This window comes from Streptomyces sp. NPDC055140, from assembly GCF_053607285.1.
Map to the genome: position 1 here is coordinate 2,316 of NZ_JBSGTG010000032.1, position 55,124 is coordinate 57,439.

Below are 55,124 nucleotides of genomic sequence, written 5' to 3' on the forward strand. Positions count from 1 at the left end.
GCCCCGCGCCGCCGCCGCGCCCCCCCGCCCCACCACACCCCCCCCCCGCGCGGCGCCCCCCCCCCCCCCGCCCCCCACGCCCCCATCCTCGCCACCGGCGACTTCACCGAGGACGGCACGGCGGACCTCGCGGTCGGGTACTGGACGAAGACCCCGTTCACCCAGTCCCACGTACGTCTGTGGGCCTGGGACGCGACCGAGCAGGCCATGGCCAACACCTGGAACACCGACAACGCCGGCGTCTCCGCCCTCGCCGCGGGCGACTTCGACGGCGACGGTCACGACGACCTGGCCCTCGGCGAGTGCCGTGAGATCGCCGACGAGAACATCGACGACCCGTGCGGCCCCGAGGAGCTGGCCAAGGGCGGCGGCATCCACGTCCACTACGGCAACGCCACGCCCGGCAGCTTCGGATTCCGCCGGCAGACCCTCAACCAGGACACGGTCGGCGTGGCGGGCGTCGCGGAGACCGGTGACCACTTCGGCGCCTCCCTCGCCGTCGCCGACATCGACAACGACGGCCGTGACGACCTGATCGCAGGCGCCCCTGGCGAGGCGATCGGCAGCCGCTCGGGTGCGGGCGCCGCGACCCTCCTGTTCGGCGGCCCGACCGGCCTCGTCGACGCGTGGGGCGAAGGCCACTCCGTCGGGTTCCAGCAGGACACCCCGCGCATGCCGGGCGTCGCGGAGGCCGCCGACGCGTTCGGTGCCGCCGTCGCCACCGGCGACTACGACCACGACGGCAGGGCGGACGTGGCGGTCGGCTCTCCGGGCGAGAACGCCGCCTCGGGCGGCGTGTGGCTGCTGCCCCGGGCGAGCGTCAACGGCTCCTCCGCGTTCACGCCCACCAAGCTGGGCCTGCCCTCCCCGTCGAGCGCGCTCGCGTACGGCAGGTACCTCAGCGGCCAGTGACAGTGCTGCACAGAGCCGGCCCCTGGGGCTCGTCCCGGGGGCCGGGACTGGGTGTGGCTCGCAGGTCCTCCCGGTGATGGGCTCCCCGACCTGCAGGGTGGTGTCGGCCCGTCGTTTTGCGTGGTCCCTGAATGTTCAGTCGGACGGGATCCTGGAGCTCCTGAGCGGCCAGGTTGATCGTGCCGTCTCGGTCGTTGATGCGGCCCTGGACGGAGATGACGCTGTTCCTCGACGATCGCGCCCACGACGAGCGTGTACGTCGCGGGGAAGGACAGCACTTCCAGTTGGCCGTCTCGGTCAGCCAAGTTGACGATCGCCCCGGGGTTGCCCTGCTTGATCATCTTGGGCGGCACGCTGGTGATCAGTCCGGCGAGGCGTACGACGACTTCGGTGCGGCCGGAGGCGTCAGTTCGGGGATCGTGGCGGCCAGGATGGGCGTACGACTGCGCGGCGGCGCGGTGTACGTCGAGGGGCATCAGAGCCAGAGCATCAAGGTCGCCGACGGTTCGGTGGACCGGGCCGTGAGCATCGCGCACAGCCCGACAGTGGCGGCCAGTGTTGGGTCCGGCCTGATGAGCCCCTCGTGGTGGTGGGGGTCGCCGGCACGGAAAGAGGGGAGTGGCAGACGTGTCGGCGCGTCATGAAGGAGCCGGTCGGGCCTGCGGGGAAGATCTGGTCATGGTCGACGCGATGAAAGCAGTTCTCGAGGGCGGTCCTGACGATCTTCCTGAGCGGATCGTCTCCGTCTCCACGCCCGGGGCCGACATCAAAGTTCCCCTGCGCGGGGGGTACGAGCACTTCAAGGTCACGACACGTCAGGAGGAGACCTCGCAGGGTCTGTTGCCTGTGTACGAGTGGTGGGAGCGCACGGAACTGCCTGGGTAGGTTTGCGCCCGCAGCGTGCGGCCCGAGCGCGGCGGGTGCCAACCACCGCTCACCACCGACGCGGCATGCGTCCCCCGGCAAGTGGCTTCGAGTTGTGTATGTGCCGGGCGGTCCTCTGCGGGGTCAGGCGCCCGTGTGGTGCACGATGTGAGTGGGGACGACCGTCCTGCGTGGCGGCTGCTGTGGCGCGGCCGGGGTCTCGGCGATGCGCTCGAGCAGCAGACGGGCGGCGCGGCGCCCTACTTCGTCGGCGTCATAGGCGACGACGGTGACCGGCACGTCCAGCAGGTCCGCCATCTCGAAGTCGTCGAACCCGGCAAGCGCGGTGCCGCTGCGCAGGCCCCGCACGGCACGGTAGGCGCCGAGGGTGATGCGGTTGTTCGTGCAGAACAGTGCTGTCGGCGCGTCCGTGCGGTCGAGGAGTCGGTGCGCCGCGGCCTCGGCCCCGGGGATGTCGTAGGCGCCCCTGCTGATCCATTCCTCGCGGGGGGTCAGTCCGGCCTCCTCGTGGGCCGCCCAGTAGCCCCGGAAGCGCTCGGCGCCGGTGAACAGGGCGGGTGGATTGCCGACGAAGCCGATGGAGCGGTGGCCGTCGGCGATCAGCCGGGCGGTGGCCGCGTGAGCGCCGCCGAAGTCGTCGACGAGGACAGTGTCGGCCTCGATGCCGGCGGGCGGGCGGCCCGCGAGGACGACCGGGGTGGGGCCGAGCACGTCCGGGGCGAGGTGGCGTTGTGAGGTGCCGGCCGGGACGACGATCATGCCGTCCACCCGTCGGGACACCAGGTCCTCGACCAACTCCCGCTCGCGCTGGACCTGTTCGGCGGTGTTGCCGAGGACGAGACGCAGGCCGTGTTCCTCCGCGACCTGTTCGGCGCCCAGGGCGAGCCGGGAGTAGAAGGGGTTCGCCAGGTTGGTGACGACGAGTCCGATCATGCCGCTGGTCTTGCCGAGACGAAGGTTGCGTGCCACCTCGTTGCGCCGGTAGCCGAGCTCCTCCACCGCCGCGAGCACCTTGGCCCGTGTGGCGGTGCTGACGCGCTCGTCGTCCTTGAGGACGCGCGAGACCGACATGGCGCTCACCTGGGCCCGCGCGGCGACGTCCCGCATCGTGGGGGGCGTGGCGCCGGAGCGGGCCGGACTCCCGGACTGGGGCACTGCGCTTCGCACTCTCTTCACTTCTCCTGGGCGCGGACACGCCCGCCGATCGAGGCGGGCGGCGGCCCGCACCCTCATCCTAGGTCCGGTGGACGGACGTCACGGACTGCCGACGTCACGGATCGCCGATGTCACGGTCGGCCGCCGCGCCCACCATGCGGCGCCCAGCAGCGGCGCGTCCTCGGGGCACAGCGCCGTACGCACCGTCAGCCGCCGGGCAGACGACGTATCGGGCCCCTCGGCGAGACCGATACGCAGCGGCACCTCGATCAGGTCCCAGGACGCGGCCATCGAGCCGCCCACCACGAGCACAGTGGCCTCGAAGCGGTCGATCCACGGGGCGAGCGTCTCGCCGAGAGCGCGGAAGGCGTGGTCGAGGACCACGCGCGCGTACCGGTCCCCGCCGCGAGCCAGCTCCGCGATGGTGCGCACATCGGGTACGACGTCCGGGTCGTCGAGCGCGGCACGGGCGTAAGCGGCGCGGATGCCCCGGCGCGAGACGGTGTCCTCCAACGGGCGGTCCGCGTATATGAGCAGGTGGGCGCTGCCGTCCTGCGGGACGAGAGGTCCTTCGTTGACGGGCTCGCCGTGGTCGACGAAGGCGGAGCCGATGCCGCTGCCGAGAGTGACGCACAGGGCGCGCTCGTGCCCGGCCGCGGCTCCGGCGGCGTACTCACCGATGCCGAAGGCGTCCGCGTCGTTGAGGAACCGCAGCGTGCCCGGCTCGGGGGTCAGGCGGTGTTGCAGTTCGGCGCGGAGGTCGATCCCGTAGAGCGACTCGAACTTGCCGACGCCCTCGAACAGGCCGATCCCCGCCTCGTAGTCGAAGGGCCCCGGCACGGCCACGCCCCACGGCGCTGCGGCCGGGGAGGCCAGGCGGGCGGCCGTTCCGGCGACCGCGCCGAGGATCTCGTCGACGCTGCCCTGCGCGGGCAGCGGCGCCCTGACCTGCTCGTGGACCAGGCCCCCTTCGAGGTCGACGAGCGCAGCGGTGACGTGCGTGCCACCGATCTCCAGGACGGGCGTCAGCATGCGATCACCCCCTGGCGGGCCGCCTCGCCGAGGCCGAGGTGCTGCGGGGCGCGGGCGTAGAGCGTGGCCTGGAACGCGTGGTAGAGGTCGGGCTTGCCGTCCCAGGTCGTGGTGGTGGGGTGGCCATCGGTGTCGAGTTCGTGCCACCAACTGCCGCCCGCCCCGTCCAGGACGTCGCGCGCCGCGTAGTCCCAGAACGAGCGGTACCAGCTTTCGTATGTCGCGTCGCCGGTCGCCCGGTACAGGAAGACGGCCGCGCCGACGGCCTCGGCGATCGTCCAGTGCATGCGCTGCCGGTTCACCGGCTTCCCGGAGAAGTCGACGCTGTAGACGAAGCCGCCGCGCTCGGCGTCCCAGCCCTCGGTCACGGCGCGAGCGAACAGTTGCTGCGCCGCCTCCGTCGTCCACGCCGCCTGGGCGCCCGATGTCTGGGCGCGCACCATGACGAGCAGGCGCGCCCACTCCAGCCAGTGGCCCACGAGGGAGCCGTAGGGACGGAACGGGTCCTCGGGACGGTCGCTGTTGTACGCGAGATCGGGGCGCCAGTCCGTGTCGAAGTGCTCGGGGACCCGCCACTCGTGCGCCGCCCCGTGCTTACGGATGATCAAGTCGCTGATGCGCAGGGCGCGTTCGCCGAACCGCGCGTCATCCGTGGCCTCGGTCGCGGCCAGGTACGCCTCCGTGAGGTGCATGTTGCTGTTCTGCCCGCGATAGTCCTCGGGGGTCGTCCACGTCCGGTCGTAGGAGTCGAGCGCCGCTCCCTCGTCCTCGCGCCAGAAATGGCGGTCGATCGTTGCGGCCGCCTCGTCCAGGAGGGCGCGGCCGCCCGGCAGTCCGGCCTGCGTGGCGGTCGCCCCTGCCAGCAGCACGAAGGCGTGCGCGTAACCGGCCTTGGTGGTGTCGGCCGGGGTGGCGTCCGGGTGCGCCGCGGCGAACCAGCCGCCGTGCTCGTCGTCGTGGAATGCCCCCGACAGTGCGGACATTCCGTGCAGCGCCAGGTCGCGGGCGCCCGGTCGGCCCATCAGATGGGCGAGCGCGAAGCAGTGCACCAGGCGGGCACAGGCGTACAGGTCCTGGGGGCGGTCCCGGTCGGGGGTGCCGTCGGACCGCAGCCAGGAGAAGCCGCCGCGCTTGTCGGCGACCGCGTCTTCGAAGAAGGTGAGGAGTCGTTCGGACTCGGCGGTCAGCCACCGATGGTGCAGCGGCGACTCGGCCCATGCGGGGCCGGCCGCGCGGGGGATGTGTTTCATCGCAGTCGTTTCCTTCTCCGTACAGGATCCCGGGTTCGGGCCGGTCAGCGCATCGCGCGGAACGTGCCCGAACGCAGGGCGCCCTCGATCTCCTCCAGGCTGCGCCCGCGGGTCTCGGGCACGTAGCGGAAGGTGAACAGGAACGCGAGCAGGTTCATGAGGGTGAACAGCCAGAACGTGCCCGAGACGCCGAGCGCGCTGGTGAGCGACAGGGTGGTGAGGGACACGATCAGGTCGACGAACCACACGGCGAAGGTGGAGACGCCGACCGCGACGGCCCGCACCTTCCACGGGAACATCTCTGGCCCCGCGAGCCAGACCACCACCGAGAGGCTGCCGCCGTTGCAGGCGATGTAGCCGAGGATGCAGGCGACAACGAGCCAGCGGGCGCCGCCCTGCGGGGCGTGGCCGCCCATGAACACCGCGGCCATCACGGTGAGGCAGACGACCGCCCCCGGCAGCAGCACGAGCAGGAGCTTTCGGCGGCCGATCCGGTCGACGAGCCAGATGCCGAGCGCCACCATCAGGAAGTTCACGACGCCGACGCCGACCGTCGTGAGCATGGCGGAGGAGCGGCCGAAGCCGGAGTCGCCGAGGATGGTCGGGGCGTAGTAGATGATCGCGTTGATGCCGGTGATCTGCGAGGCCACGGCGAGACCGATGCCCGCGATCAGGGCCGGGCGCAGCCAGCGGGCCCGCAGGGCGCGCAGCCCGTGTTCGCCCTTCTCGTGAGCGGTGGCGGCCAGCTCGCTCAGCTCGGTGTCGACGGCTGCTGGGTCGGTCCTGACCTGGTCGAGAACGGCGCGTGCCGCCTCGGGACCGCGGTGCGTGAACAGCCAGCGCGGGCTCTCCGGGAGCGCGGCCATGCCTGTGAGGAGGACGAGAGCGGGCGCCAGGCCGAGGCCGAACATCCAGCGCCAGTTCTCGTCGAGGGCGTAGCCCGCGAGGTAGGCGGTCAGGATGCCGAGCGTGACGGCGAGCTGGAAGGCGACGACGAGCCCGCCGCGCTTGGCGGGCGGCGCGATCTCGGCGACGTACAGCGGGACGGCCTGCGAGGCGAGGCCGACGGCCAGGCCGAGTACGAGCCGCGCCAGGCACAGCGTCCACGTCTCCGGTGCGACGGCGGCCGCAACGGCGCCGACGCCGAAGATGCCTGCGGACCACAGCACGGCCTTGCGGCGGCCGAGGCGTTCGGCGATCCGGCCCGACAGGACGGCGCCGATGATCGCGCCGACGATGATCGCGCTGGTGACGACCTGCTGGCCGCCGTCACCGAGCGAGAAGTCGTCGGCGATGGTCGGCAGGGCGCCGGAGATGATGCCGGTGTCGTAGCCGAACAGGAGCCCGCCCAGGGCGCTGACGACGGCGATGGTGACCACGGAACGGCCCGCGGTCGGGGAGGGATCCGCGGCCCGTGGCCGGGCGGGGACGGTGGTACGGCTCATGGCACTGCCTCTTTCCGCGCCTCGACGTTGAGGCGCTGTCCTGGGCAAGGGGAAGGGGGATGGGCGGACCGTTTGAGCGGAGGTCCGGACTGGTTATCGTTAACACGGCCGACGGGGGAGCCCGAAAGGGAACCGGCCCGCCCGCCGGGAGTGGGTGGGGTCAGCTGACGAGCGACTTGACCACGTGCACAGTGCGGTCGCCCAGCGGCCGGACCCGGTACGCGCCGACCGCCGCCGGCACGGTCAGCGTCTCCGCGTAGGCCAGGTCGTGCGTGCGACCGTCGGCCGTCTCGATGATCACGCCCGCGCCCGCCGACACGTTGAGGATGTGGAACCTGCCCTCGGTGTCGTCGCTCGTGCCGTCGGAACCGGGCTCGATGACCAGGCGCCTGACCTCGTAGAACATCTCGTCGAGCTGCCCGATGACCTCCTCGCGCCAGCCGGCGCCCTCGCGGAGGGTGCGCGGGTCCTGGATGAGGTCGCGGGTCACGTCCGCGCCCTGCCGGCGGGCGTCGAGGTTGGCGAAGCCGTGCTCGTACGGCAGCGGGCGGGAGTTGCCGGCGGCGTCCTTGCGGATCCAGTCGTAGAACCGCAGCGAGTACAGGTAGGGCGTGGCGCTGATTTCCAGAACGACGTTGCCCGTGCCGGACGCGTGCGGCGTGCCCGCCGGGATCATGTAGAGGCGGCCGTCCTCGGAGGGGTGCGACTGCACGAAACGCTCGACGTCCATCTCCTCACCGCGCTCGATGGCGGCCTCGACCTGCTTGCGCATCAGCGTGAGGTCGGCGTCCTGCTGGAGGCCGAGGTGGACGCGGGGGTCGTCGCCCTCGTGGGCGGTGACGTAGTACGTCTCGTGCTGGGTGTACGGCCAGCCGAAGTGGCCGCGCATGTACTCCTCGCGCGGGTGCAGGTGGAGCGACAGGTTGCCGCCCTCGACGGTGTCCAGGTAGTCGTAGCGGATCGGGAACGAGGTGCCGAACCGGTCGTGCACCTCTCGGCCGAGGAACTCCTCCGGGTGCAGGACACACAGGAGTTGGAAGGGGAGCTCCACCTGCGCATCGGCGTCGTCACCGACGAGCACACCGGCCTCGGGTGCGATCAGCTCGTAGCCGAGCGCGGTGTTTCCGCCCTCGGGCTCGAAGCCGAGTTCGCGCACGGCCCACTGGCCGCCCCAGGGCGTGGAGTTGAAGTACGGGCGGGTGCGGACCGGGCCGCGGGCCAGCTCGGCGAGGGTGGCGCGCAGCGCCGTGCCGTCGATCGAGGCGGGGGCGGCGGGGTCCTGGAGGTCGAGCCAGCGGTCGACGCGGTGCGCGAGGGCGTCGCGGTGGGCGTCCGTCATCGGCCAGTCCGCGTAGAACAGCCGGCGGAGGTCGCCGGGTTCACGGTGGCGACCGAGGTTCACGCCGACCGGCAGCTCGGCCGCGGCGATCGCCGCCTCCGCGTACCGCTTGGGCAGGTCGGCGTACCAGAGCACGTCGTGTGCGACGAGGGCGGCGCCGGGGCCGTGGACGATCAGCACACCGTCGGCGGGGCGCTCGGCGTGGGGCAGCTCGCTGTAGAGGTCGGAGAGCGGGGACTGGGACAGCGGCAGGTAGTAGCGGTCGGTGTGTGGGGCGCCGGGGGCGTCGCCGGTGCGCTCCAGGACCGTGTCCCAGTCCGCCTCGTGGGTGCGCAGGTCGAGGAGGTGCGCGGTGCGGCCCTGCGCGGTGAACGCGGCGGCGAGATCGCGGGCCGCAGCCGCCCAGTCCAGGGCGGCCGGGCCGTCGACGGCGAGGATCAGCTCACCGGCGGGCAGCGCGGCGGCCGCGGCGGACCAGCCGCGCAGCACAGTCCCGTCGACTGCGGAATAGCGGGGGTTGCGGTCGTAGGGGCGGGGCATGGTGGCTCTCCAGAGAGTTGTCGCGGCAGCGCGGTCAGGTGCTCCGGGCAGGAGTGCGCCCTGACACGTGTTAACGATAACAACGACCCGGGGGTGAGGCCAGCGGCGTGCAGAGAGGAAGGCGTGAGGAGGGCCACACACTGCCTCTCGCCTCTCTGTCACGCCAGGACCGGTGTCAGCGTTCCATCGACCGGTACAGGCCTGGGGCCTTTGGGCCGGCGCCGCGTTCCAGGGCTCACACGCGGCCCGACTGGTCGGGACTGAGTTCCGCGTCCATGTCTGATGTCGACGGTTTCTCGGCGGTGGCGAAGCGGCTGTTGTGGCGGCCCCAAAAGTAGTAAATGGCCAGACCGACGGCCATCCAGGCCAGGAACCGGGCCCATGTGATGGTCGGAAGGCTGAGGATCAGTACCACGCAGAGCACGGTGCCCAGAACGGGGACGAACGGTACCCAGGGGGTGCGGAAGCCTCGGGGCAAGGAGGGCTGTGTGCGCCGGAGCCGTAGGACGCCGAGGCAGACGATGATGAAGGAGAAGAGCATTCCGATATTGCCCAGTTCGGCAAGGTCGTTGATGGGCAGCAGCGCGGTCATGAACGCCACCGCGACACCCAGGGGCCAGACGATCCGGCGAGGGCTGCGGGTGACCGGGTGCACGTGCGCGAACCATTCCGGAAGCAGTCGGTCGCGGCTCATGGCCAGGAAGACCCTGGACTGCCCCAGCATCATGATCATGACGACGGTGGTGAGTCCGCAGATCGCGCCCAGCCCGATGATCCGGGTCGCCCAATGGGCGCCCACCGCCTGCAGCGCACCGGTGATGGGTGCGGCGTTGTCGAGCTTGGTGTAGTTCTGCATCCCCGTGACGACCAGCGCGACGGCCACGTAGAGCAGCGCGCACACCGCGACCGTGGCGCTCAGCGCGCGGGGCATGGTGCGGCGCGGGTCGCGGGCTTCTTCCGCGCTGGACGCCATGATGTCGAAGCCGGAGTAGGCGCCGAAGATGATGGCCCCGCCCGTGAGCACACCAGCCGCGCCGAAGCTGGCGTTCAACCCGAGGCCCAGCCTGCTCAGGACCGGCTCCTGCCAGAATCCTCCGCTCTCGGCGGCGGACTTGGCGGCCGGGATGAACGGCGACCAGTTCGCGGCATTCAGGTGCTGGACTCCGATGACCAGGAACAGGGCCACGGCAGCCAGTTTCACCAGCGTCATGGCCATGTTGATCCGCGCGGTCGTGCGGATGCCCGAGGCCAGGATCGCGGTGAGGACGAGTATGACGAGCACCGCGGGAACGTTCACGGTCGCGTTCGGCCCGGCGATGGCCGATGGCAGGTGCACCCCGAAGGTGCCCAGGAAGTCGGTGAAGTACTGGGACCAGCCGGTGGCCACCGCCCCGGCACCCATGGTCATGTCCAGGATCAGGTCCCAGCCGATGATCCAGGCGACGAGTTCGCCGAGCGAGACGTAGGCATAGGTGTAAGCGCTGCCCGCGACCGGGACCGTACTGGCGAACTCGGTGTAGCACAGCGCGACCAGAAAGGTGGCCACGGCGCCGAGCAGATAGGACAGCACGATGCCCGGCCCCGCGTAGCGGGCGGCGGCGGTGCCGGTGAGGACGAAGATCCCGGCTCCCACGGTGACGCCGATACCCATCAGTGTCATGTGGAGCGGTCCGAGTGCGCGGGTGAGCCGGGTGGTGCCGGCGCCGGCTTCGGCGATGGTGGCTTCGATCGTCTTTCTGCGCGTCATGGCGTCCCTGTGGGGGTGAAGTGGTACGCGGTCGGGGGGCGTCAGGGGTGGAGCACGTCGCAGCGGTCGGCGAAGTCCTGGTAGTCGGCGGGGGTGTTGTACAGGTGGGCCGACAGGCGAAGGAACCCGCGGCCGCGCCAGGTGGTGACGGACGTGGCGCAGGCGTGGCGGTCGGCGATGGCGTGCTGCAGCGTGTGTGCGGCGGCCTGGTCGGCGGCGATGCTGTCGGGGAGTGGGACCAGCCGCATAGCGGGAGCTGGTTCAGGGGGAAGCCCGTCGAGGCTGACACCCCAGCGCTCGGCGACGTACTGCTGGGCGTAGTCGGCCAGAGTGGACATATGGGTCCGGGCTGCGTCCCAGCCGTAGCGGTCCTCGATGAGAGCCAGTACATGGGGGGTGGCCAGCCAGGCGGCCAGGTCCAGCGTGCCTTGTTGGTCGAAGCGCTGTGGGTAGTCGTCCGGTGCGCCCCAGGAATCGATCGGTGGGAACAGCCGCTGCCGATCCGCGGAATCGGCCGGTTGGGCGACCAGAGCTGCGGTGCCGCGCGGGGCGCACGGCCATTTGTGCAGGTTCCCGACCCAGTACGAGCCCTGAAGGCCGCGCAGCGGCTCGGCGAGCATGCCGGGTGCGTGCGCGCCGTCGATCAGCAGTGCGATGCCGCGCTCGCGGCAGTCCGTGGCGATCTGCTGAACCGGCATCAGCCGGGCGGTGGCGGAGGTGATGTGGTCCACCACGACCAGGGCCGTACGGTCGTGCGCGTCCACCGCCGCGCGTATCAGCGCCGCGCTCTGCTCGGCGTCCGCGGCCAGCGGGATGTGCACGGTGTCGACCTGGGCGCCGGCCCGTGCCGCATGTCGCCGCACCGCCATGTCGACGGCGCCGTAGGCGTGGTCGGTGACCACGATCCGTTCACCTGCGCGCAGCGGCAGCGAGGACAGCACGGCCGTGACGCCCGCACTCGCGTTGGGGACCAGCGCCGTCGCCTCCTGCGGTGCGTGCAGCCAGTCGGCGATGGCGCACCGGGCCTGCGCCACACGTGCAGGCAGGTGGCGGAACCATGCGACCGGGTCGCGTTCGGCCTCCTCGCGCAGCGTCTGCTGCCACGCCCCGGTCGCCGACGGCACCGCACCGAAGGATCCGTGGTTGAGGTGTCGTACCGCTGGGTCGAGTGACCAGTCGTCCAGCGCTGGGAGGCCGTCCGGCCGGAGCACCGGATCTGGCGCGAGGGGACGGAGATCGGCCTGAGGCATGGCGAGGCTCCCTCAAAGTTGTCCGATGAGTTCTCTGGGCAGTGGGAAAGTAGCAGCATCGATACGGGTGACGGAACGGGTCTGGCGCAGAGTCATACGATGACTTGGGGGCGATAAGCTCCCCACGCAGAGAAACGGGGGAGCGGATGGCTGCCAAACAGGACGTAGTGGCCCAGCTCAGGGCGCTGATCGCCTCCGGCGAGCTGACGCCCGGTCAGAAGCTGCCCGCGGAACCCGCGCTCTGCGATCAGCTCGGAGCCTCCCGCGGCTCCCTGCGCGAGGCCGTCCGCGAGCTCGAGGCGCTCGGCGTGCTCCAGGCCCGGCACGGCTCCGGCACCTATGTCTCCCAATTGCGCCCGGCCGAGATGATGCGAGGCTTCGCCGCCACCGTGGACCTGGTCCCGCTGGACGGCCTCCTCGAACTCGTCGAGATCCGCCGCGTCCTGGAGTCCCACGCGGCCGGGCAGGCCGCGGCGCGTGCCACTGCCGAACTCGACGCCGAGCTTTCCGAGTTGCTCGCAGCCATGGAGAGCGAGACCGACCACACCGCACTGAGCGACCTGGACGCCCGCTTCCACCAGCGGATCTGCGACGCGGGCGGGAACGAGTCGCTGGCCGCACTGGTCGAGGTGTTCCGCTCGCGCGGCAGCCACTACGACATCTACTCGATCGAGGAGGTCCGCCGGGACAGCGACAAGGGCCACCGGGCTATCGCGGCGGCGATCACGGCACGCGACCCCATGGCCGCCGCGCTCGCCGCGGGGGCGCACATCACCCACACCCAGGACTGGCTTCGCCGCTTCCGTCCCCGGCCGCACTGACACCTCTCCGAAACGGCCGGCATCTCCGGTACCCCGGCACTCGCGGTACCCCGGCACCCGCGGCATCTCCGGCACCCGCAGCAGCTGCGGTCAGATCCGCCCGACTGTCCCGAGCGTCGGCGTGGCGGCGATTGCGCGCACCTGCCCGGCACGCCGCGATCACGAGGAGGTCTGGTCCGCCCTGGGGGAGGGGTCATCACAGGGTGCTCGCGGGCTGATGCGTGATCACATCTCCACTGCGGAGTGATGATCGCCGATCGGCCGCACGGCGCCCACTGAGCGGTCCGGCCATCGGCTCAGACCAGGGCCAGCAACGGCTGTCCGGCGTCCACCCGGTCGCCGATGTGGACCAGTAGCTCGGCGACGGTACCGCCCTCCGCACCCACACGGCCAGGCCGAAGGCTGTAACCCTCTGAACGGCATGAACTTGTTCGGCGACGACCAGGGTGAGGCTGGCCGTCGCCGACAGCGCCGAAGTCCTCTACCTGGACCGGGTGTTGGTCGAGGACGCCATCGGCAAGCAACCGTCGGGGCGTCACGGCCTCCTCCGGCCAGGAGCGCACTGAAGATCCGTAACGAACTCCCGAGGCCCGGCACGGCACCTCACCGTGTTGCCGCGTTCCACCGAGTCGGTCGAGCGCCCAGCACGAGGACGGTGCGGCGTTCTGCGATGTGCCGCATCGGACGGCACGTCGCTCCGGCCGATCCACGCGGGCAGATGAGTCCGGGGCCCGTTCCGGCGTGAGGGGTTGTGAGCGGTCGGCGAGCGGTAATACGATCCGAACCGGTTCGGATCTTAATGGCGGCGTCCACCGAGAGGGATTCACATGCATGTCACCGGCTTCGATCATCTGGTGCTCAACGTCGCCGACGTCGAGCGGTCGCTCGCCTTCTACTGCGGCCCGCTCGGGCTCTCCGCCGAGCGGGCCGAGGAATGGCGGGCCAAGAAGGCGCCGTTCCCGTCGGTGCGGGTGAGCGCCGAAACCGTCATCGATCTCGTCCAACGAACCGAGGACGCGGCGGGTAAGGCGGCCAACGTGGACCATCTGTGCCTGGTCGTGGAGCCGCTCGACTGGCAGGAGGTCGTCGACTCGGGGGTGTTCACCGTGTTGGAGGGGCCCGTGCCGCGCTGGGGCGCCCGCGGTTCTGCGCAGTCCGTGTACGTGCGGGACCCGGACGACAACACTGTCGAGCTGCGCTGGTACCCGCAGGACGACCGGCGATGAGCCCCGCCGGTGGCCGCCCGCGCGACCCGGCGATCGGTGCGGCGGTGCTGGCCGCCACCATCGAGCTGCTGCGTGAGGACGGCTACACGGGCTTCGCCTTGGAGAAGGCCGCGGTCCGGGCCGGCACCACCAAGGCGGCCATCCGGCGCCGCTGGCCGGTGCGGCAGCGGCTGGTCATCGACGCCCTCGCCTCGGTGCTCGTCGCCCCGCCCACTCCCGACACCCACTGCACCCGCTGCGATCTCCAGCAGAGCGTCGAGCTCCTTGCCGAGGCCCTGGACACCAGGCTGCCGCCGGGCGTCCTCGCCCCCCTGGTCGCGGAGTGCGCCGCCGACCCGGAGCTCCACCGCCATCTGCTGACCGCCCTGGTGGAACCCAGTCGGTCCGCCGCCGAGGTCGCGGTCCGACGCGCCGTCGACCGGGGCGACCTGCGCCCCGACACCGACCCCGGCCTCGTGGTGGACCTGCTCGCATCCGTCGTCTACCAGCGTGCCCTGCTCGGCACCGCCCCCCTCGACAGGGCGGCCGCCCGCCGGCTGGCCGACCTGCTGCTGCGCGGCGTCGCCGTCGACTTCGACCGGCTCGTCGAGATCAGCCGACTGCCCGCCGCCCACCGCCATCCCCACTGAACCCGGCCCTATCAAGAGCTGCGGCCCAGCAAGTCGGCCTGGATCGCCCGCCTTCCGGGGAGGCGAGGGCCCTTCCACACTGTCGAGTACGGCGCCTCTCGCCTTGTGGAGCGCGGGCAAGTCGGCACCTGGGGGAGGCAGGACTCCTTGAAGAGCGTGCACCGGTCGTTGGATGAGGCTGGAGCGGAGAACGGGACGAGGCCCGGAGTACCCGGGCCGGCTTTGCCGAACAGGGCCGGTACCAGGCCGAATCGAACCCCGGGCTCGGGCGGCCGACGGCTAACGTGTCCAACGCCCGAGGAACTGCGCGAAATCGGAGAACGTGTTGACGGAACGGTCGAACGGACATCGCCCCACACTCGAGGACGTAGCGCGCCGGGCCGGGGTGTCGAAGTCCACGGTGTCCCGTGCGATCAACGGCGAGCCCAAAGTGCGCGCCGCGGTCGCAGAACGCATCCGACAGGCAGTGGACGAACTCGGCTACGTACCCAACCAAGCCGCCCGAAGCCTGGTCACCCGCCGCAACAACGCCGTCGCCGTCGTGGTCACCGAACCGCAGAACCGGCTCTTCGTGGACCCGTACTTCGACTGCCACCTGCGCGGCATCCGGCAGGAACTCGTCCAACAAGGCGCGCAGCCAGTGCTGCTGTTCATTGAGGAGCCGGACGACTATCCGCGCGTCGGGAACTTCCTGGGCGGCGGCCACGTCGATGGCGCCCTGCTCTTCTCGCTGCGCACCGACGACCCGTTGCCCGCCATGGTCGAGCGCATGGGCCTGCCCGCCGTCTTCGGCGGACGCCCCACCTTCGGCTCCGGCCACCGCAGCCACAGATACACCTACGTGGACGCCGACAACCGAGGCGGAGCCAGGGAAGCCGTCCGGCATCTCGTATCGCTGGGACGCCGACGCATCGGAACCATCACCGGCCCGCTCAACCAAGCTTCCGCGATGGACCGCCTCGACGGCTACCGGGACGTGCTCATCGAGGCCCCACCCCAACTCATCGCCGAGGGCGACTTCACGCTGCAAGGCGGTGCCGACGCCATGGCCGTGCTCCTCGACCGGTGCCCCGACCTGGATGCAGTCTTCGTCGCATCGGATCTCATGGCCTCCGGTGCCCTGCGCGTACTTCGGGGACGAGGGCGCCGCGTACCCGATGATGTCGCTGTCGTCGGCTTCGACGACCTGCCGACCATCGCCGAGGCAACGGAGCCTCCGCTGACCACGGTGCACCAGGACATCGAGGACATGGGCCGTCTGATGGCCCGGCTGCTGTTCAAGAGGACATCGGACGAGCTCGATTCGCGAGAAGGCAGCCATCCGCTGTCCTCCGTGGTCACTCCGACACGTCTGGTCGTGCGGAAGTCCGCCTGACAGAGTGTCTAGTTGGCCCTTGAGCGTCACTGTCGGCCGGGTGAGCGTCGCGCAGTCGCTGCGCATGGTTGTGGTGCCCGTGGACGCCCGCCGGGGGGAGCTCATCCCACCGCTTCAAGCAGGACCGTCCGTGCGAGGCAAGCGCGGCCGACCACGCCGCCGCCCGGACGTCGTACTTGGGGACCGCGGTTACGACCACGACAAGTACCGCCGGCTCGTCTGGGACCTCGGTGTGAAGCCGGTCATCGCCCGCCGTGGCAACGAGCATGGTTCCGGCCTCGGTGCGCAACGCTGGTTTGCCGAGCGCGCGTTTGCGCACCTGTACTGGTTCCGCCGCCTGCGGATCTGCTGGGAGATCCGCGACGACATCCATGAAGCCTTCCTCACTCTGGGATGTGCGCTCATCTGCTGGCGGCGGCTTGTCTCCCTACTCTGACAGCATCGGAACCCAGTGATTCATCACCTGGTGCAGGCGTTGCCGGTGGTCAGCGATCCAGTCGTCCGGCGGTACGAGCGGCACCCGCACGGTGACCATGGACCCCGACTCGTCCTCCACGATCACCTCCGGACAGTCACGCTCGCCGGTGAGTTGGATGGAGATGGACGGCCCTCTGTCCCACTCCATCCAGACGACGTCCTCGTCGGCGTCGAGCAGGTTCAACGCATCTGCCCAGCTTTCGAGCTTCGAGGTTGACAGCACCAGGTTGATACGGCCGGACACGAACGGTGTCCTGACCACGATCTCGGCTTCCAGCCCGGCGGACCATCTGGGGTCACGCCCCAGAACGTTGACGGTGACGCTGTTCGCCTCGTCATCGGCGAGGGAGATGAGCTCCCTCGGAGCGATGTCGCCCATAGCTGCCCCTTCATCGGCGATTACCGAGCGATCGTCGCCCTGCGAGGAGTGCATCCGCCACTCCATTTCGTTTGGGGTTCTAAGACCTCAACGGAGAACTCCGGTCGGGCAGTCGGTGACGAAGCAGGAATCCCCACGGCGCAAGCCGTGGGAATCCCCTCGTTCACGAGGGGGAGGAAGTCAAGAGAGGTGCTCCTCAGGGGCTGTGGGTGGGTTAGAGGCTGTGGGCGGTGATGTCGCCGTGGGCGGTGGTGGCGTGGATGGTGAGTGCGGCGGTGGCGCCGTCGGTGTTCTGGAGGGTGTTGTGGATGCGGCCGTAGGTGGTGCCGGCGTCGAGGGTGGCAGACACGCCGCGGGCGGCGCCGATGGTGATGTCACCGGACTCGGTGCGCAGTTCGACGCTGCCGCTCGTGGCTTCGGCGATGTTCAGGTCGCCCTTTTGCGTGCTGATCTGTGCGGGGCCGGTCAGGCGGCCGATGAGGATGTCGCCGGCCTGGAGGGTGAGGCGGGCGCTGGCGGTTTCGTCGAGCTTGACCGTGCCCTGCGCGCCTTCGAAGGTGACGTCGCCGAGGCGTCCGACGCCGCGGAGTTCGGCGGCGGCGGTCTTCGCCTCGATGCGGGAGCCGGCGGGCAGCTGGACGGTCACCTCGACGGATCCGGAGTTGCCCAGGATGCGGTTCTTCGCGGCGGCGGCCTCGATGCGCAGAACGCCGTCGGCGTAGGTGACCGTGGTCTGTTCGGCGGCCTTGAGGTCGCGGCTCTTGGACTTGTCGGCGGGCAGGATCTCGACGCATGTGTCGGCGCGGTCGGCGGCGATGAACCGGATGCGTCCGGCGGGGATGTCCAGGACGGCGGTGACGGGGGTGGGGGTGTCGAACTTCTGCATGGTGTGCTCCTTGAATCCGTTGTTTCTGATGGGCGAAACGCTACGTTGCATTCAAAGATCAGGCAACGGCCTTGTTGCGTAAGAACCCTATAACTGCAGGTAGTTGCAGAGATTTCATTGCAATGGTCTGGGCTCTAACGCAACAACCCCCACCCCTGTTCGTTGCAATGGAATGGAAGTGAACGCTATAGGCGCCACGCCGGGCACCAGTGCCGGACACCGACGCGAGCGCCGGACACCGGCCACGAGTGCCGGGCGCGGACGGCGGGGACCGGTGCAGCGCTGTGAAGGAGAAGGGGGGCGCAATGCCAGGAGGCAGACTTGCCCAGCAAGAGCGCCAGCAGATCGCGCTGGGGCTGGCCGACGACCTCGCCTACGCCGAGATCGCCAGGGGCCTGGACCGCCCGACCTCGAGGATCACCCTGCGTGCGGTGGGCGCCGCCTGCCGCACACGTTTTGCCGGCTCGTCCGACGACCTGAGGGCCCTGATCGCCCGGGGCCGGAGCTCGCGAGCGGGGAGACAGTTGCTGCTGTCGTCGTTGGCTGGGGCACATGGGTGAGCACGGGAGCGGCTCCCGCCCTGGCGGCGCGGGAAGTCGGGCGTGGGCGTCTGTGATGGGTCCATGTGTCATTACTGCGGTTGCCGTGAGATTCCGCTGATCAAGGAGTTCATCGCCGAGCATGAGCGGGTTACCGACGCGGCCGGGGACGCGGTGCGGGCTCTGGAACGTGGTGATACGGCGGCCGCGCGGGAGCTGGCCGACGTGATGTCACGGGAGCTGGCCACGCACTGGCAGGGTGAGGAGAACGGTCTGTTCGCGGTGATGCGGGACGATCCGGAATACACGGACTACATCGATGCGCTGGTCGCCGAGCACCGTGAGCTGGCCGCGCTGCTGCCCGCCCTGGATCTCGCGGACCCCACCGATGCACGCCGTTTCAGGGTGGCCGCCGACGAGCTGCACCGTCACATCGCCAAGGAGGAGGACGGCCTCTTCCCGGCGTCGCTGACGGCGCTGTCCGGCGACGAGTGGGACGCGTCGATGGCAGCGTGGCGCGCCGCGCATCCGCAGGAGAACCAGGGGTAGACCCCCCAGCGTCGAGGCGAGCGGTCGCCCACCGTGCGGACAGGTGAGGTGCGATGAGCGGGGCGGAGACGATGAAGGGAGTGCCGGTCAGCTGCTCATTCCCGCCGAACGCGATGGGCGAACCTCCCCGTGGCCCGTACGGCTCCTGGGTGTTCGGGTCCGCGACGTGAGGACTTCGCCGGCGGCCTGGCCGCCGACGGCATGGCTCCGCTCACCGCGCATCGTCCGCGCGGTCGTCCGGCCGCTGAACGCGATCAAGCCTGGTGCGGGGCGCGAGGCAGGAAGGGGCAGTCATCCGGTTGCCGACGATGTTTTTCTCCCGAGGTGGGCCTTGGCCTCGACTGGCGCTGAGGAGGCTCCGGTCGAAGGTGTGAGTCGCCCCGTCGGCGTAACCCTCCGATAATGGATGGTATGTCTCCGAACACCGCAAAGAAGGCGCATGGGCCGTCGACTGTGACGGTCAAGGGGCGGGATATGCGGTTGCGCACCATCGGATTCGTGGTGCTCGCGGGCCTGGTGGTCTGGTTCATCGCGGCCAACACGGGTTCGGTCACGATCCGCATGTGGATCCCGAGGGTCACGCTCCCGCTGTGGACCGTCCTCACCGTCACCCTCGTGGTGGGTGTGGTCCTCGGCCTGATCATTGCCCGCCGCCGCGCGAGGCGGTCCTGACCGCCGGTGGCGGGCGGCTGTCCTGTGATTGTCAGGGCGCGTCGTCGCGCAGGCGCGTGTCCGGGCCGGCCGGGCCGCCTACTGGGCGGTCGGCCGGGACCGGCTGACCGGCCTCGCGGCCTCGGCGGGGTTCGCCGACCCCCGGTGGCGGATGCCGCAGGAGACAGGTTTCTTCCAGCCCCTGCTCGTGGCACGCGCCGGCACTTTCTCGGCCTGGCCGTCTGCCTGCTCACCCACCGCCACGTCCAACGCCTTTGTCGGGACCCCTAAGTCCCTTCCAAGGCAGGATCCTTCGAAGGTGGGCTCTTCGGGTACCGGACGAAGAGGACGCCCTGGACCTCGCCGTCCGGTGCGCTGTAGAAGTGCGGGGCGTCGGCAGGCCAGTGGGCGTGGCCGCCGGGTGTGGCCGTCTGTGGCGCGTCCGGCAGCCCGACGACCGCCGTCCCGGAGAGCACCATGAGGCTTTCCGTGGTGTGCGGGACATGCGCGGCCGACTCCTGGGTCGCGCCGTCGGCGATGGTGACACGGAAGACGTCGGTGGCCGCGCCCTCGTCCTCGTACCGCTCCAGGAGAACCGCGGTGACGGCACTGCCGGAGACTCCGCCCGCGCCCGCCGCGACGCCGGGCGGTGGGTCGTCGAGAACGGCGCTGACCGGGCGGCCGAGTGCGGTGGTCAGGGCGTAGAGCGTTTCCAGGGTGGGGTTGCGCCGCCCCGTCTCGAGTTCGGAGAGCGTGCCTTTGCCGACGCCTGAGCGGCGCGCGAGCTCCGACAGGGACAGGCCGGCGTCCTGCCGCAGCCGTTTCAGCCTGCGACCCACCTCGTCGTTCAGACCCATCTGCCCAGTTCCGTCCGTTTCCGCGCCCGTCGGCGCTTTGACGTGCCGCCACCTGCGTCCTTAGTGTTCCATAAACAGAACGTTCCGTTTACGGAACACTCGGAACCCGCTCTCCCGCACCCCTTTTCGGAAGTGATGCCCGCATGCCCCCGCTCGCCCGTATACGCGCCACCGCACCGCCCTCGGCCGTGGCGGCGGGGCTCATCGCGGTCACCGTCGGCGTGACCAGTGCCGCTGCCATCGTGTTCACCGCGGCCAGGGCCGCCGGGGCGGACGCGCGCGAGGTGTCCTCGTGGATGCTGGCGCTCGGCGTCGGGATCGCCGTGACCTGCGTGGGCCTGTCGCTGCGGCACAAGGTCCCGATCGTCACCTCCTGGTCGACACCAGGAGCCGCGCTTCTCGCCACGAGCCTGAGCGGGGTGTCCATGGAAAAAGCCGTGGGCGCGTTCGTGTTCAGCGCCGTGCTGATCATGGTGAGCGGTTTGACAGGGTGGTTCGCGCGGATCATGGACCGGATCCCGGTGCCGCTGGCATCGGCGCTGCTCGGCGGTGTGCTGCTCGATTTCGGGACGGGGCTCTTCTCCCAGATGGGCGGCAGTTTCGCGATCGCGTTCCCGGTGTTCGTGCTGTATCTCCTCGGGCGTCGGCTGCTGCCGCGCTACGCGGTCCTCATCGCGCTCGGCGGCGGCGTCGTCGCCTCCGTCCTCACCGGGGGCTGGCATCTGGAACGGGTCCGACTGTCGCTCGCGCAGCCGGTGTTCACGGCTCCCGAGTTCGACTGGAAGGTGCTGGTCAGCGTCGGCGTGCCGCTGTTCGTCGTCACCATGGCCTCGCAGAATCTGCCGGGGGTCGCCGTGCTGCGCGGGTCCGGCTACGAGGTGCCCGTCTCGCCGGTCCTGACGTGGACGGGTGCCGTGCAGGCGGTGCTCGCGCCGTTCGGGGCGTTCGGCATCAACTTGGCGGCGATGACCGCCGCGATCTGCACCGGCGACGGGGCCCACCCCGACCGGCAGCGGCGCTACCTCGCGGCCGTGTGGGCGGGTGTCTTCTACCTGTGCGTCGGCCTGCTCGGTGCGACCGTCGCGTCGCTGCTCACCGCGATGCCGCACGCGCTCGTCCTGGCCGTCGCCGGGGTCGGCATGCTCGCCACGATCGAGGCTTCCCTGGCCAGTGCCCTGTCGGACCCCGGATCCAGGGAGGCGGCCGTCGTCACCTTCCTCGCCACGGCGTCCGGTGTGACGCTGCTCGGCATCGGATCCGCGTTCTGGGGGCTGCTCGCGGGCGTGCTCACCAGCGTCATCGTGTCGGTGAGACGGCGGCGCGGGGCCGCCGCGTCCGCGCCCGCCCCGAAGCCGGTCACGTCAGCCTCGCGCACACCTCAGCGAACCTCCGTGTGAACACCGACCACGCCGAGACCGCCGCGCCCTCGTCGGCCACGGCCTCGGCGTGCAGCCGGTCCCTGTCGAAGCCCTGCCGGGCCAGTCGCTCCCGGTCCCACCCGGCGATCCGGTCGGCCTCCGCCTCAGGGTGGAACTGCACACCCCAGGCCCGCGCTCCGACGCGGAACGCCTGGTGGGGACAGGCCGTGCTGGACGCCAACCAGGCGGCTCCCGACGGAAGTTCGGTGATCGCGTCGACGTGCCGCTCGATCGCGGGCGCCGTCTCGCCGAGCCCGTACAGCAGCGGATCGTCGGCGGCTTCGGGCCGCAGCTGGATCTGTGTACTGCCGAACTCGGGCTGCCCATGATTCGCCCGTACGCTGCCGCCCGCGACCTGTGCGAGCAACTGGCCACCGAGGCAGATGCCGAGCACGGGCGAGCCGTCGTCCAGCGCCTGTCCGACGAGCCGGCGCGTGGCCGGGAGCCAGGGCGCGCGCTCGTCGTCGTCCGGCAGGAAGCCGCCGCCGAGCACCAGGAGCGGCCTGCCGTCGAGCGCCTCGGGCAGAGCCTCACCCGCGTAGGGACGCAGCACTTCGAGGCCAAGTCCCGCCTCGCGCAGCCAGGCCCCGACCCGGCCGGGACCGCCGCTCCGCGTGTTCTGCACAACCCATGCGGTCGGCGGGCCCGGTGCATACGAGGGCGTCATCGCCTCAGCTCCCCTGCTCGGCATCTGCGTTCGCGGCGTTGACCTATACGTTGATCAAGGCAGCAGATCAGGATGCGACGCGCGACGTCAACGGTCCGTCGGCCGCCCTACTCCGAGGGTCATGTCCCTCGCCGCCGCCGCGACCCGCTTCGCCGAGTGGCCCGCCACGGCCGAGCGCCGCCCCTCCGAGCACCTCGGCGCGGTTACCCGCATCGGACCTGTCCTGATGCCGAAGGCGCAACATCACACCACGTCGCCGAGGGGCCGGTCGCTCGCGAACGGCCCCTCGGGCACTGTGATTACCGTCCCGCCCCGAGCGGCGGTCGGATGTGGGACCAGGGGGCCGCCTCCTCGTAGGCCGCGCAGGCGTCGAGGAGGTGGGCGCCGGCGAGATGCCGGCCGATGAGATGGAGGCCGACCGGGCGGCCGTCCGCGGTCAGGCCGGCCGGGATGCTCGCCGCGGGGAGGCCTGCGAGGTTGGCGAGGGGCGTGAAAGCCGCGTTGGCGAGGAAGTTGGCGAACGGGAAGGCGGTGAGCGTGGCGAGGACGGCTGACCGGCCGTCCTTGGACCAGCGCGTGAAGTCCGCCGTCATGGTGCCCGAGTCGGCGAATCCGGCGATGACGATGGCGACGGCGCCACCGAAGCCGGGGGCGGTGCCCGCACCTTCGTATCCGAAGGTGTCCGCCAGTGAGGTGTGGGCGTCCAGGCCGTAGGTCAGGGCCACCACCGTGAGCACGAGGAACAGGGCATGGCGATCATTCCGATGAGGGAGAGCGCACGGATCCCGGCCTTCGTCAGGAGCGTGTACAGGACGCCGCCGACGGCCGCGTCTGCCAGGGCGGGCCAGCCGAGGGTGGTGCCCGTGAGTCCGACCTGGAAGGAGAACCAGCCGATGACAACGGTGGCGAGCAGCCCGGCGGGCAGGTTGCGGCCCCGGCTGCCGAAGGTGTCGGCGGTCAGCAGGGCGAAGTTCTTCCCGGTGCCGCCCGCGTGGTGGCTGAGCGCACCGACGTAGGCGAGCAGCACCAGATTGCCGACCAGGATGGCGAGCAGCCCCTGAGGCAGGCCGAGGTTGTAGACGATGACTCCGCAGAAGACCGCGCTGCCCAGGTTCATCGGGAAGCCGAACCAGGTGGCGGCGACGGACGGCAGACTGTGGCGGACCGACGCGGGGACGGGTGTGTGCTCGTACTCCTCGGTGCGGTGGGTCGCCCCGAGCACGTGCGGCGGCTCCCTGCCCTTCTGCTTGGCAACGATCAGGTCGGAGATCGCATCGGTGCACCGGTCCGTCGCGGCGTCCTCAGGTATGTCGTCGCTGGTCATGACGTCCAACAGCGCGAGCGCGCGCTCGATCTAGTCGTCGGAGACGTCGCGTACGGTTTGACGGCTATCTGGCCGTCGGGTTTCGAGGTAGTAGCCCTCGCCGTTCCGGATGGGGTTCCACCGCATCGAATGCAGCACCATCGCGGTTCCACTGATGCTGAGCAGGCCGAGGCGCTCCCGCCCGCACCACGCGAACCTGGCCACGCCCGCCTTGCTGTCCGCTCGAGCGTCTGCCGAACGAGCGTGGATCGAAGGACTCCGCGTCAGTCTCGCCGGCGCGCAGTCCAAGATCTGTCAGGTCGACACCACAACTCCCGGCAGGCTGGTGGCGGAGGCGCTTTCCGGGTGAAGATGCGTACCGGTCTGTATCCGCGTGTCCGCGTTCAGGGCGGTGTCCGCTCGGTGGTCTCCCAGGCCGACAGAAGATGCCCCAGGCTTGCGGCCCGCTCTTTGGGGGAGGCACCGACTCGTTCCTCGAGTCGGCACCCTACACGGCAGAGTCCCGCATGCTGCGTATCGCCATCACTGCGAGCAATACACGAGGACACCAGCCGTTCCCGACTCTGTACCAACGTTGCCGAAAGTCATAACCCAGCTGTCGAAGGTGGTATTGGTGGTGTCCCGAAAGGACTCCCTCAGGAAAGTCTTGCCGCTCGCGAAGAAACCGCCGGAGATCGCCTTCGGATGATCGGGCGGACAGACGGCCTTGCTCGAATTGAACCCACCCGGAGGAACTGAGATATTTGTTCCCCCTGCTGTGACGATATCGGCGGTACCGGAGGGACCGGTGTCACCTTTCGGGCCCTGAATGCCCTGCAGCCCCTGCAGGCCGGTGTCACCCTTCGGACCGTTGGGGCCAGTGGGTCCCGTTTGGTTCCACCTCACCGTGAGTTCGCCGGACCGGCACCGCCGTCCGGCCTCGAAATCGATGACCCTTAGTACTCCGGTGCTCCTGTTATAGCAGCCGGTGTACACCCCGCCGGCGCCGGGAATGTCGGCGTGCGCGACGCCGCCGAGCATGCTGGTAGCCAGGCCCAGCATAGTGGCGGCCATAATTCCCGCCTTTGTGGGCCGCCGGCCAAGCAGAGGCGGGCGCGGAGAAGTAGGTACCACTGTGGTCTCCAGGGAGATTGTTCCAAGGTTTATGGAACCTTGGAAGGGGGGTCTAAACTGCCTCCTCAGCTTGGGTTCCGCCCGGGGCCAGGGCAAGTCGGTAGTGCTCCGATTGGCTCTGACGTCGGCCGCGAGATGTGGGCTCTACTCTCGGGCTGTTGCTTTGCTGCGGGAGCACAGCATGCACGCCCTGAGCTTGTTCTTTATTTACCAGGATCTTCCACGCTTGCCGATGGCCTTGAAGGTCTCGGGGCGTTTGACGGTCTTGCCGACGTCGTACCGGAAGACAAAGAACAAGTTGAGAGGCTGTGCCATATCCCGTGATTGGTGACATCCTGTGAGGCCTGGGTTCGTGCAACGCGCCTCAGCAGGGTGGCGCGTCGAACAGAGGAGCGCTGCGCATGAGCTATCGCCTGAAGGCGATCACCCGCGACGAACATCTGGCTTTCGTCGCAGCCCAGCCGTCAGTGAGTCACATGCAGGTTCCGGCCTGGGCGGATGTGAAGCCGGACTGGCGGGGGGAGAGCCTGGGCTGGTTCGATGAAGGAGGCAACCTCGTTGGTGCCGGGCTGGTGCTGCTTCGGCCGTTGCCGAAGTTGAAGAAGTACCTCGCCTACCTGCCTGAGGGCCCTGTCATCGACTGGACAGCGGCGGATCTGGACCAGTGGCTTCAGCCGATGCTCGCGTACTTGAAAGCACAGGGCGTCTTCTCCGTGAAGATGGGGCCGCCCGTGGTGCAACGCCGCTGGAGCGCCGAGGCCGTTAAGGCCGCGATCGCTGACCCGCAGGCCACAAAGTTGCGAGATGCGCAGGCCACCATGCAGGAGCCGCAGGCCTTCGACCTGGCCGACCGGCTGCGCCGGATGGGTTGGCAGCAGAGTGAGTCTGACGGTGAGGACGGCTTCGCCGCAGGCCAGCCGCGCTACGTATTCCAAGTTCCTTTCAAGGGACGGTCGCTGGAAGAAATTGAGCGCGATCTCAACCAGCAGTGGCGACGCAACATCAAAAAGGCAGAGAAGGCCGGCGTCAAAGTGGTCCAGGGCGGCTACGACGACCTGCCCGCCTTCCACGCGATCTACGTCGAGACCGCGGAACGGGACCGGTTCATCCCGCGCCCACTGGCCTACTTCCAGCGCATGTGGACCGCGTTGCAGGCCGAGGACAACAACCGCATGCGCCTCTACCTCGCCCACCACGAGGGAGAGGTACTCGCGGCCGCCACGATGCTGACCGTCGGCGAACATGTCTGGTACTCCTACGGGGCCTCCACCAGCCGTAATCGTGAGGTCCAGCCCAACAACGCCATTCAGTGGCGAATGATGTCCGATGCCTACGAACTCGGCGCCGGCATCTACGACTTCCGCGGCATCACCGACACGCTGGAGGAGAGTAACCACCTCCTCGGTCTGCTCCGGTTCAAGGTCGGCACCGGCGGAGAGGCCGTTGAATACCTTGGGGAATGGGACTTCCCACTCAACAAGGTTCTGCACAAGGCACTCAACCTCTACATGTCCCGCCGCTGACATCGCCCCGCGCCGCAAGCAGGCCCCGGATCTCCGGCCCCAATTGGTGCCAGTTGGTTCCGAGTTCAACTCCGGCCCGAAGTGGCCCCGTCTCCAACCTGCAGGGGCGAGCCGGCTCACCCTGCACCTCGAACGTCCGTCGGAGCCGACTCGAGCCGGACGAGCGGGGCCGGATCAGAGCGGCAAAGGCACCGCGCCTCAGTGCCAGTTCAGAGAAGTGACCAGGCCAAAGCCAATGGCTCCGCTCCGCACGGAATGCGGCATGGGGGACCTCCGAGACGTACCCCGAGGCCTCCTGTAGGGTCTCAAGTTTCGTGGCCAAATCACACGAACCGTGGCCACCTGATGGTCAATTGGCCACGAATCTGAGACTGGCCGGTCAGAGGTCCCGGCGCCGTCACCCGCAAGGGTGAGGGCGCCGCCCTCCTGGCCATCTGGGCCCCGGACTCCTGGCTCGGACAGCAGGCGCAAAGCAGGTACGTCTTCGCTGGTCAGCGGTTCGGGCGACTGCGAGGGGAGAACGCCGTCACCAGCCGCAACGGACAAGTACCGCGAAACAAGGGTCTGACAACATTCAGCCGGCCAGAGAGTATCCGCAGGTCGGCAGTGTCGGCAGCCCGTGTCGGGAATCAACGTCGGCAAACGGCGGGTGTCAACAGTCCTACTCGCGGGTTACTTGTCCCCTGGTGGCCGAGGTGGGAGTCCGCGGCGAAAACCGCCGCTGGCTTTCGCTCTCCTGCCGTAACCGCAGCGAGGTGGGCGGGCCGGGCGTTGATTTGCAGGGTCGACCGGGAGCGCGTCACCCTGATAGTCGAGGGCAGGTGCTGACGTGCACACCAGCGACGAGATCTACCACCGGGTGCTCTGGGACCCGCGCTTCGACCCCGAGCGGTTCGTGATGGGGGTCGCCGAGCGCGGGGCCCCGCCGAAGCGGGTCCTGCTCGGCGACTTCGTGCCGGGCGGGGAGATCCCGTGGCACCGGGTGGTGTTCTTCGAGGCGGACGGCCAGGTCGTCTGGGACCGCGCCTTGGGCGTCGACCGGCTCGACGAGACCCTCGTCGGGCAGGTCGGTCCCGTGCCGGCCCCGGTACCCGGCGACGTCCTCGCCGTCCCGTCGGCGAACCGCACCGCCGTCGCTTGGCTGCCGCCGGCGGAGTTGTGGCCGCCGATCCAGCACATTCGCCGCGAACACGACCGGCAGGTCCGCCGCTGGCCGCCGCACGTCAACGTGCTCTTCGGTTTCGTCCCCGAGGCCGAGTTCGCCCGGGCCCTGCCATTGGTCGCCGCGGCGCTCGCCGAGACGCCGCCGTTCACCGCCCGCCTGGCGGGCGTCCACTGGTTTGGACACCGCGAGGACGCCACCGTCTGGCTCGACCCGGCCGTCGCCGACCAGGAGCCCTGGGCGCGGCTGCGGGAGTCCCTGGAGCTCCGCTTCCCGCTGTGCGGATCGCACTCGCACGGCTTCACCCCGCACCTGTCCCTCGGCCGCACCGCGGACCCGCGCCCCCTCGCCCGCAAGGCGGAGGCCCTCCTCGGCCCCATGACGGCCCGGGTCGACGAGCTGGTCCTGCTCTCCCGCCGCGGCGACGAGCCGATGCGGGTCCGGGCCCGCGTCCTGCTCGGCAGCGGCGACGTACGCCACCCGGAGAATCCGGCCCTACTGGGCAACCCTCCGCCGTCACCGTCCGTCTAGTCAGACGCGGCACGGGCTTCGGCCGGCCCGGCCGGCATGCAACGAAGTCATGAGTACGCACCCACGCCTTCTGCAGCGACGCGGCCGAGAAGGTGCTCGCCGATCTTGACCGGGGCGTGCGGGCCGCCGTCGAGGCGGTGCGCCGGCTCGTCGAAGCTGGTGACAGCGTTCTTCCCTCACAGTCGGCCGAACCGCTGACCAGCGAAGACGCACCTACTTTGCGCCTGGCGTCCGAGGTAGGAGTCCGAGACCATCTGCAGCGGGGACTTGCCGCAGTTTTGAGACCGATCAGCTTGGCCGCAGCGTGAGACGGCCTCAAGACCAGCAGGTCACGGGCACGCACTTGGCCGCGAGCGGCGAGACCCTACACCTTCTTCTGTGGGATCTCAGATTCCTTGGCCGAATCTCACGATCGGTGGCCGATCGGCCACGAATCCGAGCAGGGCCTGGTCAGCCTGTTCACTCTTTGGGGTGCGACAGACGTGAGCCGGACCTCCCATGGACAGTCCCCTGGCAGCGCGCCCGTCAGCCACCGGCCCGCGCCGGGGGTACGCCATGGACAGCTCTGCCATCACGTTGAGTGTTCGCCGTCGCGGCGGTGAGGTCGTCGAAGACCAAGCGTGGTTGACAGCTGGGCTCGATCTACTGCGTTCGGCTGCGCCTTGGCGGACGTTTCGCTGGTATCAGGGGCAGAAGCACTACGCCCGTACCCAGCGGGCGACTTCTCCATCGCCCACCTCGCGCAAGCGCTGAACACCACCACGGCGCACCTCACCTACCTGCTGTCCCAGCACCCGGTCGGCTGGAGCCCGCCGCGGGTTCCGCCACACCCAACAGACCGCCACCCACATCGGGCAATGGCGCACCTGGTACGAACAAGACCACCTGTCGCTCCAGGACATCGCCGACCGCGAAGGCACGATCCTGGCCACCGTGCTCTTGGCTCTGCTCAAGAACGCCATCCCACTCCGCCCCGCCGGGGCCTGTCCGGGCCGCCCCCGAAGGGGGAAGTAGCCCAGGGTGGGAGGGTCTGGTCACACTGCAGCAGAACCATGTGGATGGTGCGGGCCGCGCCACTTCATTGCGAGCGGGTGGGTCCGCGGGCGCGAGTCAGTTCTTGACGTCGGTACCGACGTCAGCGACTTCCTCCCCGCCGCACTGCGAGGCGGGGGCGATCGTCGCACCATGGCGGGAGCGCGCGTGGCCCGGAGCCGCCGATGGGTGCCGACCGCCGTCCCCGCCACATTCGGTCCTGTGTTTCGCCGCGAACCGGCCGTCCTCGAAGTAGAGATCCTCGATCTAGAGGCGGCCGGTGGGGTGGTCGGAGCCTTTGCCGATGAGGTCGCCGAGGGCCTGGGCGCCGCCCTGGAGTCGGCGGTCGCGCTGGCTGACGCCGAACGCGCCGTAGGGGTAGCCGCCTGGCGTGGGTGCGCTGACCTTGTCGAGGGCGGCGGTGGCCTCGTCGTCCAGGGTGAGGGCGACGGCGCCGAGGCCGTCGTGGAGTTGTCGCAGGCTGCGGGCGCCGAGGATGGGGGCGATGACACCGGGGCGGTCGGCGATCCAGCTCAGGGCGACCTGGGCGGGGGTGGCGCCGGTCTCCTTGGCGATGCAGCAGACCTTGTCGATCGTGGCCCAGTTGCGGTCGGCAGCGGCGTACTCGGCCGACACCCACTGGTACAGCTCGTTCGCGGACCCAGCGCGGGTGTCGGACGCCGGGGGCGTGCCGCGCTCATACTTCCCGGTGAGGAAGCCGCCGGCCAGCGGTGACCAGGGCAGCAGGCCGATCTTGTTGTGCAGGGCGGCGGGGACCATCTCGTACTCGCTCTCGCGGGACAGCAGGCTGTACTGCTGCTGAAGGGTGAGCGGGACCTGGACGCCCATCGCTCTGGCGGTCGAGACGGTCAGCTGGAGCTGCCAGCCGGTGAAGTTCGACAGTCCGGCGTAGTGGATCTTCCCGGCGCGCACGGCGTCGTCGAGGAACGACAGCGTCTCCTCGACCGGGGTGTGCGTGTCCCAGCCGTGCATCTGGTAGAGGTCGACGGTCTCGACGCCGAGCCGGCGCAGGGAGGCGTCCAGCGCGCGATGCAGGTGGCGGCGGGACAGGCCGAGGTCGTTGACGTCGGGGCCGGTGGTGAAGCGGCCCTTGGTGGCGATTAGGACGCGGTCGGTGACCTCGCTCGGGCGGGCGGCCAGCCAGCGGCCGATGATCTGCTCGGAGAGGCTGCCGGAGTAGACGTCGGATGTGTCGAGCAGGGTGCCGCCGGCCTCGGTGAAGGCGTCGAGCAGGGCGAATGCCTCGTCTTCTGTGTTCTCGCTTCCGAAGTACATGGTGCCGAGGGCCAGTTTGGACACGGCGAGACCGGAGTTGCCGAGGGTGCGGTATTGCATGACGTTCTGAACGCCTTTCCGTTGCTGAGGAGTTCGGCCGTGTTCCCGTGGTCAGAACCAGGAAGGCCCGGCGTTGGTGTACGGCTTCTCCAGGGCTGCCGCTTCCTCGTCCGACAGCCGAAGGGCGAGCGCGTCGACTGCCTGCTGAAGGTGTTGGGGCCGGGTGGCTCCGACGATGGGCGCCGAGACGAGCGGGTTGCCAAGCACCCAAGCGAGGGCGATCTGGGCCATGGGTACGCGTCGGGCTTCGGCGAGCTGCTGCACGGCGTTGATGACCGGCTCGTCGTACTCGCTGTCGAAGGCCCGCACGACGTGGTCGGTGCGGGAGCGGCTGCTCTGCTCGCCGACGGGGCGTGCGAGGCGGCCCTTGCCGTTCGGGGAGTAGGGCACCAGGCCCACGCCCATGTCACGGCACATGGCCATGAGTTCGGGCTCGTCCTGGCGGCGCAAGAGGTTGTACTGATTCTGCATGGACACGAAGCGAGTCCACCCGCCGAGGTCGGCGGCATACTGGAGCTTGGCGAACTGCCAGGCATACATCGACGAGGCGCCGAGGTAGCGGACCTTCCCGGCCTTGACGACGTCGTGCAGTGCCTCCATCGTCTCCTCGACCGGTACGTCGTCGTCAAAGCGGTGGATCTGGTAGAGGTCGATGTAGTCCGTGCCCAGTCGGGACAGGGAGGCGTCGACCTGTTCCAGGATTGCCTTGCGGGACAGGCCCTCACCGCCGGGACCGTCGTGCATGGGGCCGCGGACCTTGGTGGCGAGGACGATGTCCTCGCGCCGGGAGTACTTCTTGATGGCGCGGCCGACGATCTCCTCGGAGGTGCCGGCCTGGTAGACGTTGGCGGTGTCCCAGAAGGTGATGCCCAGGTCAACGGCCTGGTGGAAGAACGGCGCAGCCATGTCCTCGGTCAGTGCCCAAGGGTGGGCGCGGGGGACGGTCGGGTCGCCGTAGCTCATGCAGCCGAGCGCGAGCCGGCTCACCTTCAGCCCGGTGGTGCCGAGACGGGTGTATTCCATGGTGGCGCTCCTTCGCGGTCAAATGCGGGTCTGGGCTGTGGAGTTGGGGGTTTCGAACCCTGAGTGCCGGGCAGCCCACTGCGACAGCGCCGCCTGGTACCAGCGGGAGTTGTGGCCGTTGTAGGGGCGGACGTAGAGGCCGCCACCCGCGACGACAGACCAGATCCAGGTCGGTGTGCCGAAGGTACGGCCGTCCCCGCGGTACGGCGAGATGGGCAGGTCGTAGGCGGCTGTGAACGAGCACAGCTGCGCCTGGTCCCAGGTGCTCATCGTGGGTTGTCCGTGTGCGGTAGGCGGTACCCGGTCGGGATGAGCCTGCGGCCGTGTGCCGCGTCCGGCTGCTGCCGTCGATCGAGGCGTACGGGATGCTCAGTGGGTGGTGTATCCGCCGTCGACGGGCAGGGCGACACCGACGACGAGGCTCGCGGCGGGGCTGCACAGCCACAGGACGGCCGCGGCGATCTCGTCCGCCCGGCCCAGCCGTCCGATCGGCTGCTGCTTCATGATCTCGGCCATGGCCTGCGCCTGACCTTCGAGCATGTCCGCGACCATCGCGGTGTCGATCACCCCGGGGCACACCGCGTTGATCCGGATGCCCTTGGGCGCGTACTCGACCGCGGCGCTCTTGGTCAGGCCGATCACACCGTGCTTGGAGGCGTGGTAGGCGGCGCGCTCCGGCAGGCCCACAAGGCCGCCCAGCGAGGAGCAGTTGACGATGGCGCCGCTGCCCTGCTGCCGCATCCGGCGCAGTTCGTGCTTCTGGGCGGCCCAGACGCCGCGCAGATTCACGGCGTTGACATGGTCGAAGTTCTCGGCCGTCTCGTCGGCCGCGTCACTGGGCGGGACCTGCACGCCGGCGTTGTTGAACGCCATGTCCAGACGGCCGTACGTCGCGACCGCGCGGTCGACCATCGCGGCCGCCTGCTCCTCGTCCGTGACATCGCAGGCGACACCGATCGCCTGATGACCGGCCGCGGTCAGCTCATCTGCCGCGTGCTGGACGGCCTTCTCGTCGATGTCGGCCAGGACGACTGCGGCGCCGGCCTCGGCGAAGGCCCGGGCGGTGGCGAGGCCCATGCCGGAGGCCGCGCCGGTGACGAGGGCCACCTGCTGCTCGAAGTCGTACGTCGGGTTCATGAGATGCAGTTCCAATCGTGCTTCGTGAGAGTGCGGACCGGGCTGGGGGTCTGCGGGCTTTCGCCGCTGCGGTGTGCCGGGACGGCGACCGGCCGGCCGGTGTGTCAGGGGCGCAGCAGCGTCTTGATGGCGCGACGCTCGTCCATGGCGCGGTAGCCCTCGGCGGCCTCGTCCAGTGGCAGTGTCAGGTCGAACACCTTGCCGGGCTCGATACGGCCGTTCAGGACGCGGTCGATCAGGTCGGGCAGGAAGTGACGTACCGGCGCGGGGCCGCCGCGTAGGGCGACGTGGGAGAAGAACAGCTCCTGGCCGTCGATGGCCACGTCGTGCGGGACGCCGACGAAACCGACGTTGCCGCCGGGGCGGGTGGACCGGACGGCCTGTCGCATCGATTCCTGCGTACCGACGCACTCCAGGACGGAGGCCGCGCCGATGCCGCCGGTGAGTTCCTTGATACGGGCCACGCCGTCCTCGCCACGCTCGGCAACGATGTCGGTGGCGCCGAACTCGATCGCGAGGTGCTGCCGGGAAGCGTGGCGGCTCATGGCGATGATGCGCTCGGCGCCGAGTTCCCGGGCGGCGATGATCCCGGACAGGCCGACCGCGCCGTCCCCGACCACGACAACCGTGGAGCCGGGCTTCACCTCGGCGGCGACGGCCGCGTACCAGCCGGTGCCCATGACGTCGGAGAGGGTGAGCAGGCTCGGCACGAACTTGTCGTCGGGCTGCCCGTCGAGGGCGACCAGGGTGCCGTCGGCGAGCGGGATGCGGATGTACTCGGCCTGGCAGCCGCCGACGAACTCCTTGTGCGGGCAGGAGGTTTGATAGCCGGCGCGGCAGATGGGGCAGGTGTTGTCGGAGGCGAAGAAGGAGCCGATGACGAACTGCCCCGGCTTGATGCCCTTCACCTCCGTGCCGGTCTCCTCCACCACTCCGACGTACTCGTGGCCGATCGGCGTGGGCTGGGCGACCTCGTTGATGCCGCGGTAGTCCCACAGGTCGGAGCCGCACACACAGGCGGCGACCGTCCGGATCACCGCGTCGGTGGGGGCGAGGATCTTCGGTTCGGGGAGGTTCTCCACCCGGATGTCACCGGGGGCGTGGATCACGGTTGCGCGCATGGCTCATTCCAGAGTGAGGGGAAGGGTTGAAGGGGGTGGGGCGTCGGCTGCGGTAGCCGGGGGAGGGGAACGAGTCGGCCGCTCCGTCAGCTCGTCCGGTGGCGTGGGCAGCGCGTCGAGCCCGTCCGGCGGCGGCGCTCAGCATCGATTCGGCCGTCACGGCGTTGTCGAGGAGGCAGGTGGCGGTTCCGCTCGGCGATCTCCCGCGTGCGTGATCACCGCCATCGTGTGGGTCTGCCGTCCCCGGCCGCAGTTGACGCTGAAACTCACGCTCCTGTCAGCTGTGCTCAGTGCGAGGTACGGGTACTGGTGCGCGGGCCGCCGTACTCGGCGTCCGTGACGTGCTCCAGCCAGTTGACCTCGTCGCCCTCCCACAGGGCGATGTGCTCCATGAACCGGTCCGGACTCGCGCCGTGCCAGTGCTCCTCGGCGGGCGGGCAGCCGATGGTGTCGCCCGGGTGGGCCTCGATGATCACGCCGTCCCGGGTGCCGATCAGGGCGACTCCGGACACGACGTGCAGGGTCTGGCCCATACCGTGGCTGTGCCAGGCGGTACGGGCACCGGGGGCGAAGCGGACCATGTTGGCCCGTGCCCGGGAGGGCTCCTCGCCCCGGTGGATCACATCCGCCCAGGCGTCGCCGGTGAACATCTGGGCGGGCAGCTTCATGGTCGCGGGCTGCTTGAGGATCTCCATGGTGGTACGTGCTCCTTACGTCGGCCGCCGCGGGGCAGCCGTGAGGGGGTGATGAGAACGAGCCCGCAGGTGGGACGGGGTCAGGCCGAGCGGAACAGTTGCCGGGCCACGGTCAGCGCGGACATGGCCTTGGGCCATCCGGCGTAGAACGCCATGTGTGTGATCGTCTCGATCACTTCCGCCTCGGTCACGCCGTTCTGCTTGGCCAGGGGGATGTGGAAGGTGAGCTGCTCACTGCTGCCGCTGGTGATCAGGCTCGCCACGGTCACCAGGCTGCGGTCCCTCGGGGACAGCTCCGGGCTCTTCCACGCCTGCCCGAACAGCACGTCCTCGCTGTATCCGGCCAGCGCGGGAGCGACGTCCCCGAACAGCTCGCGCGGACCGGGCTGGGTCTTCTCCGTCATCGTTCATGTCCTTTCACGTGCCGCGGCGGCGCTCATCGGTTGCCCATCACAGGGGCGGCGGTGCGATGCCAGGGGGTTCATTCCGCCCTGAAGCAGCGACCGCCGCCACCCGGACGACGCTCCGGCCCACCTGGCCGGTCGGCTTGGTGCCGCTTGCGTCACTACCGATGAAACTGCAGGTCACACGCGCGTGGAAGGACTCGTTGATACGTGTACTGCCAGTACACCCCACGGCCGGGGACATGGCCGGACCAGCCGACGTAGCCTCGAAGCCATGGACAACCGAAGCGAGGTGCGCGAGTTCCTGACCAGCCGCCGTGCCAAGATCACGCCACAGCAGGCGGGACTGCCCGCCTACACCGGCAACCGGCGCGTCAAAGGCCTGCGCAGGGAAGAAGTCGCGCTGCTCGCCGGCGTCAGCGCCGAGTACTACGCCCGCCTGGAGCGCGGCAACCTCTCCGGCGTCTCCGAGACCGTCATCGACTCCCTCGCCCGCGCCCTCCAGCTCGACGAAGCCGAGCGTGCCCACCTCGACGACCTCGCCCGCACCGCGAACACCACCCGCCGCCCGCCCCGCCGACGGGCGCCGCAGCCGATCCGCGCGAGCCTGCAGCACCTGCTCGACGCGATGACCGAGGCACCGGCCTTCATCCGCAACGGCCGCCTCGACATCCTGGCCACCAACAGGCTGGGCCGCGCCCTGTACGACCCGGTCTTCGCCGACCCCGCCCGGCCCGTGAATCTCGCCCGGTACGAGTTCCTCAACCCTGGCGCGGCCGACTTTCTGCCCCACCTGGAGGCCCAGGCCGCCGGAGCGGTGGCGCTCCTGCGCATCGAAGCGGGACGAGACCCGTACAACCGGGACCTGACCGACCTCGTCGGCGAACTCTCCACCCGCAGCGAGAAGTTCCGCACCCTGTGGGCCGCGCACGACGTACGACTGCACCAGACCGGCGTCAAGCACTTTCGCCACCCCGCGGTCGGCGAACTCGCCCTCCCCTTCGAGGCCATGCCCATCCCGACGGACCCCGGCCTCACCCTCACCGCCCTCAGCGCCGAACCCGGCACTCCGTCCCACGACAGCCTCAAACTCCTGGCCAGCTGGGCCGCCACCCTGGACCAGGTCGGCCAACCGGACACCGCGGCCGCCGGCGGCGAACAGAGCGCATAGCGGGAGCCATCTAACGTCGCCGTGCGGTCGACGACAGCCCCACCCCTCAGCAGCTCGCGCCTACCGCGTGGATCACATGATCCTTCGCGTGGTCGACGGGGCCATCAGACATTTCAGCCCCTTCAGCGTGGAGTTATCAGTACTGGCTGGACCCCGGCCGAACAACGCGTGAGCCGACATCCCTGCTGTGAGATGACGGAGGAGGAGGTGTCGGCGCACGGGAACGGCTTGCCAGCCCGGCCTGACATCTTGCCGTGTGCCATCCCAGGTGTTCGAGTTCCGGGATGTGAGGACGGGTGCTCGTCAGGGTCAGTGGGCTTTGACCTCGTCGACGTCCAGGCCGCGGTCGACGCCGTGGGGGACGACGTTCTGCCCAGACTCGGGATGCAGGCGCGTGCCATCGAGAGAGACCTCGACCCTGTCCGCTTCGAATGACACCAGGTCGCTGATCCGGTCGACCTCCTGGTAGGGGTTCGTGTACGACCAGGCGGCGCGACGCGCGTCACCGATGTCGTAGTAGTTGCACAGGCCCTTGTAGGGACAGAAGGTCTGGCCGTCGACGGGGTGCAGCTGGATCTGGTCGATGTCGGCGCGCGGGACGTACCAGCGCGGGGCGAATCCGGACTCGAAGAGCACGAGGGGGTGCTCGGAGCGGGCGATGAGTGTGTCGCCGAGGCGGACTTCCAGGGTGCGGGAGGTGTTGCGGATGTCGATGCGGTGGTACGGGTCCGCGGCGTGTCCCAGGATGCGTTCGTCCTCCTCGTAGAAGGCGTCCATCGCCCGCCAGGCGAAGGCGATGCGGCCCTGGAGGTCGGCGGCGTACCCGGGCAACGCGGTGAACTCCCAGGCGGCGCGTTCGGTGGTGCGCTCTCCGGCGTGCACGGCGTACCAGGCGGTGTCGCCGAGGTCCTTGTGGTGGGTGACCTTGCTACTCGGGATCAGGGACTGCTCGTCGACGTCTTCGCGAGGGAAGTAGGCGACGGGGTACCGGCCCGGCTCGTGGAGCAGGATCACGTTCTCGCTGTCCGCGATCCAGGTGTCGTTGAACTTCACGCGCATGCGGCGCCGCAGCCGCTCGGCGAACAGGAGGCGTTCGGGGAGCGGTTCGGGGGTGAGGAAGTGTCCGATCGCGCCGGCGGAGAGAGGGCCTTGCTGCCAGGACAGTCCCATGGCGGATTTCCTTCCGGGTGCGGGCGGGGGCGGTGCGTGGGTGGACGCACCCCTGACGGGGCGGTTGTTGTCGACGGTCAGGGCGTGAAGGAGCAGCGGTAGACGTGGGCTTGGGCCGACGGAAGCAGGTCCAGACGGCCTTGCCCTTGCCGGTGAGGGCCCGCACTCCCCAGTCGTTGCAGAGCTCCAGGACGATGCGCATCCCCAGCTCGGCTTCCCCGCTCGGTGAGGCAGGCGGGATGCGGACGCGGAAGTAGCGCGTACTGTCGTGGATTTCGACGTGGAGGCAGTGTGAGTGCCGGATGAGGCGGACCAGGTGGGCGCAGCCGTCCGGGCTTCCGTGCTGGACGGCATGGCCAGCCAGTTCCGAGGCACAGGCCCGGATGTCGCCACCGCGTTGGCAGCCGCCCAGCTGTCGAGGGCCTGCATCGCGAAGTCGCGGGCGGCGCGCACGGTCTGCGGGCTGGCGCTGAAGGCGTGTCGGGTGAGGTGTCGCATGGTGGGTCCTTTGCCGGCTGCGGCGGTAGAGGGCTATGCGATCCGCCGCCGTCACAGCCGCCCCGGCACCCTGCGCATCAGGCGAGGACACGGGCCAGGAAGTCGCGGATGTGCTCGGTGATGGTCCCGAGGTGGCTCTCCAGGGCGAAGTGCCCGGACTCGAGCAGGTGGATCTCCGCGTCGGGCAGGTCCTGGGCGAACGCCTCCGCGCCCGCGGGGCCGAAGATCTCGTCGTTCGCGCCCCAGACCGCCAGCAGCGGGACCTGGGAGTCGCGGAAGTACCCATGGACCTGCGGGTAGAGGTCCACGTTGGTGGGGTAGTCGCGGAAGAGCTGAAGCTGGATCTCGTCGTTGCCGGGGCGGTCCAGCAGCGCCTGGTCGTGGACCCAGTTGTCGGGGCTGATCAGGCTGGGGTCGGCGACACCGTTCACGTATTGCCAGCGGGTGATCTCGGGGGTCAGGGCGCCGCGCATGGGGGCTTCGGTGTCCGGTCCCGGGGCGTGGGCGTAGGCGAAGACGCCGTCCCAGAAGGGCTTGACGAAGCCCTCTTCGTAGGCGTTGCCGTTCTGGGTGATGATCGCGGTGATGCGGTCCGGGGACTGGAGGGCGAGCCGCCAGCCGATGGGAGCGCCGTAGTCCTGCACGTACATCGCGAACCGGTCGATGTCCAACTGCTGGAGCAGGCCGGAGGTGACCTCGGTGAGGGCGTCGAAGGTGTACGGGAAGTCGTGCAGGGCGGGCATCGCGGACTGGCCGAACCCGATGTGGTCGGGGGCGATCACGTGGTAGCGGTCGGCGAGTGCCGGGATCAGATGACGGAACATGTGCGAGCTGGTCGGGAAGCCGTGCAGCAGCACGACTACGGGTGCCTGGGGGTCGCCGGCCTCCCGGTAAAAGACCTCAAGGCCGTTGACGGTGGCGGTGCGGTGGTGGACTGCAGAGCGCATGTCCCTAACCTCTCTAACTAGCTTCACTGGTTATATGTAGAGTCGAGCACTTGGAATCTAACCTGTCAAGATGGTTTTGCAGGTTAGATTGAGGTGGTGTTCGGGGCGCCGCCGCGCCGGGGCGGTAGGACGTCGGCCTGTCTCAAGCCTCCGCCCGTGAATGGTCATCAGCCAGCGCACCGCCCACCTCAAGTGCTCGGGGAGTCGACGTCCGCCCGCGTCGGCTCGGCTCTGTGGGCTGTCATCACCGGCTGGCTTGAGGTGTCCGGGCCGGCCTGGTATTCGTGCGAGCGGCGGTCCGGCGGCCTGCATGATGAGCCCGCGCGGCGCACGCGTCCGGCAGCGTCGTATGGCCAGGCGCAGGATGCAGAACTACTCCTTGGGTACGGTCCGGGTCGGACGGGGGCTGCCCTTTCTGTCGCGGCTGGTGACCGTCCGGCTGGTGCGGCGCCCGGGCCGAACCTAACCAGTAAAATGAAATTCTCTGGTTAAGATGAGTACGCTCGTAGCGCCTGTCAAGTGATCCATCCGTTAGGAGGTGCGATGGTGGCCGACCAAGAGCAGCAAGACGCACTGCTGGAGCTCCTCAACAGCACGCCGGTGGTCAATGGCGTCGTCCAGGACAAGCTGGCAGATCCGGAAGAGGCCAGGTCCTGGCAGCAGGTCCACGGTGGCACCGGAACTGCGGACGAGTTGCGTAGCCTCCTGCAGGCGCGCGATGCCCTTCAGGACGTGGTGCGCGGCAGTCGGCCCGCAACGTCGCTGGCCCCGCTCCTGAAAGACGTCACCTCCCGCCCGCACCTCTCGCCTGAAGGAGTGTCGTGGGAGGTGAACGGCCCCGCAGAGCGTCAGATGGCGGTGGAAACGGTCATGGCGTGGAGCGCGGTGCAGCGGACGATGCCCGGACGGCTAAGGCCGTGTGCCAACCCGGAATGCCGCCGGTTCCTCATCGACCGCAGCAAGACCAACAAGGCCCGCTGGTGCTCGATGGCCGTCTGCGGCAACCGTATGAAGGCACGGCGCCACTACCAGCGCACACGCGACGCCGCAGCCGAGTAACACCTACGGCAGTCGGTCGGTGCCGGTGAACAAACCCGATCCGCGGTCCTCCCGGAAGGCAACGCCGGGGAGGCCGTCGGCGCTCACGTCGGATGTCCACGGTGACGCGGGCGCTTCGCCGAGGGGATCTCGCCCGCGATGGGAAGCCAGTAGTAGAGGATGAAGGCGGCGATCACAGCCAGGCCGAGTACGGGAAGCAGGGCTCCGAGCAGCGTTCCGATGGCGAGCCAGACAAGGGCGAGCAGGAAGCGCTGGCTGATGGCTGCCACGCCGGCTGAATCGATGGTGGCGGTGAGCAGTCTGCGGTCACGACGGACGTGCCACCAGATGACATTGAACAAAATGGCCAGGAGTTCGAAGGCCGCGCCAAACAGGACGACAGCGGTGCGCTGCCCGTGTCCGTCGCGGAACGTCTCGGCCAGCACGGAGGCGGCGAACGGCAGGAAGGCGACGTCCATCAGCAGCACGGTGTTGAGGAAGAGCACCACTCGGTCGGCGCTGCGGATGTGGTCGAACATGATGTGATGGTTGGCCCACACCTGCCCGATCAGCAGGAAGGCCAGGACATAGGCCAGGTAGGACGGCCAGAGCGCGGCAAGGCCATGCAACAGGCTGCGGGTGTCGTGCGGCGGGCGGATCTCCAGGACGAGCAGCGTGATGGCGATGGCGAGGACGCCATCGCTGAACGCAACCACCCGGGCAGGATCGCGCTCGACACCGAACGACGTCGCCCCGCCTCCTGGCCCATCCGATCCGTGAACAGGCTCTGTCATCGCCCCAGCCTCCGGCACCGTACGCCCCAACGCACGCAACCCCGGGCCGTTTCCCCGGCGGTGCAAAGGCCACAGTTGCTCAGCCCGCTGCCATCGGTTCGAAGCCCGGAACTTACAGAGGAGCAGAAGTCGGATGCGGCGGCTCCACCTCACGAGGGACGAAAACCGCGCTCCTGCAGCGTCCACGCGTTGTCGTCGGGGTCGGTGAACTCGGCGACGCTCCGGGGTCGACGCCGGAATCGAGGCAGCCCTGCCACGTGTCGAGAGGCACATTGTGCCTGATCTCCCCGACATCCACGCCGCGCCCCGCCAGCTCGGGACTGTGCAGCTTCAAGATCAGAGACCATCAGGTACAGGCCCTTCACCGAGCCAGGCCCGGCGTCGGTGAGACCCACTCCGATCTGCACCGAGCACGCGGAGCCGGGAGGCGTCAGCTGCACGACACGGAAATCGGGACGGTGCCCATGATCCACGTCCAGGTTGAAACCCAGACGCTCGTATAGAAGAGCGGTCGACGTCGCTCATGGGCAAGATGGCGACCTCGAGCATGTACTCCATGGAATCGCGGCGGCGCCGGGCGCCGGCACGAGAACTAGGATCGGCCCTGGCGCACAGATCACAGCGCCATCAGGGGCTGCCCAGGCCGGCCACCCCGCAGGAGGTCCGCAATGGCGACGCTGCTGTCCGTCAACACAGGTATGCCCAAGGACGTGTCCTGGCAGGGCAGGACGGTCCACACCGGAGCCTGGAAGGCCCCCGTCCAAGGACCCCGCATGGTCCGGCGGCTGAACGTCGATGGAGACGGCCAAGGAGACCTGGCTGGGCACGGCGGCGAAATCAGAGCCGTCCTCGTCTACCAGCTGCAGTCCTACCAGCACTGGCAGAAGCACCTCGGCCGCGACGACCTGACCTTCGGGATCTTCGGGGAGAACTTCACCGTCGACGGTCTGCCCGACGACGAAGTATGCATCGGCGACCGATACCGTATCGGCGAAGCCGAATTCGAAGTCACCCAGCCCCGCGTCACCTGCTATCGCGTCGGCATGCGTCTGGGCGAACTCACCATGGCCTCCCTCCTGGTCGCCCACCACCGCCCCGGCTTCTACCTGCGCGTGATCAACGAAGGACGGGTCCAGGCCGGCGATGAAATCACCTTGACCCGCAGGGGCCCCGAAGAACTCAGCGTCGCCGACACCGACGCACTGCTCTACCTCCCCGACCGCGACCCCGCCAAGCTGCGCAAAGCACTGAACATCCCCGCTCTCAGCCCCGGCTGGCAGCAGTCCTTCCGTGAACTCGCCGCCGCCCAGCAGCCCCAACAGGAACCGGGGTGGCCAGGCGAACGCGCCAGCACCCAGCAGCCCAGAGAAGAACCGGGATGGCCCGGCTTCAAGACCATGCGCGTCGCCCGCATCGTCCCCGAAACCCCCACCATCTCGTCGATCTACCTCACCACCACCGACGGCACGCCCCTACCCGAGGCACGCCCGGGCCAGTACCTCTCCATCCGCCTCACCGTCGGCGAAGCCGCCCCCGCAGTGCGCAGCTACTCCCTGTCCTGCGCGCCCACAGTCGACACCTACCGCATCAGCGTCAAGCACGAGCCCCACGGGAAAGTCAGCAGCTACATCCATGCCACGCTCCACCCCGGTGACCTCGTGGACATCGCCAGCCCCCGCGGAACGTTCGTACTCGAAGAAAGCACCCGCCCGATCGTCCTCCTCTCCGCAGGGATCGGTGCCACTCCCGTGCTCGCCATGCTCCACCAACTCGCCGCCACACGAGACCCACGCCCCATCTGGTGGATCCACACCGCCCACGACCGCACCCACCACGCCTTCGCGGAAGAGACCAGGGCGCTCCTGGCCCAACTCCCCAACGCCCACGAGCACATCTACTACACCGCCGAAAACCCACATCCCGACGTGCCCCACATCAGCCAGGGCCGCCCGACCGGCCAATCGCTCAGGGCCACGGGCATCCCCACCGACGCTGACGCCTACCTCTGCGGACCACCCGCCTTCATGGATGACCTCGGCGGTTTCCTGCTCGATCACGGTCTGCGCCCCGAGCAGATCCATAGGGAGCAGTTCAGCGCTCTCCCCGCCATCAACCCCGGCGTCACACCCACCGCCGCGATCCGGCCGCACCAACCACCCGGTCCCACGGGCACCGGCCCCCTCATCACCTTCGCCCGCAGTGGCATCACCGCTCCATGGTCACCCGCTCACGCATCCCTCCTCGATCTCGCCGAAGCCTGCGACGTCCCCACCCGCTGGTCCTGCCGCACCGGCGTCTGCCACACCTGCATCACGCACCTCGTTGCAGGCGACATCAGCTACACCACCCCACCCCTCGAACTCCCCGAGCCCAGCACCATCCTCGTCTGTTGCAGTCAACCGACCACCGAAGTCGTCCTCGACCTCTGATCGGCCGTCAACGGCCCGTCACCAGAGAATGCGGAATCCACACATGCGCCGACGCAAGAACACCGCCGAGAGACAGCTCAGCCACTAGTTGAGAGAACTGACCAGGTCAAAGCCGATAGCGCCGGACCAGACAGCATGCGGCATGAGGGACCTCGGAGACGTACCCCGAGACCTCAGCGGTTCGGGGTAGACCAGTACGGCACGCTGCTCGCCGCCGTGCCGGGCAAGGTCGCCTTGCCCGTCGCCGTCCAGATTGAGCGACCGCGCCATCAGTGGCCCCGCCACGGGTTGCTTCCAGACGCCGGTGCGGATGGTCTTGCCATGCCAGGCAACGTCCTTGGGCATGCCGACGTTCATGGCGATCAGCGTGGCCATACGACATCCCTTCGCTGAGCCGCGGACCGCACCGACCAGATGGAGCTGGATCCGGGCCGCGGGGCGCGTTCACCCGTTGGGATGAGTCCGGACGCAGAGGGTGCGTGCCTTGCCCAGGATCCAGAAGACGGTCCCGGTCGCGGCGCCGTAAGCCAGGTGGGGGCCGAGGTCGTCCGCGAGGGTCTTGCGGTTGTACTTCCAGATGGGCTCGTAGAGCCCCGCGATCGGCAAGGTGATGTAGCCACTGATCCAAACGACCGCGCCGAACGGCACGCCGTAGACCCCAGAGGGCGGCTTGCGCGCCGAGCCGGCGACTACGCCGTAGAGCGCCCCGTAGGCCGCGCCGTACGACCAGTGCATGAACGTGCTGACCGGCCAGGCCGCGGTATCCGGGAGTTCGCGCTGGGTGAAGCCCTCGATCAGGCGCTTGCCGACCTGCCCGGGATCCGGAGCATCCTTCCAGGTGCGGACGGGAGCGAACTCCCACCGCAGGGGATTGCGCTCACCACCGGACCGGCGCTGCCGCAGGAACCGAACCGTGTCCATGCACACGGTGCCGACCAGGCCGGCGGTCAGACCCGACGCGATCGCGCTGAGCGGAGTCAACTGCTTCGGAGTGCGCATTCTGCAACGCTCCTGCTGGTTTTGGCGATACGGGGCCGATAAGCGCGACGTCCCGCGACCCGGCGACGCCGACATCTCCTCCTAGGCATGCTTACACGCACACCGTCACGGCACGATTCGGGGTGGGAAGGCCGTGGGGTGGCGGCCGCGTTGTGTCGTGACCCCGAGGATCGCCACTGACTCGCCGCTGTGCGTTTGCGTCCGGCGGTGCGCGGTTCGAGTGTTGAGTCGAAAGGGCCGCACGCGGGCGTTGCTGTTGCGTGAGCGGCCCGGGGCCCTGCTCCAGCGCACGTCAGGAGACTTGATCATGGCTGCGGTGTCCACCCCGCCCGCTCCCGTGCTGGAAGCGGCCGCGAAGCAACTGGCCGAGCGGCCTGCCGACAGCTCTCGTGATCACCGTCGAGGCCGACGTACTGCGCGATGAGGGAGGATCCTACGCCGCCAGGCCGCGCGAAGCGGGGGTGGATGTCACCGCGGTGCGGGTCCTCGGGATGGTGCACGACTTCCTCATGCTCGACAGAATGCGTGACGCCTACGGCGCCAGGGGCACCCGCCACCTGGCCATCGACGCACCCGAGACCGTGCTGGACAACTGAGGAGACGCCGTCGGCGCAGAGCGGCGAACTCTGCGCCATGAAAGGAGAATACGATGGATCCCGATATCCGGACCAGGGCCGCGGTCGAGGAACACTGGCGGGCATCGGAACGCGGGGATACCGAAGCCGAGCACGCCATTTATGCCGCGGACGCGATCCTCGACTACCCGCAGTCAGGTGAAAGGTTCCGAGGCCGCGCGACGATCGTGGCGCAACGCGGCGGGCACCCTGCCAGTCGGCACTTCACCGTCCACCGAATCGTCGGCGGCGGGGATCTCTGGGTGAGTGAATGCGTCATCACATACGACGGGGTGCCCAGCTACTCAGTGAGCATTATGGAATTCGCGCACGGGCAGGTGGTACACGAGACGCAGTACTTCGCCGACGCTTTCGGTGCGCCTGAATGGCGGACAGCACTCGCGGAGCCGATGCCGGGCAGGGATATTGCCACGGCTTGATCCTGGGCCAGGTCGCAATGCAGGCGCTCGCGCGTGCTGAGCTGCTCCAGGACCGGTCCGAGCCGAGGAGTGCCGGTCCTGCCGCCGCGCCAGGCTCGCTTCAGCCCGGCCGCCTCGGCGGCGGTGAGCACCGTCTGGGCGGCGCGTACGGTCAAGGCGCTCCCGACAGGCCCGCGCCGAACGCCTTCACACCGGCCGACCACCGCGCGCGTCGGTGCTCCCCCTCGTACAGGGACTCCAGCGGGGACGCGACGACATCCACGAAGCCGTCCTCGGCCTCGCCACCTGCCTCATCACGCACCGACACCCGGCCCGCCCGGCATGCCTCCGTCTGGGTTCACCGACCTGCGATGGTCGTGGGAGAGGACCTGGCCAGCGACCACACGATGAGGAGATCGAGGGCCATGATGGTGATGGCCCAAGCGGGGTAGTACGGAATGAACATGAATTGGGTGATCAGGCTGATCGCCGCCACGGCGATGCCGGCCCCGCGCCCCCAGGTCTTGCCGGCCGCGACCCCTAGGCCGGCGACGACGAGGGCCACGCCGATCCAAAGATGAATCCAGCCCCACGCGGTCAGATCAAACCGGTAGGCGTACCGAGACGACGCGAACACGGTGTCGTTTGCGATGCCGGATGCGCCCATCAGAATGCTTAGCGGCCCGCTCACCAACAGGGCCACCACGGCGAACAGGGTCGCTCCGGTGATCACTTCGCTGCTGTCGGGGCTCTCCGGCCCCCGCGGCACCTTGTTGGGCATTGCTGCCATGCCGTGGCCTTCCTGTCCGGCGCGGCGACTGAGGACACCGCCTGTGCGAGGCCAGCCGCGCTCCTGTGCCATCTTCACCTCAGTCTTGCGGCGTCGCGACTGCAATCCGCCATGCGCGGACCTCGGGCTCCTACCGCCGGTGCTCGGCCTCGGGCGGGAGCCGGAAGCGGCCAAGGCAGGCGTAGCCGGTTCCGGCTCTTCCACCTCGGCGAATATGTGGTGGACCGTGACGGCGGAGGCGCTTGCCTTGGCCCTTGCCAGGTGTCGCGTGCTGATGACGTGGTTCCGGGCGGTTGCTGGGCCATTTCGGATACGGCGTAGAGCGGGGGCGGTCGGCGTGTGATTGACGGCGAGATACGACGGGTCGGCGACGGCACCGACGACGCCCGTCACGGTCAGCGCTCCGGTACCTGGATCTACGTCGGCCAGGACGATGCCGCGCCCACCTGCCGAGGTGACGAGCGGATCCAGGCCAGCCCCATGCCCTTGTCATCCACACGGCCTCAGCCCTGCCGCACGCGTGGCGACACCAGCTGCGGTCTCGTGGCTGCTGCTCCGGGCGACGCGGACGCCGTCGCGCATTCAGCAGCTTGGGCGCTGGGCGCCATGCGCTGCCGCCCAGTCCTGTGGCAGGGACGCGTCGGCGGGGTCAGGCTGGGAGCAGGGGACCGAGTCAATCATGGGAGGCGCCGTGGGCAACCTGGTCGTCGTGGGGGTGGATGGTTCGCCGTCCAGCCTCGCAGCGGTGGAGGTGGCGGCTCGAGAAGCGCGATGGCGGCGTGCCGAGCTTCGGGTCGTGTATGCCCTCTGGCCAGTGATCACGCCCGGGCCCGTGCCGACCGCCACTGCGCCCTTAGGCCCACTCGAGGGAGTGTTGCCGGACGAGGTCGAGAGCGCGCTGACCCAGGCGCTGCATCGTGCCGCCAGCGTGGCACCTCAGGTCGAGATCACCCACGACGTGGTGGCCGGCGAGGCGCTGACGGTGCTGGAGGTTCAGTCGCGTGACGCGGATCTGGTGGTCATCGGATCCCGGGGCCGGGGAGGCTTCGTCGGGATGCTGCTGGGATCGACGGCGGTTTACCTGACTGCCCACGGCCACTGTCCGGTGATGGTGGTGCGCGGGGAACCGGACGCCGCCGGGCCGATCGTGCTGGGCGTCGACGGTTCGCGGACCGGCGAGCAAGCGGTCGATTTCGCGTTCGCCGAGGCCGCGCTGAGGGGTGCTGAAATCGTCGCCCTGCACGCATGGACGCCGGACAATGTGCCCCTGCCGCTGGCTCCGCCGCAGTTGGCGGACGTGCCCCAGGTGGGCGCAGTCACCGAGAACGAGGAACGTCTGTTGGCACAGGCACTCGCGGGTCGTCAGGAGAAGTACCCGCAGGTCTCGGTCAAGCATGAACTGGTGCTCGGCGTGACCCACGAGGCGTTGATCGAAGCGAGCAGGACCGCCCAGCTCGTGGTCGTCGGGGCCAGGGGGCGGGGCGGCTTCACCGGGTTGCTCTTGGGATCGGTCAGCCAGGCACTGCTGCAACAGGCTCACTGCCCTGTCACCGTCGTCCGCGGATGACGCGCTTTCCGTCAACGACCCAGGACCAAAAGTCCGGGCTTGCACACTCGACTACACCGGCGGCTCACTGGTGATGCCCATGACCGTCCTGGTCGAGGCGTACTGGCGCGAGATCAGCACGGGCCTCGCCCAACACGCCATCCCAGTACGGCACTTCGTCCTCCACGCCGACCAGGACACCCTCCGCGGTCGCATCGAAGGGGACACCGTCATGGGTCCCTCCTCATTCCGACTCGCCTACCTAGAGCCCTACGCCGAGGCAGCCCGTACCTGGCTGCACACCGAGGCCGAAGTCATCGACAACACAAACCTCACGCCTGCCCAGGCCGCCCTGCAGATCGCGGAGGCCGTCAAGAGTTGAGGTTCACCTGCCACGCGGAAGCAGGCGCAGATGAAGGAAGCCAGCGGGTTCCAGGATTCTGAGTTCGTTATCGCGGGAACCTGCTGGGGCAGTTGGCTAACGACTCCTAACAAAAGGAGGTTTTTGGACCTCCGGGAATGACGGCGTGTCAGTTCTCGTTGATGCTGGCCGAAGGGGGAGCGAGCCAGTCGAGACGAGGAAGACCGCTGCCAGACCGTGGGAGATCGACGACGAGTTGTGGGCGCGGATCGAGCCGCTGCTGCCGGTCGTCCCGCGTAATCCGCGGCGTCCAGGTCGTAAGCGTCTGGATAGTCGCAAGGTGCTGTGCGGGAGACTGTTCATGCCGTACTCCGGGATCCGCTGGGAGATCCGCGACGACATCCACCACGCGTTCGTCACCCTCGGCTGCGCCGTCATCTGCTGGCGACGACTGCGCACCGCGCTTTGTCGAGAGTGAGGGCAGGCGATGCGCCCCAGGGGATGGCCTGCTCGATGCGTCGCAGCGCACTCCCAGCAGTCGGGCCCGCGCAGCCTCACATCCGGGATCTCAGCACGTCGACCTCACAGCCCGGCGCGAACGGGTCGAAGCCGTGCTCGATCAGCCAGCGAACCACCAGCAGGCTTCGCAACGACCACCACGCGTGGATCACGTCGAGGTCGATGTCGGTGCCATAGCCGGCGACGACGTCGTCGAGGTGCTCCTCGTGGCCGAGCGTGAAGGTGGCGAGGTCGTACAGGGCATCACCCTGGCCCGCCTCGGACCAGTCGATGATGCCCGTGACCTCGTCGCCGTCGACGAAGACGTGCGCGATCTGCAGGTCGCCGTGCGTGAACGCCGCAGTCCACGGCCGGAGCGCGGCCTCGGCGACCTGGCGGTTGTGGGTGACCAGGTCGGCGGGCAGGACGCCGTTCGTCACGAGCAACTCGCACTCGTCGTCGAGTTCCGCCGCCAGCGCGACGATGCTCCGGCCGGCCCGGCCGGCCCGGGGCGGCAGCGGCGCGTCGTGCAGCTTCCGGATGGCGGCGCCCGCCGCGGTCCACGCCGCCGGCGACCCGGTCGACGGCCCGCCGAGGCGCCCAAGCGTCGTCCCCGGGAGCGCGGCGATCGCGAGCACAGGCGGCTTGCGCCACAGGACCTCCGGGGTCGGGACCGGCGCGAGGGACATCGCCTCGACCTCGACGTCGATGCGCGCCTGATCGGCGTCCACCTTCAGGAACACGTCGCCGACGCGCAGGGTCGCGCGCTCGGAATGGGCGACGACGACTTTGACCTCATCCATGGGCGACCAGTATCCCGGGGATGACCGCCGACGTCGCCGGGATTATCGCGTGTGATTACGCGCCTGACCGCGTCCCGCTACCCGGCGGCCTCGTGCGCGACACCAACCCCTGACCAGGTCAAGTCCACCACTTTTGTGAGGAGTTGAGTCCTGACTGGGAGGCGGGTTCCGGTCAGGGAGCCTTCTCACGGGCTGTGCCGCCCTGTTGCCGGCCCGCATACTGGGGCCAGTCGATGATGGGGGTCTGATGAGCCTCACAGACGCATACCTGGATACCGCGGCTCAGGCGGTGACCTTGCTCGGTGCGCCGGAAGTCGCTTCTTGCTGGGAGAAGGCCAGCGCGTTGACGGACATGACCGTCGGCGGCTTGGCCGGTCATCTCGCGTACCAAGTCTTCAGCGTGACTCCGGCCCTGCAGGAACCCACGTCGCCCGAGGCGCCGATCCCGCTTCTCGAGCACTACGCCCGCGCCGCGTGGATCGATGCCCCACTCGACGGTGAGGTGAACGTAGGCATCCGGGCGAAGGGCGAGGACATCGCGTCCGAGGGCGCCCAAGTGCTGCTGGAGCGCGCCCGCGCGGCACTTGTCGAACAGAAGGTTGCCCTTCCGGTGGTTCGGGATGGCTGGGTCGTGTTCATGCCCCAGACGGGGTGGGCTCTGAGCCTCGACGACTTCCTTGTGACACGCATGATGGAGCTCGCCGTTCACATGGACGACTTGGCCGTCAGCGTGAATATCTCTGCGCCGGAACTCTCGACCACGACATTTGAGCCCGTGCTGACGTTGCTGGCCGGACTCGCCGCCCGCCGCCACGGTCAAGCAGCGATGCTGCGCGCTTTGGCCCGCGCGGAGCGAGCCCCATCCGCGATCAACGCGCTCTGAGCCGTTCAGGCCCCGGTTGGATCGATCGTGAAGTACTCGAGGTGGGCAGCACGGACGGGTCTGATGCACGATCGGGTGACACGCGGCCTTCGGGTCTCCCACATGAGGGCGACACGAAGCGTGCCTCAAATGCGGGGCCGGACGGCCGCGAGGTGCCGGCGGCGGGCGATGTCTGTGTGAGGGGCCGCGGGTGGTGCGGTCAGTCCGACACCCCGGGCATGGCGCGAGCGTAGGACGGGGCCGCGCACCTGGCTGGTGCAGGCAGGGACCGGTACGTGCCTTCAGGATTTGTCGGCTCTCATGGGTCCGCAGTCATGGATGGGGCAGGACGATGGTGACGACGCACCATGCACGTGAGCTAGCTGCAATTCGAGCGTGCCGTCATCTCCGTCGTCCACCGTCGGCGCGCACCACAGGTCGACGCCTTTGGCATACATCGCCGTGCGGAAGAGCGGCATGCAGTTCGCCCAGCGGATAGCCGCGCCGATGCGGGCGCGGCCGGTGTCGATGACGGAATGACAGGGCTGCTTCTCGGCCGCGGCCTCGACCAGCTCGTTCAGGAGTTTTGTGGCGAGCCTTCCCCGTCCGCCGGGTTCATCGACTCGCGCAGGCGTGCGCTCGCCATCCGCATGTGCTCGGCCATCGCGCGGTCCGCGGCTTCCGGGTCCCGGTCGCGGATGGCCTTGAGGACGGCGTCGTGCTCGCACAGCGTGCCGCTGACCGTGCCCTCGATGTCGCTGACGCGCTCCATCCACACCTGGAGCAACGCACGGATGCTGTGCAGGATGTCGCTGAGGGCCGTGTTGCGGGCGATCGTCGCGCACCCCAGGTGGAAGGCGATGTCGGCGTCGATGAATGCCTTGACGCCGCTGCCCGCCTCCCGCATGTGCCGCAGATGTTCCTCCAGGCGTGCCACGTCCGCGTCCGTCGACCGCTCCGCGGCGAGCCGCGCTGAGACGCCCTCCATGTAGGTGCGCACCTCGACGAGGTCCTGGGTGCGGCGCTGCCCCGGCATCAGGCCCCGGTTGATGGCCCGCGGCAGGAACTCGGAGGTGCCCTCGCGAAGCACCGGAGGCCGCATGGGACGAGGGCCAACGGGCCTCTTATGTGAGGGGGCGTCAGACGGCCTCGGCGGGGCGCCTGAGGCCGTCACTGATCGAGGGAAGGATCCGGAATCGGCAGCATCTCGAGATGGGCGAGGTCCGCGGGCGGAGGCGTGGAGATGGACCACAGCCGGGGCGGGCATCCGTCGGCGACGGCGGCCGGGGCGTCGGTGAGGTTCATCCTCTCGCGCAAGCGGCCGTAGAAGTCCATCGATGCGAGGCGTACGGCCCGCAGGCGGCGTGGGGAGGCATACACCGCGATCCAGTCGCCTGGATCCAGCACGCCTCGGAGCTGGCCGTCGATGCTGACGGCCGCCTGCCCGGACCGTTCGAGGATGCGCAGGGCGACGGGTTCGTCGAGGGCGGCGACGATGGACCGGTTGAACGCCATGTGCGGGGCCACCGGTGTGAAGACGAGGGCGTCGGCGCGGGGTGAGACGACGGGCCCGCCGGCGGCGAAGCTGTAGGCGGTCGAGCCAGTCGGGGTGGCCACCAGTAGCGCGTCGGCGGAGTAGGACGCCAGCAGTCGGCCGCAGATGTAGACGCCGACCGACACCTGGCGGTCCCTGGTGAGCTTTTCCACGACGATGTCGTTGAGCGCGGTGACGTTCAAGGGGGTACCCCACTCGTCGTCGCCCTTGAGGTCCGGGTGTACCGGGGGCGGCCGCATCAGTCGCCCATGGCCGTACTGCACCCAGTCCTCCACGTCCTTGGGAACCTCCAGGCGGTGCGAGGCCCGCAGCGCGAGCAGCATGCGACTGTCGACCTCGAATCGTCCCTCGTGTACCGCGTCCAGCGCCGAACGCACGTCCTCGGCCGACACATCCGTCAAAAATCCCACGCGCCCCAGGTCGACTCCCAGAACCAGCGCATCGTCCTCCACGGCGAGCCGTGCACCGCGTAGGAAGGTGCCGTCGCCACCCAGCGTGACGATGAGATCGGGATGGTCGGCGGCATCGAGCTCCGTACGGTCGTCACGAGGCCCACCGTTGCGCCACACATCGATGTCCGTGGACCGCACGGCGTTCTCATCGCACCATGCACGGACGACCCGACCTGCTTCCACGGCCTCCGCGCGCCCGCCGTGAACGACCAGGCCGACTCGGCTCACCGACAATTTCGCCTCCGGAGGTGACCGCGTGCCTCGACCGATCCGGCCGGCCGCGTCTCGTTATGACTGCTGCCCCGGTGAGTGCAGCGGTCACGACGGCGAGGTCGGCGCGCGCCGCGCCGACCGGACGCGCTTTTGGCTCGTACGGCTCATCGTGTTCCGCGGCCACGGCTACGGGCGAGCCCTGTGGGGCCGCGATGCATCGGGGCCACCAGCATGGCGCCGACTATCAGCTGCTCCAGACCGAGGCTGGTCGTGCATCTGACCGTTTTTGTGCTGCCGAAGGGCTTACGTCGCTCGGGTTTGTGAGCCATAGGGAAGCGTGACCGAGCTTCTGCGCTGCTGCTTGGCCGTCTACAACTTGCCGAGCAAAGAGCCGCTGAACTCGTCGACCGGGTCGGAAACTGGCTGTTCTATGGCGGCAATGAGTGCGTCAGAAGTGGGCGGGGGAAGTGGCCAGCCGACCCCCTCGAGCACTACGCCGCTCGCGAGGTGTTCTACCTGGTCAGACGCGCATGCCGTCGCCACCATGGGGGCTGCGTGGATCGATCGGGACTTCCGTCGTTGTCTGGCAGGCCCTCTAGTGCTCCTCCTACTCAATATTCAGTAGGTCGGTTGTCTGCAGCCGCATGACGACGTGAGAGGACTGTTTCGCGAGGCTGAAGGGGTTCCCGAGAGAAGAAGTGGAGTCCCCTTCCATGGCGACATTCCTGTACCGGCTAGGACGTGCGTCCTTCAGCCAGCGCCGATACGTGGCGCTGTTGTGGGTCGCCGTACTGGCGGCGGTCGGCATTGCCGCAGTCACTGCCCCTGCGGCCCCTGACGACTCGTCCTCCATGCCCGGTACCGAGTCCCAGAGGGCCTTCGACCTCATGGACGAGCGATACTCCGGGGCAGCGGCGGACGGGGCGAACGCCCAGATCGTCTTCGTTGCTCCTGGCGGGCAGAAGATCACTACGAGTGACAATCGACGGGCCGTCGAGAAGACGGTGTCGGCGGTGTCCGACGACGGGCAGGTCACGTCGGCGAGCGATCCGTTCAGGACGAGCGGAGTCAGCGACGACGGTACGACGGCGTACACGAGCGTCTCGTACAAGGTGGGGGCCGACGACCTCACCGACACGAGCAAGCAGGAGCTGCAGGAAGCCATCGACGAGGCCCAGGACGCCGGCCTGACGGTGGACGCTCGCGGCTCTGCCGTGGCGGGCTCGGTCGAGTCCGGCGGCATCGGCGAGGTAGCGGGTGTCCTGGTAGCCGCGCTGGTACTGCTGATCACGTTCGGTTCGCTGGCCGCGGCGGGTGTGCCGTTGCTGACCGCTATCCTCGGCGTCGGCGTGAGCATGGCCGCGATCATGGCGCTCGGCAGCGCGCTCGGGCTGTCCTCGTCTACCGGCACGCTGGCGACCATGCTGGGCCTGGCGGTCGGTATCGACTACGCGATGTTCGTCATGGCCCGCTACCGGGAGGAGCGCGGCAAGGGGCACGCCCCGAAGGAGGCGGCGGGTCTCGCCGCAGGGACGGCCGGGTCCGCGGTCGTCTTCGCAGGGCTCACCGTCATGATCGCGCTGGCCGGTCTCCTTGTCGTCGGTGTGCCGTCGCTGACCAAGATGGGGCTCGCGGCCGCGGGCGCGGTCGGTGTCGGCGTGCTGATCGCGCTGACCCTGGTCCCGGCGTTCATCGGATTCTGGCCCGACGCGGTGCTCGGGCGTCGGGCGCGCAAGGGCAAGAAGAAGCCGAAGCAGACAGGCCGCGTCGGTGCGGCCTGGGCACGTTTCGTACTGCGCCGCCCGCTTCCGGTGCTGCTCCTTTCGGTGGTCGGCCTGGGCGTGATCGCCGTACCGGCGATGGACTTGCAGCTGGGTATGCCGGGTGACGAGGCGAAGGCGGCGTCGACCACGGAGCGGCGGGCTTACGACGCCCTGGCCGATGGGTTCGGCCCCGGCTTCAACGGGCCGCTGACCGTGGTGATCGATGCGAAGCCGGCCGACGATGCGAAGACCGCGGTGACGGATGTCTCCGAGGATCTCGCCGGCACCGAGGGCGTGGTGTCCGTCTCCCCGGCCCAGTTCAATGAGGCGGGCGATACGGCCATCGTGTCGGTCACCCCGTCCACCTCGCCCACCAGCGAGGAGACCAAGGACCTGGTCAACACCATCCGGGATGAGCGCTCCGGCATCGAGTCGAAGACCGGAGCCACGTACGAGGTCACCGGCACGACCGCGGCCAACATCGATATGGCTCAGAAGATGAGCGACGCGCTGATCCCGTACCTCATCGTGGTCGTGGGCCTGGCCGTCCTGCTCCTCATGGTGGTCTTCCGCTCGATCCTGGTTCCGCTCAAGGCCGCCGCGGGCTTCCTTCTCTCGGTGCTCGCCTCGCTCGGCGCGGTCGTCGCGGTCTTCCAGTGGGGCTGGGCCGCCGACCTGCTCGGTCTCGAGCAGACCGGCCCGATCATGAGCATGATGCCGATCTTCCTGGTGGGCATCGTCTTCGGCCTGGCCATGGACTACGAGGTCTTCCTCGTCTCGCGGATGCGGGAGGCGTACGTCCACGGGGAGCGCCCCGGGCAGGCGATCGTGTCCGGGTTCCGGGCCAGCTCCCGGATCGTGCTGGCGGCCGCGCTGATCATGACGTCGGTCTTCGCCGGGTTCGTCACCGCCGGAGAGTCCATGGTCAAGACGATCGGATTCGGCCTGGCCATCGCCGTTCTCTTCGACGCCATCGTGGTCCGCATGGCCTTCGTGCCTGCCGTGCTCGCCCTGCTCGGTGACCGTGCCTGGTGGCTGCCGCGGTGGCTCAACTGGCTGCTGCCGAAGGTGGACATCGAGGGCGAGGCACTCTCCCGACGCACCGTCGACCCGGGCAGTGACCAAGCCGCCGAGGCCGACGACCGCACACCAGCGGGCGTCTGACCTCCACCCCCTCCGTGCCCGACAGCGCAGAAGCTGCCGGGCACGGAGGCATACGTTCCTGCCAGCGGGCATGAGCCGTCCCGAACGGAGACCTCGATGCTCAATCACTTGCAGCGCCACCTACGCACTCACCCTCGCTCCGCCGATGCGTGGGCCATCACCGGTGCATTCGGTCTGGCGGTATACGCCAGCGCGGAGGGCACCTGGGGTACCACGCCGGACCAGCTCGCCTGGTGGCCAGGTGTGACGCTGTCGGCACTTGCCTGCGTCGCTCTGTGGTGGTGCCGTGGCCACCCCGTGGCCGTCACCCTGATCGTCGGTCTGTGTGTCAGCCCGGAGGTGGTTTACGGATACCTCACGACGCCGCTCCTGCTCGCCCCGGCCATGCTCGCCCTCTACTGGCTGGCAATCGAGGCCGACCGACGGACCGCCCACGTCTACGGCCTGGTCCTTGCCGTCCTGGTGGTGCCGCCTTCCGTGATCGGCAACAACTTCGGTAACCCGATCCTGGCGACTCTTAATACGGTGTTCTTTGTGTTTCTCCCGGTGGCATGGGGTTCGGCGCTTCAGGCACGTCGTGCCTATTTG

Annotated in this window: 53 protein-coding genes and 4 pseudogenes (1 of these 57 only partly in view); 25 read left to right on the forward strand and 32 right to left on the reverse strand. The window is 69.2% G+C overall.

The genetic code is table 11. The annotated features are described in order from the left end of the window. The 3 genes from ACWFR4_RS39400 to ACWFR4_RS39410 form a co-directional block, all read left to right on the forward strand. The coding region (locus ACWFR4_RS39400) for an FG-GAP repeat protein (RefSeq protein ID WP_453656466.1) at positions 1-912 on the forward strand (912 nt) is incomplete at its 5' end. 215 nt (positions 913-1,127) lie between these two features. Next, positions 1,128-1,556 carry a hypothetical protein gene (locus tag ACWFR4_RS39405; protein ID WP_453656467.1) on the forward strand — a complete coding sequence of 143 codons (429 nt, stop codon included), beginning with the start codon at positions 1,128-1,130 and terminating at the stop codon, positions 1,554-1,556. Positions 1,557-1,590: 34 nt separating this feature from the next. Beyond that, a complete protein-coding gene (locus ACWFR4_RS39410) occupies positions 1,591-1,797 on the forward strand; it encodes a DUF5988 family protein (protein ID WP_453656468.1) in 207 nt (68 codons plus the stop codon). A 123-nt stretch (positions 1,798-1,920) separates the two neighbouring features. Here ACWFR4_RS39410 and ACWFR4_RS39415 read toward each other — a convergent pair whose 3' ends face one another. From ACWFR4_RS39415 to ACWFR4_RS39445, 7 genes are all read right to left on the reverse strand, one after another. Then, positions 1,921-2,904, reverse strand: a complete 984-nt coding sequence (locus tag ACWFR4_RS39415; protein ID WP_453656525.1) for a LacI family DNA-binding transcriptional regulator — start codon at positions 2,902-2,904, stop codon at positions 1,921-1,923. A gap of 147 nt (positions 2,905-3,051) precedes the next feature. Further along, a complete protein-coding gene (locus tag ACWFR4_RS39420; RefSeq protein WP_453656469.1) occupies positions 3,052-3,984 on the reverse strand; it encodes an ROK family protein in 933 nt (310 codons plus the stop codon). Further along, entirely contained in the window at positions 3,978-5,234 is a 1,257-nt protein-coding gene (locus tag ACWFR4_RS39425; RefSeq protein WP_453469716.1) for an AGE family epimerase/isomerase, read from the reverse strand. The genes ACWFR4_RS39420 and ACWFR4_RS39425 overlap by 7 nt, the downstream gene beginning before the upstream one ends. Before the next feature lie 44 nt (positions 5,235-5,278). Next, entirely contained in the window at positions 5,279-6,679 is a 1,401-nt protein-coding gene (locus tag ACWFR4_RS39430; protein ID WP_453656470.1) for a sugar porter family MFS transporter, read from the reverse strand. A gap of 160 nt (positions 6,680-6,839) precedes the next feature. Continuing rightward, positions 6,840-8,558, reverse strand: a complete 1,719-nt coding sequence (locus tag ACWFR4_RS39435) for a class I mannose-6-phosphate isomerase (protein WP_453656471.1) — start codon at positions 8,556-8,558, stop codon at positions 6,840-6,842. A 235-nt stretch (positions 8,559-8,793) separates the two neighbouring features. After that, positions 8,794-10,305: an amino acid permease gene (locus ACWFR4_RS39440; protein ID WP_453656472.1), complete on the reverse strand. Its 1,512-nt coding sequence runs from the start codon at positions 10,303-10,305 to the stop codon at positions 8,794-8,796. Positions 10,306-10,346: 41 nt separating this feature from the next. Then, entirely contained in the window at positions 10,347-11,555 is a 1,209-nt protein-coding gene (locus ACWFR4_RS39445; RefSeq protein WP_453656473.1) for an aminotransferase class V-fold PLP-dependent enzyme, read from the reverse strand. Between the two features lie 146 nt (positions 11,556-11,701). Here ACWFR4_RS39445 and ACWFR4_RS39450 point away from each other — a divergent pair, with 146 nt between their 5' ends. From ACWFR4_RS39450 to ACWFR4_RS39470, 5 genes are all read left to right on the forward strand, one after another. Next, entirely contained in the window at positions 11,702-12,376 is a 675-nt protein-coding gene (locus ACWFR4_RS39450; protein WP_453656474.1) for a FadR/GntR family transcriptional regulator, read from the forward strand. An 827-nt stretch (positions 12,377-13,203) separates the two neighbouring features. Then, positions 13,204-13,602 carry a VOC family protein gene (locus tag ACWFR4_RS39455; RefSeq protein WP_453656475.1) on the forward strand — a complete coding sequence of 133 codons (399 nt, stop codon included), beginning with the start codon at positions 13,204-13,206 and terminating at the stop codon, positions 13,600-13,602. Further along, complete coding sequence (locus ACWFR4_RS39460) at positions 13,599-14,231, forward strand: TetR-like C-terminal domain-containing protein (protein ID WP_453656476.1); 633 nt, start codon at positions 13,599-13,601, stop codon at positions 14,229-14,231. The genes ACWFR4_RS39455 and ACWFR4_RS39460 overlap by 4 nt, the downstream gene beginning before the upstream one ends. 325 nt (positions 14,232-14,556) lie before the next feature. After that, positions 14,557-15,606, forward strand: a complete 1,050-nt coding sequence (locus ACWFR4_RS39465) for a LacI family DNA-binding transcriptional regulator (protein WP_453656477.1) — start codon at positions 14,557-14,559, stop codon at positions 15,604-15,606. Positions 15,607-15,625: 19 nt separating this feature from the next. Beyond that, the gene (locus ACWFR4_RS39470) at positions 15,626-16,042 is read left to right on the forward strand and encodes a hypothetical protein (RefSeq protein ID WP_453656478.1); all 417 of its coding nucleotides are present in this window, start codon (positions 15,626-15,628) and stop codon (positions 16,040-16,042) included. Here the strand turns inward: ACWFR4_RS39470 and ACWFR4_RS39475 are convergent. Together ACWFR4_RS39475 and ACWFR4_RS39480 are read right to left on the reverse strand one after the other, a co-directional pair. Further along, a complete protein-coding gene (locus ACWFR4_RS39475; RefSeq protein ID WP_453656479.1) occupies positions 16,034-16,516 on the reverse strand; it encodes a DUF5959 family protein in 483 nt (160 codons plus the stop codon). The two genes, ACWFR4_RS39470 and ACWFR4_RS39475, sit on opposite strands and share 9 nt — an antisense overlap. A 160-nt stretch (positions 16,517-16,676) precedes the next feature. Continuing rightward, positions 16,677-17,348 (reverse strand): DUF4097 family beta strand repeat-containing protein, encoded by a 672-nt coding sequence (locus ACWFR4_RS39480; RefSeq protein WP_453656480.1) that lies wholly within the window; start codon positions 17,346-17,348, stop codon positions 16,677-16,679. Between the two features lie 305 nt (positions 17,349-17,653). On the opposite strand from ACWFR4_RS39480, the pseudogene ACWFR4_RS39485 reads away from it, so the two are divergent. The 3 genes and pseudogenes from ACWFR4_RS39485 to ACWFR4_RS39495 form a co-directional block, all read left to right on the forward strand. Beyond that, positions 17,654-17,770, forward strand: a pseudogene (locus tag ACWFR4_RS39485) (helix-turn-helix domain-containing protein); the annotation flags it as partial. 201 nt (positions 17,771-17,971) lie between these two features. Continuing rightward, positions 17,972-18,436: a hemerythrin domain-containing protein gene (locus ACWFR4_RS39490; protein WP_453656481.1), complete on the forward strand. Its 465-nt coding sequence runs from the start codon at positions 17,972-17,974 to the stop codon at positions 18,434-18,436. A 411-nt stretch (positions 18,437-18,847) separates the two neighbouring features. Further along, positions 18,848-19,108, forward strand: a complete 261-nt coding sequence (locus tag ACWFR4_RS39495) for a lipopolysaccharide assembly protein LapA domain-containing protein (RefSeq protein WP_453656482.1) — start codon at positions 18,848-18,850, stop codon at positions 19,106-19,108. A gap of 266 nt (positions 19,109-19,374) precedes the next feature. Here the strand turns inward: ACWFR4_RS39495 and ACWFR4_RS39500 are convergent, their stop codons facing one another. Next, positions 19,375-19,944, reverse strand: coding sequence for a helix-turn-helix domain-containing protein (locus ACWFR4_RS39500; RefSeq protein ID WP_453656483.1), 570 nt, complete (start codon positions 19,942-19,944; stop codon positions 19,375-19,377). A 143-nt stretch (positions 19,945-20,087) separates the two neighbouring features. Between ACWFR4_RS39500 and ACWFR4_RS39505 the strand changes: the two genes are divergently transcribed. After that, positions 20,088-21,341 carry a benzoate/H(+) symporter BenE family transporter gene (locus ACWFR4_RS39505; RefSeq protein ID WP_453656484.1) on the forward strand — a complete coding sequence of 418 codons (1,254 nt, stop codon included), beginning with the start codon at positions 20,088-20,090 and terminating at the stop codon, positions 21,339-21,341. On the opposite strand, the gene ACWFR4_RS39510 is transcribed toward ACWFR4_RS39505, so the two are convergent. The 5 genes from ACWFR4_RS39510 to ACWFR4_RS39530 all read right to left on the reverse strand — a co-directional run bounded on the left by ACWFR4_RS39510 (position 21,301) and on the right by ACWFR4_RS39530 (position 24,406). Next, positions 21,301-22,029: a type 1 glutamine amidotransferase gene (locus ACWFR4_RS39510; RefSeq protein ID WP_453656485.1), complete on the reverse strand. Its 729-nt coding sequence runs from the start codon at positions 22,027-22,029 to the stop codon at positions 21,301-21,303. The two genes, ACWFR4_RS39505 and ACWFR4_RS39510, sit on opposite strands and share 41 nt — an antisense overlap. A gap of 299 nt (positions 22,030-22,328) precedes the next feature. After that, positions 22,329-22,766: an amidase family protein gene (locus ACWFR4_RS39515; RefSeq protein WP_453656486.1), complete on the reverse strand. Its 438-nt coding sequence runs from the start codon at positions 22,764-22,766 to the stop codon at positions 22,329-22,331. Next, a complete protein-coding gene (locus ACWFR4_RS39520; protein WP_453656487.1) occupies positions 22,745-23,353 on the reverse strand; it encodes a cytosine permease in 609 nt (202 codons plus the stop codon). Before ACWFR4_RS39520 ends, ACWFR4_RS39515 begins: the two co-directional genes overlap by 22 nt. 30 nt (positions 23,354-23,383) lie before the next feature. Further along, entirely contained in the window at positions 23,384-23,557 is a 174-nt protein-coding gene (locus tag ACWFR4_RS39525; RefSeq protein WP_453656488.1) for a hypothetical protein, read from the reverse strand. 318 nt (positions 23,558-23,875) lie between these two features. Beyond that, on the reverse strand, positions 23,876-24,406 hold the full coding sequence (locus tag ACWFR4_RS39530; RefSeq protein ID WP_453469478.1) for a hypothetical protein: 531 nt from the start codon (positions 24,404-24,406) through the stop codon (positions 23,876-23,878). Positions 24,407-24,867: 461 nt separating this feature from the next. On the opposite strand from ACWFR4_RS39530, the gene ACWFR4_RS39535 reads away from it, so the two are divergent. Both ACWFR4_RS39535 and ACWFR4_RS39540 read left to right on the forward strand, forming a co-directional pair. Beyond that, a complete protein-coding gene (locus ACWFR4_RS39535; RefSeq protein WP_453469479.1) occupies positions 24,868-25,989 on the forward strand; it encodes a lipid II:glycine glycyltransferase FemX in 1,122 nt (373 codons plus the stop codon). Positions 25,990-26,818: 829 nt separating this feature from the next. Then, positions 26,819-27,652: pseudogene (locus ACWFR4_RS39540) on the forward strand (RNA repair domain-containing protein); the annotation flags it as partial. Between the two features lie 1,329 nt (positions 27,653-28,981). Here the strand turns inward: ACWFR4_RS39540 and ACWFR4_RS39545 are convergent. The 7 genes from ACWFR4_RS39545 to ACWFR4_RS39575 form a co-directional block, all read right to left on the reverse strand. Then, positions 28,982-30,070 carry an aldo/keto reductase gene (locus ACWFR4_RS39545; protein WP_453656489.1) on the reverse strand — a complete coding sequence of 363 codons (1,089 nt, stop codon included), beginning with the start codon at positions 30,068-30,070 and terminating at the stop codon, positions 28,982-28,984. A gap of 51 nt (positions 30,071-30,121) precedes the next feature. Further along, entirely contained in the window at positions 30,122-31,093 is a 972-nt protein-coding gene (locus ACWFR4_RS39550; RefSeq protein WP_453656490.1) for an aldo/keto reductase, read from the reverse strand. Positions 31,094-31,111: 18 nt separating this feature from the next. Further along, on the reverse strand, positions 31,112-31,363 hold the full coding sequence (locus ACWFR4_RS39555; RefSeq protein WP_453469756.1) for a DUF2255 family protein: 252 nt from the start codon (positions 31,361-31,363) through the stop codon (positions 31,112-31,114). Positions 31,364-31,462: 99 nt separating this feature from the next. After that, the gene (locus ACWFR4_RS39560) at positions 31,463-32,230 is read right to left on the reverse strand and encodes a glucose 1-dehydrogenase (RefSeq protein WP_453656491.1); all 768 of its coding nucleotides are present in this window, start codon (positions 32,228-32,230) and stop codon (positions 31,463-31,465) included. Positions 32,231-32,334: 104 nt separating this feature from the next. Further along, the gene (locus tag ACWFR4_RS39565; RefSeq protein ID WP_453656492.1) at positions 32,335-33,351 is read right to left on the reverse strand and encodes a zinc-dependent alcohol dehydrogenase family protein; all 1,017 of its coding nucleotides are present in this window, start codon (positions 33,349-33,351) and stop codon (positions 32,335-32,337) included. Positions 33,352-33,638: 287 nt separating this feature from the next. Continuing rightward, complete coding sequence (locus ACWFR4_RS39570) at positions 33,639-34,046, reverse strand: (R)-mandelonitrile lyase (protein WP_453469280.1); 408 nt, start codon at positions 34,044-34,046, stop codon at positions 33,639-33,641. Positions 34,047-34,126: 80 nt separating this feature from the next. Beyond that, the gene (locus ACWFR4_RS39575; RefSeq protein WP_453469281.1) at positions 34,127-34,450 is read right to left on the reverse strand and encodes a carboxymuconolactone decarboxylase family protein; all 324 of its coding nucleotides are present in this window, start codon (positions 34,448-34,450) and stop codon (positions 34,127-34,129) included. 274 nt (positions 34,451-34,724) lie between these two features. Between ACWFR4_RS39575 and ACWFR4_RS39580 the strand changes: the two genes are divergently transcribed. Further along, positions 34,725-35,621, forward strand: coding sequence for a helix-turn-helix transcriptional regulator (locus ACWFR4_RS39580; RefSeq protein ID WP_453656493.1), 897 nt, complete (start codon positions 34,725-34,727; stop codon positions 35,619-35,621). Between the two features lie 309 nt (positions 35,622-35,930). On the opposite strand, the gene ACWFR4_RS39585 is transcribed toward ACWFR4_RS39580, so the two are convergent. Together ACWFR4_RS39585 and ACWFR4_RS39590 are read right to left on the reverse strand one after the other, a co-directional pair. Then, positions 35,931-36,791, reverse strand: a complete 861-nt coding sequence (locus ACWFR4_RS39585; protein WP_453656494.1) for a DUF427 domain-containing protein — start codon at positions 36,789-36,791, stop codon at positions 35,931-35,933. A 575-nt stretch (positions 36,792-37,366) separates the two neighbouring features. Then, positions 37,367-38,236: an alpha/beta fold hydrolase gene (locus ACWFR4_RS39590; RefSeq protein ID WP_453656495.1), complete on the reverse strand. Its 870-nt coding sequence runs from the start codon at positions 38,234-38,236 to the stop codon at positions 37,367-37,369. Positions 38,237-38,779: 543 nt separating this feature from the next. Here ACWFR4_RS39590 and ACWFR4_RS39595 point away from each other — a divergent pair. Continuing rightward, positions 38,780-39,295 (forward strand): CGNR zinc finger domain-containing protein, encoded by a 516-nt coding sequence (locus ACWFR4_RS39595; RefSeq protein ID WP_453469491.1) that lies wholly within the window; start codon positions 38,780-38,782, stop codon positions 39,293-39,295. 83 nt (positions 39,296-39,378) lie between these two features. Here the strand turns inward: ACWFR4_RS39595 and ACWFR4_RS39600 are convergent, their stop codons facing one another. Then, the gene (locus ACWFR4_RS39600; protein WP_453656496.1) at positions 39,379-40,086 is read right to left on the reverse strand and encodes a TMEM175 family protein; all 708 of its coding nucleotides are present in this window, start codon (positions 40,084-40,086) and stop codon (positions 39,379-39,381) included. Between the two features lie 650 nt (positions 40,087-40,736). Between ACWFR4_RS39600 and ACWFR4_RS39605 the strand changes: the two genes are divergently transcribed. After that, complete coding sequence (locus ACWFR4_RS39605; RefSeq protein WP_453656497.1) at positions 40,737-42,497, forward strand: MOSC domain-containing protein; 1,761 nt, start codon at positions 40,737-40,739, stop codon at positions 42,495-42,497. Between the two features lie 84 nt (positions 42,498-42,581). Here ACWFR4_RS39605 and ACWFR4_RS39610 read toward each other — a convergent pair whose 3' ends face one another. Beyond that, complete coding sequence (locus ACWFR4_RS39610; protein ID WP_453469705.1) at positions 42,582-42,872, reverse strand: hypothetical protein; 291 nt, start codon at positions 42,870-42,872, stop codon at positions 42,582-42,584. A 69-nt stretch (positions 42,873-42,941) separates the two neighbouring features. Further along, the gene (locus ACWFR4_RS39615; protein ID WP_453656498.1) at positions 42,942-43,496 is read right to left on the reverse strand and encodes a hypothetical protein; all 555 of its coding nucleotides are present in this window, start codon (positions 43,494-43,496) and stop codon (positions 42,942-42,944) included. Between the two features lie 371 nt (positions 43,497-43,867). Here ACWFR4_RS39615 and ACWFR4_RS39620 point away from each other — a divergent pair. Both ACWFR4_RS39620 and ACWFR4_RS39625 read left to right on the forward strand, forming a co-directional pair. Continuing rightward, a pseudogene (locus tag ACWFR4_RS39620) lies at positions 43,868-44,092 on the forward strand (alpha/beta hydrolase fold domain-containing protein); the annotation flags it as partial. A 53-nt stretch (positions 44,093-44,145) separates the two neighbouring features. Then, entirely contained in the window at positions 44,146-44,550 is a 405-nt protein-coding gene (locus ACWFR4_RS39625; RefSeq protein ID WP_453469993.1) for a nuclear transport factor 2 family protein, read from the forward strand. Between the two features lie 151 nt (positions 44,551-44,701). Here the strand turns inward: ACWFR4_RS39625 and ACWFR4_RS39630 are convergent, their stop codons facing one another. Both ACWFR4_RS39630 and ACWFR4_RS39635 read right to left on the reverse strand, forming a co-directional pair. Next, positions 44,702-44,851, reverse strand: coding sequence for a hypothetical protein (locus ACWFR4_RS39630; protein WP_453469994.1), 150 nt, complete (start codon positions 44,849-44,851; stop codon positions 44,702-44,704). A 36-nt stretch (positions 44,852-44,887) separates the two neighbouring features. Further along, on the reverse strand, positions 44,888-45,319 hold the full coding sequence (locus ACWFR4_RS39635; RefSeq protein WP_453656499.1) for a DUF7144 family membrane protein: 432 nt from the start codon (positions 45,317-45,319) through the stop codon (positions 44,888-44,890). 691 nt (positions 45,320-46,010) lie between these two features. On the opposite strand from ACWFR4_RS39635, the gene ACWFR4_RS39640 reads away from it, so the two are divergent. From ACWFR4_RS39640 to ACWFR4_RS39650, 3 genes and pseudogenes are all read left to right on the forward strand, one after another. Further along, positions 46,011-46,886: a universal stress protein gene (locus tag ACWFR4_RS39640; RefSeq protein WP_453656500.1), complete on the forward strand. Its 876-nt coding sequence runs from the start codon at positions 46,011-46,013 to the stop codon at positions 46,884-46,886. 46 nt (positions 46,887-46,932) lie between these two features. Next, a pseudogene (locus ACWFR4_RS39645) lies at positions 46,933-47,247 on the forward strand (ATP-binding protein); the annotation flags it as partial. Positions 47,248-47,392: 145 nt separating this feature from the next. Continuing rightward, a complete protein-coding gene (locus ACWFR4_RS39650; RefSeq protein WP_453656501.1) occupies positions 47,393-47,704 on the forward strand; it encodes a transposase in 312 nt (103 codons plus the stop codon). Between the two features lie 76 nt (positions 47,705-47,780). Here ACWFR4_RS39650 and ACWFR4_RS39655 read toward each other — a convergent pair whose 3' ends face one another. After that, entirely contained in the window at positions 47,781-48,527 is a 747-nt protein-coding gene (locus ACWFR4_RS39655; RefSeq protein WP_453656502.1) for a phosphotransferase family protein, read from the reverse strand. 247 nt (positions 48,528-48,774) lie between these two features. Here ACWFR4_RS39655 and ACWFR4_RS39660 point away from each other — a divergent pair, with 247 nt between their 5' ends. After that, complete coding sequence (locus ACWFR4_RS39660; RefSeq protein WP_453656503.1) at positions 48,775-49,410, forward strand: maleylpyruvate isomerase N-terminal domain-containing protein; 636 nt, start codon at positions 48,775-48,777, stop codon at positions 49,408-49,410. A gap of 556 nt (positions 49,411-49,966) precedes the next feature. Here the strand turns inward: ACWFR4_RS39660 and ACWFR4_RS39665 are convergent. Then, the gene (locus ACWFR4_RS39665; RefSeq protein WP_453656504.1) at positions 49,967-50,656 is read right to left on the reverse strand and encodes a FadR/GntR family transcriptional regulator; all 690 of its coding nucleotides are present in this window, start codon (positions 50,654-50,656) and stop codon (positions 49,967-49,969) included. Further along, on the reverse strand, positions 50,560-51,630 hold the full coding sequence (locus ACWFR4_RS39670) for an NAD(+)/NADH kinase (protein WP_453656505.1): 1,071 nt from the start codon (positions 51,628-51,630) through the stop codon (positions 50,560-50,562). The genes ACWFR4_RS39665 and ACWFR4_RS39670 overlap by 97 nt, the downstream gene beginning before the upstream one ends. Positions 51,631-52,322: 692 nt before the next feature. Here ACWFR4_RS39670 and ACWFR4_RS39675 point away from each other — a divergent pair. Together ACWFR4_RS39675 and ACWFR4_RS39680 are read left to right on the forward strand one after the other, a co-directional pair. Next, positions 52,323-54,536: an MMPL family transporter gene (locus ACWFR4_RS39675; protein ID WP_453656506.1), complete on the forward strand. Its 2,214-nt coding sequence runs from the start codon at positions 52,323-52,325 to the stop codon at positions 54,534-54,536. 96 nt (positions 54,537-54,632) lie between these two features. Beyond that, positions 54,633-55,124 carry the 5' end (the start) of a sensor histidine kinase gene (locus ACWFR4_RS39680; protein ID WP_453656507.1) on the forward strand. 690 nt of this gene lie beyond the right edge of the window, so 492 of the gene's 1,182 nt are visible here — the first part of the coding sequence; its start codon is at positions 54,633-54,635; the stop codon falls past the right edge of the window.

Excerpts from the sequence above, each read along its gene's own strand:
- ACWFR4_RS39530 (WP_453469478.1), bottom strand. The coding sequence starts at position 24,406 with ATGGCCGCCACTATGCTGGGCCTGGCTACCAGCATGCTCGGCGGCGTC.
- ACWFR4_RS39460 (WP_453656476.1), top strand. The coding sequence starts at position 13,599 with ATGAGCCCCGCCGGTGGCCGCCCGCGCGACCCGGCGATCGGTGCGGCG.
- ACWFR4_RS39660 (WP_453656503.1), top strand. The coding sequence starts at position 48,775 with ATGAGCCTCACAGACGCATACCTGGATACCGCGGCTCAGGCGGTGACC.
- ACWFR4_RS39535 (WP_453469479.1), top strand. The coding sequence starts at position 24,868 with ATGAGCTATCGCCTGAAGGCGATCACCCGCGACGAACATCTGGCTTTC.
- ACWFR4_RS39625 (WP_453469993.1), top strand. The coding sequence starts at position 44,146 with ATGGATCCCGATATCCGGACCAGGGCCGCGGTCGAGGAACACTGGCGG.
- ACWFR4_RS39590 (WP_453656495.1), bottom strand. The coding sequence starts at position 38,236 with ATGCGCTCTGCAGTCCACCACCGCACCGCCACCGTCAACGGCCTTGAG.
- ACWFR4_RS39420 (WP_453656469.1), bottom strand. The coding sequence starts at position 3,984 with ATGCTGACGCCCGTCCTGGAGATCGGTGGCACGCACGTCACCGCTGCG.
- ACWFR4_RS39595 (WP_453469491.1), top strand. The coding sequence starts at position 38,780 with ATGGTGGCCGACCAAGAGCAGCAAGACGCACTGCTGGAGCTCCTCAAC.
- ACWFR4_RS39475 (WP_453656479.1), bottom strand. The coding sequence starts at position 16,516 with ATGCACTCCTCGCAGGGCGACGATCGCTCGGTAATCGCCGATGAAGGG.
- ACWFR4_RS39510 (WP_453656485.1), bottom strand. The coding sequence starts at position 22,029 with ATGACGCCCTCGTATGCACCGGGCCCGCCGACCGCATGGGTTGTGCAG.
- ACWFR4_RS39655 (WP_453656502.1), bottom strand. The coding sequence starts at position 48,527 with ATGGATGAGGTCAAAGTCGTCGTCGCCCATTCCGAGCGCGCGACCCTG.
- ACWFR4_RS39610 (WP_453469705.1), bottom strand. The coding sequence starts at position 42,872 with ATGGCCACGCTGATCGCCATGAACGTCGGCATGCCCAAGGACGTTGCC.
- ACWFR4_RS39545 (WP_453656489.1), bottom strand. The coding sequence starts at position 30,070 with ATGCAATACCGCACCCTCGGCAACTCCGGTCTCGCCGTGTCCAAACTG.
- ACWFR4_RS39555 (WP_453469756.1), bottom strand. The coding sequence starts at position 31,363 with ATGAGCACCTGGGACCAGGCGCAGCTGTGCTCGTTCACAGCCGCCTAC.
- ACWFR4_RS39635 (WP_453656499.1), bottom strand. The coding sequence starts at position 45,319 with ATGGCAGCAATGCCCAACAAGGTGCCGCGGGGGCCGGAGAGCCCCGAC.
- ACWFR4_RS39415 (WP_453656525.1), bottom strand. The coding sequence starts at position 2,904 with ATGCGGGACGTCGCCGCGCGGGCCCAGGTGAGCGCCATGTCGGTCTCG.
- ACWFR4_RS39450 (WP_453656474.1), top strand. The coding sequence starts at position 11,702 with ATGGCTGCCAAACAGGACGTAGTGGCCCAGCTCAGGGCGCTGATCGCC.
- ACWFR4_RS39440 (WP_453656472.1), bottom strand. The coding sequence starts at position 10,305 with ATGACGCGCAGAAAGACGATCGAAGCCACCATCGCCGAAGCCGGCGCC.
- ACWFR4_RS39455 (WP_453656475.1), top strand. The coding sequence starts at position 13,204 with ATGCATGTCACCGGCTTCGATCATCTGGTGCTCAACGTCGCCGACGTC.
- ACWFR4_RS39605 (WP_453656497.1), top strand. The coding sequence starts at position 40,737 with ATGGCGACGCTGCTGTCCGTCAACACAGGTATGCCCAAGGACGTGTCC.
- ACWFR4_RS39430 (WP_453656470.1), bottom strand. The coding sequence starts at position 6,679 with ATGAGCCGTACCACCGTCCCCGCCCGGCCACGGGCCGCGGATCCCTCC.
- ACWFR4_RS39495 (WP_453656482.1), top strand. The coding sequence starts at position 18,848 with ATGTCTCCGAACACCGCAAAGAAGGCGCATGGGCCGTCGACTGTGACG.
- ACWFR4_RS39500 (WP_453656483.1), bottom strand. The coding sequence starts at position 19,944 with ATGGGTCTGAACGACGAGGTGGGTCGCAGGCTGAAACGGCTGCGGCAG.
- ACWFR4_RS39675 (WP_453656506.1), top strand. The coding sequence starts at position 52,323 with ATGGCGACATTCCTGTACCGGCTAGGACGTGCGTCCTTCAGCCAGCGC.
- ACWFR4_RS39550 (WP_453656490.1), bottom strand. The coding sequence starts at position 31,093 with ATGGAATACACCCGTCTCGGCACCACCGGGCTGAAGGTGAGCCGGCTC.
- ACWFR4_RS39505 (WP_453656484.1), top strand. The coding sequence starts at position 20,088 with ATGCCCCCGCTCGCCCGTATACGCGCCACCGCACCGCCCTCGGCCGTG.
- ACWFR4_RS39480 (WP_453656480.1), bottom strand. The coding sequence starts at position 17,348 with ATGCAGAAGTTCGACACCCCCACCCCCGTCACCGCCGTCCTGGACATC.
- ACWFR4_RS39520 (WP_453656487.1), bottom strand. The coding sequence starts at position 23,353 with ATGACCAGCGACGACATACCTGAGGACGCCGCGACGGACCGGTGCACC.
- ACWFR4_RS39425 (WP_453469716.1), bottom strand. The coding sequence starts at position 5,234 with ATGAAACACATCCCCCGCGCGGCCGGCCCCGCATGGGCCGAGTCGCCG.
- ACWFR4_RS39405 (WP_453656467.1), top strand. The coding sequence starts at position 1,128 with ATGACGCTGTTCCTCGACGATCGCGCCCACGACGAGCGTGTACGTCGC.
- ACWFR4_RS39615 (WP_453656498.1), bottom strand. The coding sequence starts at position 43,496 with ATGCGCACTCCGAAGCAGTTGACTCCGCTCAGCGCGATCGCGTCGGGT.
- ACWFR4_RS39560 (WP_453656491.1), bottom strand. The coding sequence starts at position 32,230 with ATGAACCCGACGTACGACTTCGAGCAGCAGGTGGCCCTCGTCACCGGC.
- ACWFR4_RS39435 (WP_453656471.1), bottom strand. The coding sequence starts at position 8,558 with ATGCCCCGCCCCTACGACCGCAACCCCCGCTATTCCGCAGTCGACGGG.
- ACWFR4_RS39445 (WP_453656473.1), bottom strand. The coding sequence starts at position 11,555 with ATGCCTCAGGCCGATCTCCGTCCCCTCGCGCCAGATCCGGTGCTCCGG.
- ACWFR4_RS39575 (WP_453469281.1), bottom strand. The coding sequence starts at position 34,450 with ATGACGGAGAAGACCCAGCCCGGTCCGCGCGAGCTGTTCGGGGACGTC.
- ACWFR4_RS39410 (WP_453656468.1), top strand. The coding sequence starts at position 1,591 with ATGGTCGACGCGATGAAAGCAGTTCTCGAGGGCGGTCCTGACGATCTT.
- ACWFR4_RS39570 (WP_453469280.1), bottom strand. The coding sequence starts at position 34,046 with ATGGAGATCCTCAAGCAGCCCGCGACCATGAAGCTGCCCGCCCAGATG.
- ACWFR4_RS39490 (WP_453656481.1), top strand. The coding sequence starts at position 17,972 with ATGTGTCATTACTGCGGTTGCCGTGAGATTCCGCTGATCAAGGAGTTC.
- ACWFR4_RS39565 (WP_453656492.1), bottom strand. The coding sequence starts at position 33,351 with ATGCGCGCAACCGTGATCCACGCCCCCGGTGACATCCGGGTGGAGAAC.
- ACWFR4_RS39665 (WP_453656504.1), bottom strand. The coding sequence starts at position 50,656 with ATGCCCGCCCCGGCTGTGGTCCATCTCCACGCCTCCGCCCGCGGACCT.
- ACWFR4_RS39585 (WP_453656494.1), bottom strand. The coding sequence starts at position 36,791 with ATGGGACTGTCCTGGCAGCAAGGCCCTCTCTCCGCCGGCGCGATCGGA.
- ACWFR4_RS39580 (WP_453656493.1), top strand. The coding sequence starts at position 34,725 with ATGGACAACCGAAGCGAGGTGCGCGAGTTCCTGACCAGCCGCCGTGCC.